50 protein-coding genes and 1 pseudogene (2 of these 51 running past the window's edge) are annotated in these 57,113 nt (G+C 72.0%); 25 read left to right on the plus strand and 26 right to left on the minus strand.

The window, feature by feature from the left end; genetic code table 11:
* Window positions 1-516, plus strand: partial view of an OFA family MFS transporter gene (locus RKD23_RS07575; protein WP_424852948.1) — the end only. Its footprint begins 876 nt before the window's first position; only the last 516 of its 1,392 coding nucleotides appear in the window; its start codon lies off the left edge, out of view; its stop codon occupies window positions 514-516.
* A 79-nt stretch (window positions 517-595) separates the two neighbouring features.
* On the opposite strand, the gene RKD23_RS07580 is transcribed toward RKD23_RS07575, so the two are convergent.
* The 6 genes from RKD23_RS07580 to RKD23_RS07605 all read right to left on the minus strand — a co-directional run bounded on the left by RKD23_RS07580 (window position 596) and on the right by RKD23_RS07605 (window position 7,988).
* Window positions 596-1,594 carry a sugar phosphate isomerase/epimerase family protein gene (locus RKD23_RS07580; RefSeq protein ID WP_424852949.1) on the minus strand — a complete coding sequence of 333 codons (999 nt, stop codon included), beginning with the start codon at window positions 1,592-1,594 and terminating at the stop codon, window positions 596-598.
* Window positions 1,595-1,607: 13 nt separating this feature from the next.
* Window positions 1,608-3,047 carry a Gfo/Idh/MocA family protein gene (locus RKD23_RS07585; RefSeq protein WP_424852950.1) on the minus strand — a complete coding sequence of 480 codons (1,440 nt, stop codon included), beginning with the start codon at window positions 3,045-3,047 and terminating at the stop codon, window positions 1,608-1,610.
* 44 nt (window positions 3,048-3,091) lie between these two features.
* Window positions 3,092-4,129, minus strand: coding sequence for a substrate-binding domain-containing protein (locus RKD23_RS07590; protein ID WP_424852951.1), 1,038 nt, complete (start codon window positions 4,127-4,129; stop codon window positions 3,092-3,094).
* Window positions 4,130-4,146: 17 nt separating this feature from the next.
* Window positions 4,147-5,166: an ABC transporter permease gene (locus tag RKD23_RS07595; protein ID WP_424852952.1), complete on the minus strand. Its 1,020-nt coding sequence runs from the start codon at window positions 5,164-5,166 to the stop codon at window positions 4,147-4,149.
* A complete protein-coding gene (locus tag RKD23_RS07600; RefSeq protein WP_424852953.1) occupies window positions 5,163-6,683 on the minus strand; it encodes a sugar ABC transporter ATP-binding protein in 1,521 nt (506 codons plus the stop codon). Before RKD23_RS07600 ends, RKD23_RS07595 begins: the two co-directional genes overlap by 4 nt.
* Before the next feature lie 123 nt (window positions 6,684-6,806).
* Window positions 6,807-7,988, minus strand: coding sequence for an ROK family transcriptional regulator (locus RKD23_RS07605; protein ID WP_424852954.1), 1,182 nt, complete (start codon window positions 7,986-7,988; stop codon window positions 6,807-6,809).
* Between the two features lie 215 nt (window positions 7,989-8,203).
* On the opposite strand from RKD23_RS07605, the gene RKD23_RS07610 reads away from it, so the two are divergent.
* A complete protein-coding gene (locus tag RKD23_RS07610) occupies window positions 8,204-9,433 on the plus strand; it encodes a low temperature requirement protein A (RefSeq protein ID WP_424852955.1) in 1,230 nt (409 codons plus the stop codon).
* A 3-nt stretch (window positions 9,434-9,436) separates the two neighbouring features.
* Here RKD23_RS07610 and RKD23_RS07615 read toward each other — a convergent pair whose 3' ends face one another.
* Window positions 9,437-10,114: a GntR family transcriptional regulator gene (locus RKD23_RS07615; protein WP_424852956.1), complete on the minus strand. Its 678-nt coding sequence runs from the start codon at window positions 10,112-10,114 to the stop codon at window positions 9,437-9,439.
* A gap of 115 nt (window positions 10,115-10,229) precedes the next feature.
* A complete protein-coding gene (locus RKD23_RS07620) occupies window positions 10,230-11,177 on the minus strand; it encodes a beta-ketoacyl-ACP synthase III (protein ID WP_424852957.1) in 948 nt (315 codons plus the stop codon).
* A gap of 265 nt (window positions 11,178-11,442) precedes the next feature.
* Between RKD23_RS07620 and RKD23_RS07625 the strand changes: the two genes are divergently transcribed.
* Genes RKD23_RS07625 through fdhD form a run of 5 tightly spaced genes read left to right on the plus strand, consistent with a single transcriptional unit; the run spans window position 11,443 to window position 17,884 of the window.
* Window positions 11,443-12,414, plus strand: coding sequence for a 2-dehydropantoate 2-reductase (locus tag RKD23_RS07625; protein ID WP_424852958.1), 972 nt, complete (start codon window positions 11,443-11,445; stop codon window positions 12,412-12,414).
* Window positions 12,411-14,330, plus strand: coding sequence for a molybdopterin oxidoreductase family protein (locus RKD23_RS07630; RefSeq protein ID WP_424852959.1), 1,920 nt, complete (start codon window positions 12,411-12,413; stop codon window positions 14,328-14,330). Before RKD23_RS07625 ends, RKD23_RS07630 begins: the two co-directional genes overlap by 4 nt.
* 5 nt (window positions 14,331-14,335) lie before the next feature.
* The gene (locus tag RKD23_RS07635; RefSeq protein ID WP_424852960.1) at window positions 14,336-16,144 is read left to right on the plus strand and encodes an NADH-ubiquinone oxidoreductase-F iron-sulfur binding region domain-containing protein; all 1,809 of its coding nucleotides are present in this window, start codon (window positions 14,336-14,338) and stop codon (window positions 16,142-16,144) included.
* Window positions 16,141-17,019 carry a 2Fe-2S iron-sulfur cluster-binding protein gene (locus RKD23_RS07640; protein ID WP_424852961.1) on the plus strand — a complete coding sequence of 293 codons (879 nt, stop codon included), beginning with the start codon at window positions 16,141-16,143 and terminating at the stop codon, window positions 17,017-17,019. Before RKD23_RS07635 ends, RKD23_RS07640 begins: the two co-directional genes overlap by 4 nt.
* 16 nt (window positions 17,020-17,035) lie before the next feature.
* Window positions 17,036-17,884 carry a formate dehydrogenase accessory sulfurtransferase FdhD gene (gene fdhD, locus RKD23_RS07645; protein WP_424852962.1) on the plus strand — a complete coding sequence of 283 codons (849 nt, stop codon included), beginning with the start codon at window positions 17,036-17,038 and terminating at the stop codon, window positions 17,882-17,884.
* Between the two features lie 104 nt (window positions 17,885-17,988).
* Here the strand turns inward: fdhD and RKD23_RS07650 are convergent, their stop codons facing one another.
* Window positions 17,989-18,516, minus strand: coding sequence for an isochorismatase family protein (locus RKD23_RS07650; protein WP_424852963.1), 528 nt, complete (start codon window positions 18,514-18,516; stop codon window positions 17,989-17,991).
* A gap of 19 nt (window positions 18,517-18,535) precedes the next feature.
* On the minus strand, window positions 18,536-18,973 hold the full coding sequence (locus RKD23_RS07655) for a MarR family winged helix-turn-helix transcriptional regulator (protein WP_424852964.1): 438 nt from the start codon (window positions 18,971-18,973) through the stop codon (window positions 18,536-18,538).
* Between the two features lie 89 nt (window positions 18,974-19,062).
* Between RKD23_RS07655 and RKD23_RS07660 the strand changes: the two are divergent.
* Window positions 19,063-19,972 (plus strand): annotated as a pseudogene (locus RKD23_RS07660) (quinone oxidoreductase family protein).
* Window positions 19,973-20,016: 44 nt separating this feature from the next.
* On the plus strand, window positions 20,017-21,234 hold the full coding sequence (locus RKD23_RS07665) for a DUF4185 domain-containing protein (protein ID WP_424852965.1): 1,218 nt from the start codon (window positions 20,017-20,019) through the stop codon (window positions 21,232-21,234).
* On the opposite strand, the gene RKD23_RS07670 is transcribed toward RKD23_RS07665, so the two are convergent.
* On the minus strand, window positions 21,170-22,210 hold the full coding sequence (locus tag RKD23_RS07670; protein ID WP_424852966.1) for a bile acid:sodium symporter family protein: 1,041 nt from the start codon (window positions 22,208-22,210) through the stop codon (window positions 21,170-21,172). The genes RKD23_RS07665 and RKD23_RS07670 overlap by 65 nt on opposite strands.
* Window positions 22,211-22,399: 189 nt before the next feature.
* On the opposite strand from RKD23_RS07670, the gene RKD23_RS07675 reads away from it, so the two are divergent.
* The gene (locus tag RKD23_RS07675; RefSeq protein ID WP_424852967.1) at window positions 22,400-23,254 is read left to right on the plus strand and encodes a LysR substrate-binding domain-containing protein; all 855 of its coding nucleotides are present in this window, start codon (window positions 22,400-22,402) and stop codon (window positions 23,252-23,254) included.
* 18 nt (window positions 23,255-23,272) lie between these two features.
* Here RKD23_RS07675 and RKD23_RS07680 read toward each other — a convergent pair whose 3' ends face one another.
* Window positions 23,273-24,253: an Lrp/AsnC family transcriptional regulator gene (locus tag RKD23_RS07680; RefSeq protein WP_424852968.1), complete on the minus strand. Its 981-nt coding sequence runs from the start codon at window positions 24,251-24,253 to the stop codon at window positions 23,273-23,275.
* Between the two features lie 119 nt (window positions 24,254-24,372).
* Here RKD23_RS07680 and RKD23_RS07685 point away from each other — a divergent pair, with 119 nt between their 5' ends.
* From RKD23_RS07685 to RKD23_RS07695, 3 genes are all read left to right on the plus strand, one after another.
* Window positions 24,373-25,875, plus strand: a complete 1,503-nt coding sequence (locus RKD23_RS07685; protein ID WP_424852969.1) for an MFS transporter — start codon at window positions 24,373-24,375, stop codon at window positions 25,873-25,875.
* Between the two features lie 310 nt (window positions 25,876-26,185).
* Window positions 26,186-28,012, plus strand: a complete 1,827-nt coding sequence (locus tag RKD23_RS07690) for an AMP-dependent synthetase/ligase (protein ID WP_424852970.1) — start codon at window positions 26,186-26,188, stop codon at window positions 28,010-28,012.
* A gap of 109 nt (window positions 28,013-28,121) precedes the next feature.
* Window positions 28,122-28,958: an aldo/keto reductase gene (locus tag RKD23_RS07695; protein ID WP_424852971.1), complete on the plus strand. Its 837-nt coding sequence runs from the start codon at window positions 28,122-28,124 to the stop codon at window positions 28,956-28,958.
* A gap of 68 nt (window positions 28,959-29,026) precedes the next feature.
* On the opposite strand, the gene RKD23_RS07700 is transcribed toward RKD23_RS07695, so the two are convergent.
* From RKD23_RS07700 to RKD23_RS07710, 3 genes are all read right to left on the minus strand, one after another.
* Window positions 29,027-29,929, minus strand: a complete 903-nt coding sequence (locus RKD23_RS07700; protein WP_424852972.1) for a class I SAM-dependent methyltransferase — start codon at window positions 29,927-29,929, stop codon at window positions 29,027-29,029.
* Window positions 29,930-30,108: 179 nt separating this feature from the next.
* Window positions 30,109-31,842, minus strand: coding sequence for a glycoside hydrolase family 6 protein (locus tag RKD23_RS07705; protein WP_424852973.1), 1,734 nt, complete (start codon window positions 31,840-31,842; stop codon window positions 30,109-30,111).
* Window positions 31,843-31,873: 31 nt separating this feature from the next.
* Window positions 31,874-32,110 carry a hypothetical protein gene (locus tag RKD23_RS07710; RefSeq protein ID WP_424852974.1) on the minus strand — a complete coding sequence of 79 codons (237 nt, stop codon included), beginning with the start codon at window positions 32,108-32,110 and terminating at the stop codon, window positions 31,874-31,876.
* Window positions 32,111-32,568: 458 nt separating this feature from the next.
* Here RKD23_RS07710 and RKD23_RS07715 point away from each other — a divergent pair, with 458 nt between their 5' ends.
* Together RKD23_RS07715 and RKD23_RS07720 are read left to right on the plus strand one after the other, a co-directional pair.
* Window positions 32,569-35,481: a glycoside hydrolase family 48 protein gene (locus tag RKD23_RS07715; protein WP_424852975.1), complete on the plus strand. Its 2,913-nt coding sequence runs from the start codon at window positions 32,569-32,571 to the stop codon at window positions 35,479-35,481.
* Window positions 35,482-35,708: 227 nt separating this feature from the next.
* Window positions 35,709-38,375: a cellulose binding domain-containing protein gene (locus RKD23_RS07720; RefSeq protein ID WP_424852976.1), complete on the plus strand. Its 2,667-nt coding sequence runs from the start codon at window positions 35,709-35,711 to the stop codon at window positions 38,373-38,375.
* A 40-nt stretch (window positions 38,376-38,415) separates the two neighbouring features.
* On the opposite strand, the gene RKD23_RS07725 is transcribed toward RKD23_RS07720, so the two are convergent.
* Entirely contained in the window at window positions 38,416-39,363 is a 948-nt protein-coding gene (locus tag RKD23_RS07725) for a helix-turn-helix transcriptional regulator (protein ID WP_424852977.1), read from the minus strand.
* Window positions 39,364-39,402: 39 nt separating this feature from the next.
* Here RKD23_RS07725 and RKD23_RS07730 point away from each other — a divergent pair, with 39 nt between their 5' ends.
* Window positions 39,403-39,882: a hypothetical protein gene (locus RKD23_RS07730; RefSeq protein WP_424852978.1), complete on the plus strand. Its 480-nt coding sequence runs from the start codon at window positions 39,403-39,405 to the stop codon at window positions 39,880-39,882.
* Window positions 39,879-40,358, plus strand: coding sequence for a hypothetical protein (locus tag RKD23_RS07735; RefSeq protein WP_424852979.1), 480 nt, complete (start codon window positions 39,879-39,881; stop codon window positions 40,356-40,358). Before RKD23_RS07730 ends, RKD23_RS07735 begins: the two co-directional genes overlap by 4 nt.
* On the opposite strand, the gene RKD23_RS07740 is transcribed toward RKD23_RS07735, so the two are convergent.
* Both RKD23_RS07740 and RKD23_RS07745 read right to left on the minus strand, forming a co-directional pair.
* Window positions 40,324-41,067, minus strand: a complete 744-nt coding sequence (locus tag RKD23_RS07740; protein WP_424852980.1) for a class I SAM-dependent methyltransferase — start codon at window positions 41,065-41,067, stop codon at window positions 40,324-40,326. The two genes, RKD23_RS07735 and RKD23_RS07740, sit on opposite strands and share 35 nt — an antisense overlap.
* A 32-nt stretch (window positions 41,068-41,099) precedes the next feature.
* Complete coding sequence (locus RKD23_RS07745; protein ID WP_424852981.1) at window positions 41,100-41,405, minus strand: 4a-hydroxytetrahydrobiopterin dehydratase; 306 nt, start codon at window positions 41,403-41,405, stop codon at window positions 41,100-41,102.
* A gap of 74 nt (window positions 41,406-41,479) precedes the next feature.
* On the opposite strand from RKD23_RS07745, the gene RKD23_RS07750 reads away from it, so the two are divergent.
* Window positions 41,480-42,301, plus strand: coding sequence for a helix-turn-helix domain-containing protein (locus RKD23_RS07750; protein WP_424852982.1), 822 nt, complete (start codon window positions 41,480-41,482; stop codon window positions 42,299-42,301).
* Here the strand turns inward: RKD23_RS07750 and RKD23_RS07755 are convergent.
* Window positions 42,283-42,708 (minus strand): hypothetical protein, encoded by a 426-nt coding sequence (locus tag RKD23_RS07755; protein WP_424852983.1) that lies wholly within the window; start codon window positions 42,706-42,708, stop codon window positions 42,283-42,285. The two genes, RKD23_RS07750 and RKD23_RS07755, sit on opposite strands and share 19 nt — an antisense overlap.
* 203 nt (window positions 42,709-42,911) lie before the next feature.
* On the opposite strand from RKD23_RS07755, the gene RKD23_RS07760 reads away from it, so the two are divergent.
* The 5 genes from RKD23_RS07760 to narI all read left to right on the plus strand — a co-directional run bounded on the left by RKD23_RS07760 (window position 42,912) and on the right by narI (window position 46,538).
* A complete protein-coding gene (locus tag RKD23_RS07760; protein ID WP_424852984.1) occupies window positions 42,912-43,775 on the plus strand; it encodes a helix-turn-helix domain-containing protein in 864 nt (287 codons plus the stop codon).
* Between the two features lie 44 nt (window positions 43,776-43,819).
* Complete coding sequence (locus RKD23_RS07765) at window positions 43,820-44,620, plus strand: SAM-dependent methyltransferase (protein WP_424852985.1); 801 nt, start codon at window positions 43,820-43,822, stop codon at window positions 44,618-44,620.
* Window positions 44,621-44,713: 93 nt separating this feature from the next.
* Complete coding sequence (locus RKD23_RS07770; RefSeq protein WP_424852986.1) at window positions 44,714-45,319, plus strand: hypothetical protein; 606 nt, start codon at window positions 44,714-44,716, stop codon at window positions 45,317-45,319.
* Window positions 45,319-45,813, plus strand: a complete 495-nt coding sequence (gene narJ, locus RKD23_RS07775; RefSeq protein WP_424852987.1) for a nitrate reductase molybdenum cofactor assembly chaperone — start codon at window positions 45,319-45,321, stop codon at window positions 45,811-45,813. The genes RKD23_RS07770 and narJ overlap by 1 nt, the downstream gene beginning before the upstream one ends.
* Window positions 45,810-46,538 (plus strand): respiratory nitrate reductase subunit gamma, encoded by a 729-nt coding sequence (gene narI, locus RKD23_RS07780; protein WP_424852988.1) that lies wholly within the window; start codon window positions 45,810-45,812, stop codon window positions 46,536-46,538. The genes narJ and narI overlap by 4 nt, the downstream gene beginning before the upstream one ends.
* Before the next feature lie 3 nt (window positions 46,539-46,541).
* On the opposite strand, the gene dnaK is transcribed toward narI, so the two are convergent.
* From dnaK to RKD23_RS07815, 7 genes are all read right to left on the minus strand, one after another.
* A complete protein-coding gene (dnaK, locus tag RKD23_RS07785) occupies window positions 46,542-48,395 on the minus strand; it encodes a molecular chaperone DnaK (RefSeq protein ID WP_424852989.1) in 1,854 nt (617 codons plus the stop codon).
* A 155-nt stretch (window positions 48,396-48,550) separates the two neighbouring features.
* Entirely contained in the window at window positions 48,551-48,979 is a 429-nt protein-coding gene (locus RKD23_RS07790) for an OsmC family protein (RefSeq protein WP_424852990.1), read from the minus strand.
* Window positions 48,980-49,031: 52 nt separating this feature from the next.
* Window positions 49,032-50,798, minus strand: coding sequence for a DUF2201 family putative metallopeptidase (locus tag RKD23_RS07795; protein WP_424852991.1), 1,767 nt, complete (start codon window positions 50,796-50,798; stop codon window positions 49,032-49,034).
* The gene (locus RKD23_RS07800; RefSeq protein ID WP_424852992.1) at window positions 50,795-51,856 is read right to left on the minus strand and encodes an ATP-binding protein; all 1,062 of its coding nucleotides are present in this window, start codon (window positions 51,854-51,856) and stop codon (window positions 50,795-50,797) included. Before RKD23_RS07800 ends, RKD23_RS07795 begins: the two co-directional genes overlap by 4 nt.
* A 78-nt stretch (window positions 51,857-51,934) precedes the next feature.
* Complete coding sequence (locus tag RKD23_RS07805) at window positions 51,935-53,302, minus strand: amino acid permease (RefSeq protein ID WP_424852993.1); 1,368 nt, start codon at window positions 53,300-53,302, stop codon at window positions 51,935-51,937.
* An 84-nt stretch (window positions 53,303-53,386) separates the two neighbouring features.
* Window positions 53,387-55,504 (minus strand): phage holin family protein, encoded by a 2,118-nt coding sequence (locus RKD23_RS07810; protein WP_424852994.1) that lies wholly within the window; start codon window positions 55,502-55,504, stop codon window positions 53,387-53,389.
* A 134-nt stretch (window positions 55,505-55,638) separates the two neighbouring features.
* Entirely contained in the window at window positions 55,639-56,076 is a 438-nt protein-coding gene (locus RKD23_RS07815) for a hypothetical protein (protein ID WP_424852995.1), read from the minus strand.
* 84 nt (window positions 56,077-56,160) lie between these two features.
* On the opposite strand from RKD23_RS07815, the gene RKD23_RS07820 reads away from it, so the two are divergent.
* Entirely contained in the window at window positions 56,161-56,934 is a 774-nt protein-coding gene (locus tag RKD23_RS07820; RefSeq protein ID WP_424852996.1) for an MBL fold metallo-hydrolase, read from the plus strand.
* Window positions 56,931-57,113, plus strand: the beginning of a protein-coding gene (locus RKD23_RS07825) for a DedA family protein (protein ID WP_424852997.1). 438 nt of this gene lie beyond the right edge of the window; the window shows 183 of its 621 coding nt (coding positions 1-183); it begins with the start codon at window positions 56,931-56,933; its stop codon lies beyond the right edge, outside the window. The genes RKD23_RS07820 and RKD23_RS07825 overlap by 4 nt, the downstream gene beginning before the upstream one ends.

Raw genomic sequence — 57,113 nt, forward strand, 5'->3', positions numbered from 1 at the left:
GGCTTCGCCGGGGGGATCGTGGCGACGGCGATGTCGCTGAAGGCGATCGTCAACGGCACGGGCCGCGGGGTCATCGGCTGGATCTCGGACCGCTACGGCCGCCGCAACACGCTGATCATCGTCTGTATCGTGCTGGGCAGCGCGCAGTTCGGGGTGCTGATCTCCGGTCAGATGGGCAGCATGCCGTTCTTCCTGTTCTGCTCCATGGTCTCCGGCTTCGGCGGCGGCGCGATCTTCCCGCTGTTCGCGGCCATGACGGCGGACTACTTCGGGGAGAACAACAACGCCACCAACTACGGCATGGTCTACAGCTCGAAGCTGATCTCGGGGCTGCTCGGCTCAGGGATGGGCTCGATCGTGGTCGCCGCCTGGGACTACGAGGGGGCGTTCGTGCTGGCGGGCTGCATCGGGCTCGCGTCCGCGGTGCTCGCGCTGTTCCTGAAGGCGCCGGGCAGGCCGCAGTCGCGGCGGCGGATCGTGCCCAACCCTCAGCCGCTGGGTGAGGAAATGGCATGACGTGACTGTCGTGACCGGTGACATATGAGGAGGCCCTCCCCCGCGGCGGGGAGGGCCTCCTCATGCGCACGGGCCGCCGTCAGTGGCCGAACGCCGCGTCGAACGACGCCGACGGCGGCTCGAAGTCGTAGGCCCTGAGGCGGGTGAGGGCCTCGGGGGCGCCCTGGAGGCGGTCCATGCCGGCGTCCTCCCACTCGACGGAGACCGGGCCGGTGTAGCCGATCGAGCGGAGCATGCGGAAGACGTCCTCCCAGAGCACGTCGCCGTGCCCGGCGGAGACGAAGTCCCAGCCGCGGCGCGGGTCGCCCCAGGGCAGGTGGGAGCCGAGCCGGCCGTTACGTCCGTCGAGGCGCTTGCGGGCCTCCTTGCAGTCGACGTGGTAGATCCGGTCGCGGAAGTCCCAGAGGAAGCCGACCGGGTCGAGGTCCTGCCAGACGAAATGGGAGGGGTCGAAGTTGAGGCCGAAGGCCGGGCGACGGCCGACCGCCTCCAGGGCCCGCTGTGTGGTCCAGTAGTCGTAGGCGATCTCGCCGGGGTGGACCTCGTGGGCGAAGCGGACGCCCTCGGCGTCGAAGACGTCCAGGATCGGGTTCCAGCGGGCGGCGAAGTCCTCGTAGCCGCGCTCGATCATCGCCTCGGGGGCGGGCGGGAACATCGCGACCAGGTGCCAGATGGCGGAGCCGGTGAAGCCGACGACGGTGTCGACGCCGAACGCGGCCGCGGCGCGGGCGGTGTCCTTCATCCGGGCGGCGGCGCGCTGCCGTACGCCCTCGGGGTCGCCGTCGCCCCACACGGCGGGCGGCAGGATGCCCTGGTGGCGTTCGTCGATGACGGCGTCGCAGACGGCCTGCCCGACGAGGTGGTTGGAGATCGCCCGGCACTTCAGGCCGTACTTGCGGAGCAGTTGGTGGCGCGAGGTGAGGTACGTGGGGTCGGTGAGGGCCTTGTCGACCTCGAAGTGGTCGCCCCAGCAGGCGAGTTCGAGGCCGTCGTAGCCGAAGTCGCGGGCGAGTCGGCAGACCTCCTCCAGGGGCAGGTCGGCCCACTGGCCGGTGAAGAGGGTGAAGGTGCGCGGCATCCTCGGGGCTCCTTCAGTCCGCGACGGGGGTGTATATGGGGGTGTAGACGGAGTTCTTCTGGGCGCTCTCCTCCACGGCCGCCAGCACGCGCTGGACCTGGAGTCCGTCGGCGAAGGAGGGCTCGGGGCGGCGGCCCTGCGCGATGGCGTGGACGAGGTCGCGGGCCTGGTGGACGAAGGTGTGCTCATAGCCGAGGCCGTGACCGGGCGGCCACCAGGCGTCCAGGTACGGGTGGTCGGGTTCGGTGACGAGGACTCGGCGGAAGCCGGCCTCGGAGGGCGGCTGGGTGCCGTCGAAGTACTGGAGCTCGTTGAGGCGTTCCAGGTCGAAGGCCAGCGAGCCGCGCTCGCCGTTCAGTTCCACGCGCAGGGCGTTCTTGCGGCCGGTGGCGTACCGGGTGGCCTCGAAGGAGGCGAGGGCGCCGGAGGCGAAGCGGCCGGTGAACAGGGCTGCGTCGTCTACGGTGACTGTGCCGGTGCCGGTGCCGGTGCCCGTGCCGGGGCCGGCGGCCGTGCTGGGGCCGGTGCCCGCGTCCGTGCCCGTGCCCGTGCCGAGGCCGGTGTCCGTGCCAAGGCCGACGACCGCGCCGGGGTCGGCGGCCGTGCCGAGGCCGGAGCCCGTGACCGTCCCGGGGCCGGCGGCCGTGACTGTGCCGGTGCCGGTGCCGCTCACCCTGCCGGCAGCCGACACGGCGCTGAGGCCACCGCCGGTGCCGGTGCCCGGTCCGCCGCCGCTGCCGACGGGCAGGGGCCGTTCACGGACGAAGGTCTCCGTCAGCGCGGACACCCCCGTCAGCGGCTCGCCCGCCAGATGCTGGGCGAGGTCGACGGCGTGGGCGCCCAGGTCGCCCAGGGCGCCGGACCCCGCCCGCTCTCTGCGCAGCCGCCAGGTCAGCGGGAACTCCGGGTCGGCCAGCCAGTCCTGGAGGTACGTCACCCGGATGTGCCGCAGCGCTCCGAGGCGGCCTTCGCCGACCATCCGCCGGGCCAGGGCGAGGGCGGGCACCCGGCGGTAGTTGAAGCCGACCATCGCCAACTTGCCGTGGGCGTAGGCCTCTTCGGCTGCGCGGGCCATCGCCTCGGCCTCTTCCACCGTATTCGCCAGAGGCTTCTCGCACAGCACGTGCTTGCCCGCGGCGAGCGCGGCGAGGGCGATCTCGGCGTGGCTGTCGCCGGGGGTGCAGATGTCGACGAGGTCGATGTCGTCGCGGGCGATCAGGGCGCGCCAGTCGGTCTCCGCGCGGGCCCAGCCGTGCCGGTCGGCCGCGGCGCGCACGGCGTCGGGGTCCCGGCCGCAGATCGCGGCGAGGACCGGGCGCAGCGGCAGGTCGAAGACATGGCCCGCGGTGCGCCAAGCCTGGGAGTGGGCGGCGCCCATGAAGGCATGACCGACCATGCCGATCCGCAGCGGGGGCTTCCCGGACGCCGGTGCCGCTTCCTCTGGCTGATCCATACGGTGCTCCTCCTCAGGTCCGTGGCCGGTGGGGTGGGGGCGCCTCACTGGAAGCCGGTGGGCAGATACCGGCCGACGTTGTCCTTGTCGACGACGGCCGAGTAGAGGGTGATCGACGCCGGGATCTCGAACTCGGCGAGGCCGCCGACGCCCTTGCCCTGGCCGAGGGCGCGGGCGAGGTCGATGGCGGAGGCTGCCATGGTCGGCGGGTAGAGCACGGTCGCCTTCAGGACGCCGTCGTCGCGGTCGATGGCCTGGAAGGCGGAGAGGGCGCCGGCGCCGCCGACCATGAGGAAGTCGTCGCGTCCGGCCTGTTCGATGGCGCGCAGGGCGCCCACGCCCTGGTCGTCGTCGTGGTTCCACAGGGCGTCGAACGCCCCCTGGGCCTGGAGGAGCTGGGCCATCTTGGCCTGGCCGGACTCCACGGTGAACTCGGCCGCCTGGCGGGCGACTTTCCTGATGTTGGGGTAGTTCTTCAGGGCGTCGTCGAAGCCCTGAGTGCGCTGCTTGGTGAGCTCCAGGTTGTCCAGGCCCGCGAGTTCGACGACGCGGGCGTCGGGCTTGTCCTTGAGCTTCTCGCCGATGTAGTGCCCGGCGTTGAGGCCCATGCCGTAGTTGTCGCCGCCGATCCAGCAGCGGTAGGCCTGCGGGGTGTTGAAGACGCGGTCGAGGTTGACCACGGGGATGCCGGCCCGCATGGCCTTGAGGCCGACCTGGGTGAGGGCCTTGCCGTCGGCGGGCAGCACGACCAGCACGTCGACCTTCTTGTTGATCAGCGTCTCGATCTGGCCGATCTGGGCGGCGGTGTCGTTGGAGCCCTCGGTGAGCTCCAGGGTGACGTCGGAGTACTTCTCGGCGCGTTCGCGCGCGTTGACGTTGATCGCGTTGAGCCAGCCGTGGTCGGCCTGGGGGCCTGCGAAGCCGATGGTGACCGGCGTGCCGGGCGTGTCGGAGGCGGCGGGCCGGTTGTCGGCCGCCTCGTCGCCCTGGGGTTCGTTGCTGGTGCAGCCCGTGAGGAGGGCACCGGCGGAGACGGCGGCGGCCCCGAAAAGCAGTCCTCTGCGGCTGGTGTTCTCGGTCATGGCGGTGGACCCTTTCCTCAGGTCGTGCTCGCGGTACGGCGCTGGACCAGCACGGCGGCGACGATGATCGCGCCCTTGGCGATCTGCTGGACGTCGCTCTGCAGGTTGTTCAGGGCGAAGAGGTTGGTGATCGTGGTGAAGATCAGGACGCCGAGCACGGAGCCGGTGATGGTGCCGCGGCCCCCGCTGAGCAGGGTTCCGCCGATGATCGCGGCGGCGATGGCGTCGAGCTCGTAGAGGCTGCCGTTGGTGTTCTGGCCCGAGCCGGACAACACGATCAGCAGGAAGGCGGCGATGCCGCAGCACAGCCCGGACAGCAGGTAGAGGTAGAGCCGCTGGCGGCGTACGTCGATGCCGGCGAGCCGGGCGGCCTCGGCGTTGCCGCCGACGGCGACGGTGCGGCGCCCGAAGGTGGTGCGGTTCAACAGCAGCCAGCCTGCGAGCGTGACGGCGGCGAAGACCAGCACCAGCGGGGGGACGCCGAGGACGTAGGCGTCGCGTTCGCCGAGGTCGAGGACGCCGTCGACGGTGACGATCTGCGTGCGGCCGTCGGTGATCTGCAGGGCGAGGCCGCGGGCCGAGGCCAGCATGGCGAGCGTGGCGATGAACGGGACCATGCCGCCGTACGCGACAAGAAGGCCGTTGACCAGTCCGCAGCCGACCCCGACGACCACCGCGGTGAAGAGGATGCCGGTGAAGCCGTACTCCTGGGTGGCGACGGTGGTGGCCCATACGGAGGCGAGGGCGACGATCGCGCCGACGGACAGGTCGATGCCGCCGGAGGTGATCACGAAGGTCATGCCGACGGTGACCACGCCGATCACGGAGGCCTGGGTGAGGACGAGTTGGAGGTTGCGGGTGTCGAGGAACTCCTCCGGCCTCGTGACGCCGCCGATGACGACGAGCGCGGCGAGCACGCCGAGCAGGGACAGCGTGCGGACGTCGGCGCGGAACAGCAGGCGGGGCCAGGAGGTGTCGGGGCCGGCCGGGGCCGTCTTGCCGGTGCCGCCCCGGGGCGGGGAGACGTGCTGTGTCATGTCGTCCGGCTTCCTTCCATGACCAGGTCGAGTACGCGGTGTTCGTCGAGTTCGCGGGCGGGCGCGGTGTGCACGACCCGGCCTTCGCGGAGCACCAGGACGCGGTCGGCGAGCCCGAGCACCTCGGGCACCTCGCTGGAGACCAGCAGGACGGCGAGGCCTTCGTCGGCGAGGCGCCGGACGACCGCGTACAGCTCGGCGCGGGCGCCGACGTCGACACCCCGGGTGGGTTCGTCGAGCAGCAGGACCCGGCAGCCGCGCAGCAGCCAGCGGGCGAGGACGGCCTTCTGCTGGTTGCCGCCGGACAGCGTGCGCACGGGCGCGGAGGGGTTGTCGGGGCGCAGCGACAGCTCCCGGGTGGCGGCCCTTGCCGCTCTCTCCTCGGCCCGGCGGTCGATCCAACCTGCCTGTGAGAAGCGGGACATGGAGGAGAGCGACACATTGCGGGTCACGGATTCCAGCGTCAGAAGGGCCTGCGCCTTGCGCTCCTCGGGAGCGAGCCCGAGTCCGGCACGTACGGCGGCACGGACGCTGCCGGGCTTCAACGGGCGTCCGTCGACGCTGACTTGTCCTGCGGTGGGCTTGCGGGCGCCGTAGACGGTCTCCAGGATCTCGGAGCGGCCCGAGCCGACCAGTCCGGCGAGTCCGACGATCTCGCCGGGGTGGACCTCCAGGTCGAGGGGCTCGAACTCCCCGGCGCGGGCGAGCCCTCGGACCGTGAGCACCGGCGTGCCCCGCGGCCCGGCCGCGGCGGGCCGGTCGGGAAAGACGTACTCCACGTTCCGCCCGGTCATCAGCGCCACCACCTCACGGGCCGGGGTGGTCTTCGCGGGCAGTCCGCCGGCGACCGCGCGCCCGTCCTTGAGCACGGTCACCCGGTCGCCGATGCGGCGGATCTCCTCCAGGCGGTGGGAGATGTGGACGACGGCCACGCCGTCGGCCGTGAGGTCGCCGACGATCCGGAAGAGGTTGGCGACCTCGTCGGGGTCGAGAGCGGCGGTCGGCTCGTCCATCACGATGAGCCGTACGTCGTGGGACAACGCCCGCGCCATGGAGACGATCTGCCGCTGGGCGGCGGACAACTCGCCCACGGGTCGGGACGGGTCGATCTCGGCGTGGCCGAGTCGCTCGAGCAGGGCGGCGGTCGACTCCCTCTCGGCCCTTCGGCGTACGACGAACCCGGCGGCCGTGGGTTCATGGCCGAGGTGGACGTTCTCGGCCACCGACAGGTGCTCCACCAGGTCGAGTTCCTGGTAGATGGTGGCGATGCCGAGGCGCATGGCGGCGCTGGGCGAGCGGAGGGTGACCGCCTCGCCGCGCCAGCGGATGGTGCCGGTGTCGGGCTGGTGGGCGCCGGCCAGGACCTTGATGAGGGTGGACTTTCCGGCCCCGTTCTGGCCGAGCAGACAGTGGATCTCACCGGCCTGGACGTCGAGGTCGACGCCGTCCAGGGCCCGGACTCCGGGGAAGGACTTGGTGATGCCGGACATGCTGAGCAGCGGTGGTGGTGATGCCATGCGGTTTCCCCTCGCGGGCGGACGGGGCCGATTCCAGGGCGGGGCCTGTTCCAGGGTGAAGCCGGTTCCAGGGCAGGGCGAAGCAGGGCGCTGTACGGGTGATGAGGTGCGGGAGGCCGGTGTCTACGCGGGTGAGAAGACGTGGTCGCTGATCAGGCGGGCGGCGCCGGTGACACCGGCGGTGGAGCCCAGCTCGCCGAGGACGATGGGGAGGTTGCCGGTCGCCAGGGGCAGCGACTGGCGGTAGACCTGGGTGCGGATGGCCGCGAGGAGGGTGTGGCCGAGGCCGGTCACCCCGCCGCCGATCACCACCAGGCCGGGGTTGAAGAAGCTGACCAGTCCGGCGATGACCTGGCCGGTGCGGGTGCCGCCCTCGCGGATGAGGTCGAGGCAGGTGGGGTCGCCCGCGGCGGCCGCGGCGGCGACGTCCACGGCGGTGAGTGCGCCGTGGGTCTCCAGCCGGGCCGCGAGTTCCGGTGACAGCCCGTGCCGGGCGGCCTCCTCGGCGTCGCGGGCCAGTGCCGCGCCGCTGAAGTGGGCCTCCAGGCAGCCCCGGTTGCCGCAGGGGCAGGGACGGCCGTCGGGCACGGCCTGGATGTGTCCGATGTCGCCGGCACTGCCCGTCGTACCGCGGTGGACGTTCCCGCCGACGACGATGCCGCAGCCGATGCCGGTGCCGATCTTGACGCAGAGGAAGTCGGCGACGGTGCGGGCGACGCCCGCGTGCTGCTCCCCCATGGCCATCAGGTTCACGTCGTTGTCGACCATGACCGGGCAGCCGAGTTCCTGGCTGAGCGCCTCCCGCACGGGGAAGCCGTCCCAGCCCGGCATGATGGGCGGCGCGACCGGCACGCCTTCGGGGAAGCGGACCGGTCCGGGGACGCCGATGCCGGCGCCGTCGAAGCCCTCGGCGAGGCCGGAGGCCCTCAACTTGGCGGCCATGGCGAGGACTTGCTCGAAGACGGCGACCGGCCCCTCGCGCACCTCCATGGGGTGGCTGAGGTGTCCGAGGATCTCCAGCTCGGCATTGGTCACGGCCACGTCGATCGAGGTGGCGCCGATGTCGACGCCGAGGAAGCGCAGTCGGGGATCGAGCCGGACGTTGTGGGAGCGCCGTCCGCCGCGTGAGGCGGCGAGTCCGTCGGCGACCACCAGGCCCGTCTCCAGCAGCCGGTCCACCTCGACGGCCAACTTCGAGCGGGACAGCTCGACCCGATCCCCCAACTGCGCCCGGGAGTTGGGGCCGTCGTCGCGCAACAGCTTGAGCAGCCGGGCCTGATGGGCGTTCGCGGGTCGTGCCGTCATGCGTCTCACATGCCCCTCCCCGCCTGTTTTCGGCCACTGCCGCCGGGCTTTGGTGGGGAACGTAGCAGCGGCCGACGGGACTTGGAAGAAGTCACGCGGGAATTGCCTCGACTTCTTCCACTGAGAGGACAAAGAGGGGTCGCGGCCCTCCTGGAAGGGCTCAAACCCCCGCAGCGCATAGGATCTTGGCGCCAGAGGCAACACAGGGGGCGTACATGAACACCGCAGTGGAGGAGCCGGGTCGCAGGGTGACGACGCTCGAGCTCTTCTTCGATCTCGTCTTCGTCTTCACCCTGATCCAGCTGACCGTGCTGCTCGCCGACGACCTGTCCTTCGTGACGGCCGGTCGTACGGCGCTGATCCTGATCGTGCTGTTCTGGATGTACGGCGCGTACGCCTATCTCACCAACCAGGTGCCGCCGGACCGGCCTTCGCGCCGGCTGCTGCTGATGCTGGGCATGGCCTTCTTCCTGGTGTGCGCGCTGGCCATCCCGCGGGCCTTCGACGACACCGGGGTGGTGTTCGGGCTCGGTTTCCTTGGTGTCGTCGTCGTGCACACCGTGCTGTACACCCGCGGCCACGGCCTGGACTCCGTCTGGTACGGCGTGCCCAACGGCCTGGCCGCGCTGGTGGTGACGGTGGCGGGACTGTTCGACGGGCTCGCCGCGGACGGGCTGTGGGTGCTGGCGGTGGTGCTGCAGTTCGTGACGCCGTTCGTCGCCGAGCACGGGCCCCGGCGGCGTGGCGGACGGTCGGCGGACACGCTGCGGGTGCAGTTGGGCAGTCTGGACCCGGCGCACTTCGTGGAGCGGCACGGCCTGCTGCTGATCGTCGCGTTCGGTGAGTCCGTCATCGCGATCGGCATCGGCGTCGGCGACCTGCCGCTCACGCCGGGGATGCTCAGCGGGGCGTTCCTCGCGCTGGCGGTGGCGGTCGGGCTGTGGTGGACGTACTTCGTGCGCGACGAGGAGCTGGCCGAGGCGGCGTTCCGTTCGACCCCGACCGCGGCGCGCTGGCGCCTGGCGATGAACGCCTACTACTACGCCTTCCTGCCGATGCTGCTGGGCATCGCCTTCCTCGCCGCCGGAGTGAAGAAGACCCTCGGCCACCTCACCGGCCACCTCGGCACCGGGCCCGCCCTGGCGCTGGCCGGCGGCGTCGCCCTCTTCCTCATCGGCGACGCCGCGTTCCGCACGGTCCTGCGCCTCCACCCGGCCCGCTTCCGCCTCCTGGCGGCCCCGGCGGCCCTCACCACGACCCTGCTGGGCACGACCCTGGGCGGCCTGCCGGAACTCCTGGCCCTGGTGGGCGTGTTGGCGGCCATGCTGATCATCGAGGAGAAGCTGGGAACAGCACCCTCAGGGGCGCGGGGAACTGCGCGACCAACCTCACACGACCCGCAGCCGCGAGAACACAGCACCCCCCACGGCGCGACGGCGGAATAGCCCTCAGGACGAGGAACGCGAGTGGTAGGACCGCCGAGTGTGCTCGGTGTGCTCCCGCATCAGCCGCCCGGCCCCCTGCTCGTCCCGCGCGGCGATCGCCGCGATGAGCGCCCGATGCTCGATCCACGACTGCTCACCCCGTTGCCGCGCCACCGGCGTGTAGTACCACCGCACCCGCCGGTCGACCTGCCCCGCCAGCTCGGCGAGCACCGCGTTCCCCGCCAGCTCCATGATCTTGGCGTGGAACCGGGCGTTCAGCGCGACGGCCGCGTCCACGTCGTCCGCGGCGACGGCCCGCTCCCCCTCCACACACAGGTCCTCCAGGGCCTGCACGCCGGCGCTCCCCGCGTTCGCCGCGGCCAGCCGGGCGGCCTCGGCCTCCAGCAGGGTGCGTACGGTGAGGAGCTGGTCGGCCTCCTCCTCGGTCGGCTCGTGCACGAACGCGCCCTGGGCGGGCCGCAGATCGACCCAGCCCTCGGTGTTGAGCCGCTGCAGCGCTTCCCGTACGGGCTGCCGTGACACCCCGAGGTGCCCGGCGAGTTCGCTCTCGACCAGGTGCTGGCCGGGCTGGAGGGCACGGGTGGTGATGAGCTCCAGCAGCGCCTCGTAGACCCGCTCGCGCAGCGGCCCGGGCCGCTCGAGCCTGGGCACCGCCCCCTGGGGCAGTCCTGTCGACAACATCGCGGTCCCCTCCTCGGCAGGGCGGCCGGGAACAGCGGCCGGAACGCCAGTATGGATTGGATTTCGTCTACAGTCTACGGCGGCCCATGGCCGTGCCATGAGGTGGTAAAGCGCCTCAGGGGCAGCGCACCACCTGGCCGGCGTACGACAGGTTGCCGCCGAAGCCGAACAGCAGGACCGGGTCGCCGCTCGTGACGGCGCCCTGTTCGACCAGCTTGGAGAAGGCCAGCGGGATGCTCGCGGCCGAGGTGTTCCCGGAGTCGACGACATCGCGGGCCACGACCGCGTTGACCGCGCCGATCTTCTCGGCGAGCGGCTCGATGATCCTGAGGTTGGCCTGGTGCAGCACCACCCCGGCGAGTTCCTCCGGTGCCAGCCCCGCCCGCTCGCAGGCCTGCCGGGCCAGCGGGGGCAGCTGCTGGGTCGCCCAGCGGTACACGCTCTGCCCCTCCTGGGCGAACCGCGCCGGCTCTCCCTCGATGCGTACGGCGTGCCCCATCTCGGGCACCGATCCCCACAGCACCGGGCCGATGCCGGGGGTCTCGCCCTCGGCGCAGGCCTCGACCACGGCGGCCCCCGCGCCGTCACCGACGAGGACACAGGTGGTGCGGTCGCTCCAGTCGGTCACCGCGGACATCTTGTCGGCGCCGATGACCAGCGCACGCCGGGCCGCCCCCGCGCGGACCGTGTGGTCGGCCGTGGCCAGGGCGTGCGTGAAGCCCGCGCACACCACGTTGATGTCCATCGCGGCGGGCCGCGGGATGCCGAGCCGGGCGGCGACCCGGGCGGCCATGTTCGGGGAGCGGTCGACGGCCGTGGAGGTGGCGACCAGCACGAGGTCGATGTCGGCCGGGTCGAGTCCCGCCGCCGCGAGGGCCTTGGCGGCGGCGTGGGCGGCCAGTTCGTCGACGGGCTCGTCGGGTCCGGCGATGTGGCGGGTGCGGATGCCGACGCGGCTCCTGATCCACTCGTCACTGGTGTCGACCATGCCCGCCAGGTCCTCGTTCCCGAGGATCCGGGCGGGCTGGTAGTGGCCGACGGCGGCGATGCGCGAGCCGTTCATGTGCGGTGGTCCCCCTAGTGGCTGGCCTCTGTTGCGGGGATTCACCAGTCTTGTCAGTGACTCACGGGTAGCCCGACAGGCGATCACACAGGATTCCGGCGCCCGAGTTGTCGGCTTCGGTCAGAGGGGGCGGCGGCCATGCGCGAACCCTTGCCCACCCCTCCTCCATACTGTAGACAATATTTCGTCGACAAGAATCGGTCGACGACACGGCACTTTCAGCCACCTCCGCGGTACTCCCTCGACCGAACGGAGCGTTCCCGAAGTGAAAGTCGCAGTCCTCGGCGCCGGTGCGATCGGCGCCTATGTCGGTGCCGCGCTCCACCGCGCGGGCGCCGATGTGCATCTCGTCGCCCGTGGACCGCATCTCGCGGCCATGAGGCAGCACGGAGTACGGGTGCTGAGCCCGCGCGGTGACTTCACCGCTCGCGCGCACGCCACCGACGACCCGGCCGAGATCGGCCCGGTCGACTATGTCTTCCTCGGCCTGAAGGCCAACGCGTACGCGGCGTGCGGGCCGCTGATCGAGCCCCTGCTGCACGACACCACGGCGGTGATCGCCGCGCAGAACGGCATCCCCTGGTGGTACTTCCACCGCCACGGCGGCCCCTACGACGGCCACCGCGTCGAGAGCGTGGACCCCGGCGGCGCGGTCAGTGCGGTGCTCGCGCCCGAACGGGCCGTCGGCTGCGTGGTCTACGCGGCCACAGAACTCGAAGGACCAGGCGTCGTACGGCACTTGGAAGGCACCCGGTTCTCGATCGGCGAGCCCGACCGCAGCGTGTCCCCGCGCTGCGTCCGCTTCGGCGAGGCCATGAGGGCCGGCGGGCTCAAGTGCCCCGTCGAGCCCGACCTGCGCAACGACATCTGGCTGAAGCTGCTCGGCAACATCTCCTTCAACCCGATCAGCGCGCTGGCCCGCGCCACCATGGCCCAGATGTGCCGGCACGGCGGCACGCGCAGGGTCATCGAGATCATGATGGCCGAGACGCTGGCCGTCGCCGAGGCGCTCGGCTGCGAGGTCGGCGTCTCCATCGAACGCCGTCTGGCGGGCGCGGAGAAGGTCGGCGACCACCGCACCTCCACGCTCCAGGACCTGGAACGCGGCAAACCGCTCGAACTCGACGTGCTGCTCGCCGCGGTCGTCGAACTCGCGGAGATCACCGGCGTGGAGGTGCCCACCCTGCGCACCGTTCACGCCATCTCGGACCTGCTCGCGCTGAGGAGCGCCGCATGAGGAAACGGCAGCCCAAGACCTACACGCGCCTCACCCACCCCCTGGTCCGCGACTCCCGCGACGAGCCGTTCCGGCAGGCGAGCTGGGAGGAGGCCCTGGACCGCACGGCCCGCGGCCTGCGGCGCAACAGGGACGCGTTCGGGATGTTCTCCTGCGCCCGCGCCACCAACGAGATGAACTACGTGGCCCAGAAGTTCGCCCGCGTGGTGATGGGCACCAACAACGTCGACTCCTGCAACCGCACTTGTCACGCCCCGAGCGTCGCCGGTCTGTCCGCCGCGTTCGGCTCGGGCGGGGGTACGTCGTCGTACGAGGAGATCGAGCACACGGACGTCATCGTGATGTGGGGCTCCAACGCCCGCTTCGCGCATCCGATCTTCTTCCAGCACGTGCTGAAGGGCATCAGGAACGGCGCCCGGATGTACGCCGTCGACCCGCGCCGCACCTCCACCGCCGAGTGGGCCGAGAGCTGGCTCGGCCTGAACGTGGGCACCGACATCCCGATGGCGCACGCGATCGGCCGGGAGATCATCCACGCGGGCCTGGCCAACGAGGCGTTCATCGAGCGGGCGACCTCCGGCTTCGAGGAGTACAGGGCGCTGGTCGAGCCCTGGACGCCGTCCCTCGCCGAGAAGGTCACCGGCGTACCGGCCGCCGCGATACGGGAGTTGGCGCACGCCTACGCACGCGCCGAGCGCGCCCAGCTGTGCTGGACCCTCGGCATCACCGAGCACCACAACGGCACCGACAACGTGCGCGCGTTGATCAACCTCTCCCTGCTGACCGGCCATGTCGGGCGCTGGGGCAGCGGGCTGCAGCCCCTGCGCGGTCAGAACAACGTGCAGGGCGGCGGCGACATGGGAGCCATCCCCAACCGGCTGCCCGGCTTCCAGGACATCCTCGACCCCGGTGCCCGGGCCCGCTTCGAGTCCGCCTGGGACACCGTCATCCAGCCGCACTACGGCCTGAACCTCACCGAGATGTTCGAGGCGATGGAGGAGGGCACGCTCAGGGCGGTCTACTGCATCGGCGAGAACCCGGCCCAGTCCGAGGCGGACAGCGAACAGGCGATACGTCGGCTGAAGGCACTGGACTTCCTGGTCGTGCAGGACATCTTCCTGACGAGGACCGCCGAACTCGCGGACGTCGTCCTGCCCGCCACCGCCGGCTGGGCCGAGACCGAGGGCACCACCACCAACAGCGAGCGTCGGGTGCAGCGGGTGCGCCGGGCCGTCACCCCGCCCGGCGAGGCCCGCGAGGACATCGACATCCTCTGCGAGCTGGCGGCACGCCTCGGCCACGACTGGAAGTACGCCGACGCCGAGGCGGTCTGGAACGAGCTGCGCTCGGTGTCGCCGGACCACCACGGGATGACGTATGCGCGCCTGGAGGAGCACCAGGGCATCCAGTGGCCCTGCCCGAGCGGCGACCGGCTCGAACCGACGTATCTGCACGGCCGATTGTGGGAGTCCGACCCCGAGAAGCGCGGCATGCCGGCGCCCTTCGGGCTGGTGTCGCACGATCCGCCGGTCGACCTCACCGACGAGCGGTACCCGATCCGGCTCACCACCGGGCGACGGCTCGACTCCTACAACACCGGCGTGCAGAGCGGCGGTTACGCCTCCCCGCTGCGCCGCGGCGAGTACATCGAGCTGTGCCCGGAGGACGCCGAGCGCTACGGGGTCGTGGTCGGCGAGGAGGTCCGCGTCACCTCGCGGCGCGGTGCGGTGGTGGCACCGGTGTGGATCGACACCGCGCTGCGGCCCGGCCTGGCGTTCATGACCATGCACTTCCCCGACGAGGTGGACACCAACCAGCTGACGATCGAGGCCAATTGCCCGATCGCGGGCACGGCGGAGTTCAAGGCGTCGGCGATCCGGATCGAGAAGCTCCCCGCAGTGACCTACGTGAGGTGACGTGAGTGGACCTGCACTTCGGCGACAGCAAACCGACGGACGAGGAACGGGCCGCCGTCGACGCCCTGTTGGGGCCTCCAGAGTCCTCCTGGGAGGGGGCCGACCGCTCCGACGCCGACCTGAGGTGGGCGCGCGGCGGCCGCGCCGCCCGGGACCGCCGCGACCTGCTGCTGCCGGGGCTGCACGCGATCAACGACCGGATCGGCTGGATCAGCGAGGGCGCGCTCGGCTATCTGTGCCGACGGCTGACCGTGCCTCCGGCGGAGGCCTACGGGGTCGCCACCTTCTACGCGATGTTCTCGGTGAAGCCCCGCCCCGCGACCGTGCTGCACGTCTGCACGGACCTCGCGTGCACCGCGGCCGGCGCGTCCGGACTGTGCGAGGGCGTCGAGGCACGCGGCGTCCACGTGCAGCGCAGCCCGTGCCTGGGCCTGTGCGAACGCGCCCCGGCCGCGCTCGCGATCCGGGCCGGTGACCCGGTGCGTACGGCGGTGTCGGCGCCGGCGACCGTCGAGGAAGCCGTCCTCGCCGCGACCGCGCCCGACTCCGCGCCCGAGGAGCCCCCGGCGGCGACGGCCGTGCCCCAGGCAGGCTCGCCGGGGCTGGTCCTGCTGCGCCGGGTCGGTGTCGTCGACCCCGCCTCCCTCGACGACTACCGCGCCCACGGCGGCTACACCGCCCTGCGCCGCGCCTTCGAGCTGGGCCCCGCCGGGGTCATCCGCGAGGTCACCGACTCAGGCCTGCTCGGCCGGGGCGGGGCCGCCTTCCCGACGGGCCGCAAGTGGCAGGCCACGGCAGCCCAGCCGGACCACCCGCACTATCTGGTCTGCAACGCCGACGAATCCGAGCCGGGCACCTTCAAGGACCGCGTGCTGATGGAGGGGGACCCGTACGCGCTGATCGAGGCGATGACGATCGCCGGGTACGCGACCGGCGCCCACCACGGCTACCTCTATCTGCGCGGCGAGTACCCGCGCGCCCTGCGACGCCTGGAACACGCGATCACCCAGGCACGCGCGCGGGGACTGCTGGGCGAGGACGTCCTCGGGCAGGGGTACGCCTTCGACATCGAGATCCGGCGCGGGGCGGGGGCGTACATCTGCGGCGAGGAGACCGCCCTGTTCAACTCCATCGAGGGCTACCGGGGCGAGCCGCGCTCCAAGCCGCCGTTCCCGGTTCAGAACGGCCTGTTCGGCAGGCCGACGGTGGAGAACAACGTCGAGACGCTGGTCAACGTCCTGCCGATCCTCACCATGGGAGCCGAGGCGTACGCGGCGATCGGCACGCAGAGGTCCACCGGACCGAAGCTGTTCTGCGTGTCGGGCAGCGTGCGGCGGCCGGGGATCTACGAGCTGCCGTTCGGGGCGACGCTGGGCGAGCTGCTGGAGCTGGCGGGCGTACGGGAGCGGCTGCGGGCCGTCCTTCTCGGCGGTGCCGCGGGTGGTTTCGTACGGCCCGACGAGACGGGCGTCCCGCTCACCTTCGAAGGCACCCGCGAGGCGGGCACCACCCTGGGCTCGGGTGTGGTGATGGCCTTCGACGACACGGTTCCCCTCCCCCGGCTCCTGCTGCGCATCGCGGAGTTCTTCCGGGACGAGTCGTGCGGGCAGTGCGTGCCGTGCCGGGTCGGGACCGTGCGGCAGGAGGAGGCGCTGCACCGGATCGTGGAGCGCACCGGGGCCGCGGCCGCCGACGACATCGCGCTGCTCAGGGAGGTCGGCCGCGCGATGCGGGACGCCTCGATCTGCGGTCTGGGACAGACCGCGTGGAACGCCGTGGAATCCGCCGTCGACCGTCTGGGAGCGTACGAATGACAGTGACACCACTCGGACTCCCGCGCCGGCTGCTGGAGTTCACGATCGACGGGGAGCAGGCGCGCGTCCCGGAGGGCTCGACGATCCTCGACGCCTGCCGGGCGGCGGGGAAGGACATCCCGACCCTCTGCCAGGGCGACACCCTGACGCCGAAGAACGCCTGCCGGGTCTGTGTCGTCGAGGTCGAGGGCTCCAGGACACTGGTGCCGGCCTGCTCCCGCAAGGCCGAGCCGGGCATGGAGGTCCGTACGGACACCGAGCGGGCCCGGCACAGCCGCAAGGTCGTCCTCGAACTGCTCGCCTCCTCGGTCGACCTGTCGACGACTCCGAAGGTCGCCGACTGGATCAAGGAGTACGAGGCGAAACCGGACCGCTTCGGCCCGGACGCGGCGCGCCTCGACGAGGAGCCGAGGGTCGACAACGAGCTGTACGTCCGCGACTACGACAAGTGCATCCTCTGCTACAAGTGCGTCGACGCCTGCGGCGACCAGTGGCAGAACACCTTCGCGATCTCGGTCGCCGGGCGCGGTTTCGACGCCCGGATCGCCGTCGAGCACGACGCCCCGCTGACCGACTCGGCGTGCGTGTACTGCGGCAACTGCATCGAGGTGTGCCCGACGGGCGCCCTGTCCTTCAAGTCGGAGTTCGACATGCGGGCGGCCGGGACCTGGGACGAGGCGCGGCAGACGGAGACGACCACGGTGTGCGCGTACTGCGGAGTGGGCTGCAACCTCACGCTGCACGTGCAGGACAATGAGATCGTCAAGGTCACCTCGCCGCACGACAACCCGGTGACCCACGGCAACCTCTGCATCAAGGGCCGCTTCGGCTATCAGCACGTACAGAACTTCGAGCACGTACAGAACCGGAACTGACGGGACTGATCGGGACATGGGACGAGTCACGGAACGACGCAAGGTGCTCCGCATCCGGGACGGGGCCGTCTCCACCCGCCCGGACACGCTCGTCGCCGAGGAGCCCCTGGAGATCCGGCTGAACGGCAAGCCGCTGGCGATCACCATGCGCACGCCCGGCGACGACTTCGCGCTGGCGGCCGGGTTCCTGGTCAGCGAGGGGGTGCTGGCCGAGGGCAAGGACCTGCAGAACATCGTGTACTGCGCGGGCGCCACGGCCGACGGCTCGAACACCTACAACGTGGTGGACGTGCGGACCGCGCCGGGCGTGACGGTCCCGGACATCACCCTGGAGCGCAACGTCTATACGACGTCGTCGTGCGGGCTGTGCGGCAAGGCCAGCCTGGACGCGGTCCGTACGACGGCGCGCTGGCCGATCGCGGACACGCCTCCGCTCAGGGTCACGCCCGAGCTGCTGGCGGTCCTGCCGGACCGGCTGCGCGCGGCCCAGCGCGTCTTCGACCGGACGGGCGGACTGCACGCGGCCGCGCTGTTCCACGAGGACGGCGAGCTGATCGACGTACGCGAGGACGTGGGCCGGCACAACGCGGTCGACAAGCTGGTCGGGCGGGCGCTGCAGGAGGACCGGCTTCCGCTGGCGCGGGCGATTCTGCTGGTGTCGGGGCGGGCGTCGTTCGAGCTGGCGCAGAAGGCGGTGATGGCCGGGATTCCGGTGCTGGCGGCGGTGTCGGCGCCGTCGTCGCTCGCGGTGGACCTGGCCGCCGAGACGGGTCTGACCCTGGTGGGATTCCTGCGGGGCGGGTCCATGAACGTGTACGCGGGTGAGGACCGCATCGCCCTGCCGGCCACGGCCGACCGGGGCTGAGAGGTCCCCTCGCTGCACGGGCGGCGGGACCCCGGTACGGCGGGGAGCGCCCCCTGCGCCGCCGGGGTCCCGCTGGGCGTTCCGCCGACGGCTCAGCCCGTGGTTCAGCCCTGCTGGAAGGTGACGTCGGCCGCCGCCGCGACCGTGCCCAGCCGGGGGAAGTCCAGCGTCACGGAGGCCGTGTGCTCGGGCGCGGTGAAGGCGGTCATGGCGTCCTCGACGAAGACCAGCTCGTAGCCGAGGTCACCGGCGGCGCGGGCGGTGGACTCCACGCCCAGGTTGGTGGCGATGCCGCCGAACACCAGGGTGTCGACGCCCTGCCCGCGCAGCCGGTCGTCGAGTCCGGTGAGGTGGAAGCCGCCGATCGTGCGCTTGACGATCTCGATGTCCCCGTCCCTGAGCAGCCCGTGCGCCAGGCCGCTGCCGGGCGGCTGCTCGGTCACGCCGGGCCGTTCCACGCGGACGAGCACGACCGGCGCCCCGGCGGCCCGGAAGCGGGCGGCCAGTTCCTCACAGACGGCCAGGACTTCGGCGCCCGTGTGCGGTTCCAGGGGCAGTGCGACGATGCGGTCCATCAGATCGACCAGGACGAGGGCGGTGCGCGCCGGATCGAGCGCGGTGGGTGCGGTCATGCCGGAACGGTAACCGCCCTCACCCCTGTGTCCCGGAGATGCGCGTCAACAGGCGCATGAACTGCTCCCGTTCGGCCGTCGACAGCGGGGCGAGCAGGGCGTCGTTGGCCTCACGCGCCGCCTTCTCGCAGCGCGTCAGCTTCCGGTCGCCCGCCTCGGTGAGGGACACGGCGTTCTTGCGGCGGTCCGCGGGGTCGGGGGCGCGCACGACGAGGCCGGCCGTCTGGAGGTCGTTGAGGATGCCGACCAGGTCCTTGGGGTCGAGCCCGACGGAGCGGCCGAGGTCGGCCTGGGCGACAGGGGCGAGGTCACGGACGGCGGAGAGCACGACGTGGTGCCACATCCGCAGGTCCTCGGTGGCCAGCGCCTCGGCCACCAGGGCGCGCCCCCGGGCCGCCGCGCGGCCGAGCAGCCAGCTGGGCAGGGAGCGGATCGCGGGCAGGGGGGCTTCGGTCATGGCGGCAGCCTAGACGGAAACCATTGGACTTCCCAACGATCCCAGCTATCGTTGGGGCTCCCAACGAATCCGACGTCCTCGGAGGCTCTGTGCGCCGCATCCGCTACGACCGTCCCGGTGGCCCCCTGTTCCTGGAGGAGGTCGCCGTCCCCGAGCCGGCGCCCGGCGAGCTGCTGGTGCGCTGCGAGGCCGTCGGGGTCACCCTGCCCGTCGTCCGCAAGGTCACCGAGGCCGCCGAGCCGATCGCGCTGGGCGGCGAGATCGCCGGGGAGGTCGTGGCCGTGGGCGAGGGGGTGACCCGGTACCGGCCCGGCGACCGGGCTGTGCTTCGGGCACGGCTACGCCGAGTACGCCCCGCTCCTGGAGGCCATGGCGTCCCCCGTGCCCGACGGCGCCTCGGCCGTGGACGCCGTCGCCCTGGTGCGCAGCGGCCTGGTCGCGTACGGCGCGCTGGAGGCGGCACGCCCCGCCCCGGGCGAGGCCGCGCTGGTCACGGCCGCGGCGAGCGGCGTCGGCCATCTCGCGGTGCGGCTCGCCCGGCTGCGCGGCGCCTCCCGCGTGGTGGGAGCCGTGTCCGACCCGGCCAAGGCGGACTTCGTGCGCTCCCTCGGCGCCGACGAGGTCGTCCACTACGACGACACCGACTGGGGCGAGCCCGTCGACTACGCCCTCGACGCCGTCGGCGGTGAGCTGCTCACTCCGGCGGTGTCCGCGCTCGCACCGGGCGGGCGGCTGGTGGCGTACAGCTCGGGCGGCGGCACGATCCAGGCGTACGACCTGCTCGTGGGCGCCAGGTCGGTGATCGGGTTCCAGATGGCGCTGATCGCCCGCGGACGGCCCGAGCTGTACGAGCAGTGGCGCCGGGAGCTGTGGCGGCTGTTCACGGAAGGCTCCCTGCGGCCCGCCGTGCACGCCGAGTACCCGCTCGCCGAGGCCGAGGAGGCGCACCGCGCGATCGCCTCGCGGACCAACCTGGGCAAGGTCGTCCTGGTGCCCTGAGGCCCCATGGACCCCGTGCCCGGCAGCCACTAACGTCGCCGCACATGTCCTTCGCCGCACAGCGCCTGGCATCCGGGCTCGGCCTGCTGCTGGCCCTGGTGCTGGGGGCCGTGCTGCTCACCGCGCCGCCGGGGGACGACGGGGCGGGCGGCGAGGGCTGCCGCCCCAGGGCGATCGGCTCCTGGTCGGCCGACGAGCGGCTCACCGGCGAGTTCGCGCGCTACGGCGACGACGCCGCCCGCACCGACGACTGGACCGGCGGCGACGGCACCCACTCGGTGCGGCTGCCGGACGGTCGGTTGCTGTGGCTGTTCTCCGACACGTTCCTGGGCGCCGTGCACGCCCCGTCCGACCCCCACGGCGAGTCCGCTTCCTGGCGCGACGCGGCCGCGCCGATGGTGCGCAACTCGGCCGTGGTCATGCGCGACGGACGCCTGGAGAGCACCCTCCCCGCCCCGCTCTTCCCCGACCCCGGCCCCGGACAGTGGCGCTGGCCGGTCGCCGCCCGCGTCGAGCCCCGCTCCCCCGGCGCCACTGAACGGGTCGTCCGCGTCCTTTTGTGGACGCGCACCGCCGGGCAGCCGCCCTGGATCTACGGCGTGCCCACCGCGACCGAGGTCGCCACGCTCTCCCTGCCGGATCTGAGGGTCGAGTCCGTGGTGAAGGTCCACGACCAGCGGACGGTCCCCACCCCCTCCCGGCGCGTGCTGTTCGGCACGACGCTGGTCGAGCAGGACGGCTGGACGTACGTCTACGGCGGTGACGACGGCCGCGCCGTCTCCCGCCCGGTCTCCTCGGCGTACGTCGCCCGGGTGCCCGAGGGCGGACTCGGCGATCCGTCGGCCTGGGAGTACTGGACGGGGCGGGAGTGGGCGGCCGGGGCTGTGCCGCGCCCGGTGCTCGGGGACGGGCGACGCGCCGGGGTGGGCAGCGCCTTCTCGGTGGTGCGGGACGGGGAGACGTACGTGCTGTTCACCATGGCCGCGGGCACGGCGGGGCTGCACACCGTGACGTCGTACTGGTCCTGCTCCCCCACCGGCCCCTGGCACGGCCCGTCCCGCGGCATCACCCCACCGCTGCCCCGCGACGGCGTCGCCGCCTACAACCCGCAGGCGCACCCGGAACTGAGCGGCGGCGGACGGCTGGTGCTCAGCTACGACGTCAACTGGCTGGGGACCACGGACGCCGCGGCGCGGATCAACGCGAACGTGGCGCTGTACCGGCCGCGGTTCGTGACACTGCGGCTGAGGGACGCCCGCTGACCGGCTCGACCGGGTCGTGCGAGCGGCGCTTGGCGATCACCGCGCACACCATGAGCTGCATCTGGTGGAAGAGCATCAGCGGCAGCACCGCAAGCGAGGCGTGCGCGCCGAACAGCACGCTCGCCATGGGCAGCCCGGACGCCAGGGACTTCTTCGAACCGGCGAACTGGATCGCGATCCGGTCCTCGCGGCCGAAGCCCAGCGCCTTCGAGCCGTACCAGGTCAGCGCCAGCATGACCGCCAGCAGCACGGCCTCCACCAGCAGCAGGCCGCCCAGCCGCAGCGGGCTGACCTGGGACCAGATGCCCTGGACCATGCCCTCGCTGAAGGCGGCGTAGACGACCAGCAGGATCGAGCCGCGGTCGACCAGGCCCAGCACCTTCTTGTGCCGGGTGACGAAACCGCCCACCCAGCGGCGCAGCACCTGCCCGGCCACGAAGGGCACCAGCAGTTGCAGCACGATCTCCACCAGCGAGTCCGCCGAGAACCCGCCCACGCTGGACCCCAGCAGCGAGGCCGCGAGCAGCGGTGTCACGACGATGCCGGCCAGCGAGGAGAAGGACCCGGCGCAGATCGCGGCGGGCACGTTGCCGCGGGCGATCGAGGTGAACGCGATCGACGACTGGATGGTCGAGGGGACCAGCGTCAGGAACAGCAGGCCCTGGTAGAGCGGCTGGGTCAGCAGCACCGGCACCAGGCCGCGGGCGGCCAGCCCGAGCAGCGGGAAGATCACGAAGGTGCAGGCCAGCACGACCACGTGCAGCCGCCAGTGTTTCAGCCCGTCCAGCGCCTCACGGGTGGACAGCCGTACCCCGTACAGGAAGAACAGGAACGCGATCGCGGCCGTGGACGCCCCGTCGACGAACTCGGCGCCCGTGCCGCGGGCCGGCAGCAGCGCCGCGAGGCCCACCGTCCCGAGCAGCAGCAGGACGTACGGGTCGATCGGCAGCCGGGTCGGCCATCGCAGGCGTTTCACTGTGCTCCGCTTTCGGTGCTCGGTGGTACGTGAGGGGCACGTGGCCCCAGGCAAAGGGGCCCGAGGTCCCGGCCATAGGACCCCGAGGTCCGGCCAAGGGTCCCCCCTCCATCCTGCTCCGCGACGCCGTGATCGGGAATCCCGTACACCACACTGACTGCCATCACGTTCCGCGATAACCTCAGGAGGGTGTACGACCCCGCCCAGCTGCGCGCCTTCCTCGCGGTGGCCCAGACGCTGAGTTTCACGCAGGCCGCCCGGCGGCTCGGGCTGCGCCAGTCGACGGTCAGCCAGCACGTACGCCGCCTGGAGGACGCCACCGGCCGGGCGCTGTTCACCCGGGACACCCACTCGGTGGAGCTGACCGAGGACGGCGAGGCGATGCTCGGCTTCGCCCGGCGGATCCTCCAGGTGCACGAGCAGGCGACGGCGTTCTTCACCGGCACCCGGCTGCGCGGGCGGCTGCGCTTCGGCGCGTCCGAGGACTTCGTGCTGACCAGGCTGCCGGAGATCCTGGAGCGCTTCCGCCACGACCACCCCGAGGTCGACCTGGAGCTGACGGTGGAGCTGTCCGGCACGCTGCACGAGCAGCTCGCCGCCGGAAAGCTGGACCTGGTGCTCGCCAAGCGCCGAGCGGAGGACCCTCGCGGGCGCCTGGTCTGGCACGACCGCCTGGTCTGGATCGGCGGCGAACGCCTGCGCCTGGATCCCGAGCGCCCCGTCCCGCTGATCGTCTACCCGCCGCCCGGCATCACCCGCGCCATGGCCCTGGAGGCCCTGCAGCGCGAGGGCCGCGAGTGGCGCATCGCCTGCACCAGCGGCAGCCTCAACGGCCTCATCGCCGCCGCGAGAGCCGGCCTCGGTGTCATGGCCCACTCCCGCGGCCTGATCCCACCCGGCCTGGTCCGAGTCCCGGACCGGGCCGGCCTGCCGGAACTGGGCAAGGTCGACTTCGTGCTGCTGCACAACCCCCGCAGGGCGTCGCCCCACGGCCCGGCGGAAGCGCTGGCGGCCGCGGTGCTGGCCGGCAGAGTACGTCCCTGACGGGCCGAGGGCGTCGGTTCACCGCCCGGCCACCGGATACGTCAGCTGCTTGACCCGCCGGAGAAACGGCGAGGCCTCCACATGCTGCACGCCCTCCAACCGACCCAAGGGCCCGCTGAGGTACTCGTACAGATGGGCGGTGGACCGCACCACGACGGTGGCGATGATGTTGCTGGGGCCGGCGGTGGCCGCGACATGAGCGACCTCGTCATGGGTGGCCATGGCCTCCCCCACGGACCTCAGCGCGGACGGCGCGGTCGTGATCCACAACTCCGCCGCCATCGGATACCCCAGCACCTCCGACCGGTACTCGATGTCGATGTACACCGCGCCGGACCCGAGCAGCGAGGCCAGCCGCCGCTTCACGGAGGACTCCGACCGCCCGGTGACCCGCTGCAGCTCGGGATACGTGGCACGGCCGTCCCGCTCCAGGGCCTCCACCAACGGCTCGTCCTCGGGAGAGATCCGGGCGGGCCCCTCGGCCACCGGCAGCTCGGCCCGCAGCGCGGCGACCTGCTCGTCACCCAGGACGCGGAACTTGCGCAGCCACCCGGTCGGACCACCGTAGAAGCGGTGCAGCACCTGATGCGCCCGGATCTCCAGCACGCGCGGCGTACGCGGCAGCTTGCCGAGCAGCAGGTCGTCCCGGTCGCCGGGACTGCGCGGCCGGGTGCAGACGATGAGCTCGGTGCCCGCGGCCGCCAGGCCGATCCAGTTGGTGTCGGCCCGCTTGGCGAGCGCGTCGGCGATGGTGAGCGCGCTGTCGGGCACACACCGCAGCCGCAGCGTCCACTGGTCCTGCCCGAGCCGCTCGGCGTCCCGGACGGCCACGACCCGCAGCCCGGCCTCGGCGCACAGCCGCCGGTAGCGGCGCGCGACGGTCTGGTCGGAGACGCCGAGCACCGCGCCGATCCGGCTGAAGGAGGCGCGGCCGTTGACCTCCAGGGCGTCCAGGATCTGCAGATCGAGCCCGTCGACGATGTCGGATTCCAGCTCCACACCCTGCCCTTCGGTCGGATTCCGCCGCACCACGGCTCCCTTCCGCCGCGATCCGCTGCGCGCCACCCATCGTACGGAGCGAACAGAAGGCCGGTACGAGTGGATACGGGGAGTGGGACATGCGGACATGGGGGCCGCTGACAGCGGTGTGTCTGGGCACGTTCATGCTGCTGCTGGACGTGACGATCGTGGTCGTCGCGCTGCCGGACATGGCGGGTGCGCTGGACGCCTCGCTGAGCGACTTGCAGTGGGTGATGGACGGGTACGCGCTGGCGCTGGCCGCGCTGCTGCTGGGGGCGGGGGCCGCGGCCGACGTGCTGGGGCGGCGGCGGGTGCATGTGGCGGGTGTGGTGCTGTTCGCGGCGGCGTCCCTGCTGTGCGGGCTGGCGTCCGGGCCGGGCGTGCTGGTCGCGGCGCGGGTGGTGCAGGGCGTGGGCGCGGCGGCGATGCTCGCGACGACACTGCCGCTGCTGGGCTCGGTCTACCAGGGGCGGCGCCGGTCGGTGGCGCTCGGGGTGTGGGGCGCGGTCAGCGGAGCGGCGGCCGCGGTGGGCCCGGTGCTCGGCGGGCTCCTCACCGACGGGCCGGGCTGGCGGTGGATCTTCTACGTCAATCTGCCGGTGAGCGTGGCCGCGGTGTGGCTGACGCTGCGGGCGGTGCCGGAGTCGAAGGGCGCGGCGGGCCGCCGGATCGACTGGGCGGGCACGGCGCTGTTCGCGGGCGCCGCCGGTGCGGTCACCTTCGGTGCGGTGCGGGCCGGTGAGAACGGCTGGGGCGACGGCGGTGCCCTCGCCTCGTTCGGGCTCGCGGCGGCGTCGCTGGCGTGCTTCGTCGTGGTGGAGCTGCGGGCGGCCGACCCCTTGCTGGACCCGCGGCTGTTCCTGAGGCCGGCCTTCGCGGGGGTCATGCTGGGCGCGCTGGCGTTCAGCGGGGCGGCGTTCGGGCTGATGCCGTACACGTCGATCTGGTTGCAGACGCTGCTCGGGATGAGCCCGGTGCGCGGTGGCGCCGTGTTCCTGTGGCTGTCGCTGGCCTCGTTCGTGGTGGCCGCGGCGGGCGGCCGGCTGCTGCACGGGGTGCCCGCGCGGTTCACGGTCGGAGGCGGTCTGCTGCTGATCGGCGCGGGCCACTTCTGCCTGGCGTTCCTGGACTCCGGCTCGACGGCGTCGGCGCTGGTGCCGGGGCTGCTGCTGGTGGGCCTGGGCACCGGTCTGGTGGCTCCGGGCATCGCGGGGGCCGCGCTGGCCGCCGTACCGCCGGAGCAGTCGGGGATGGCGGGCGGTGCGGTGAACGCGTTCCGGCAGCTCGGGTACGCGCTCGCGATCGACGTCTTCGGGACGGTGCTGACCTCGCGGATGGCGGACGAGCTGCCGCGCGAGGCGGCGCACACGCTCGCCGGCGGGGGTGCGGGGGCCCTGCGGGGCGGTTTCCCGGAGCAGGCGCTGCGCTCGGCGTTCGCGTCCGGCCTGAACGCGACGGCCGTGGTCGCCGGGGTGCTGGGCGTGACGGCGGGGCTGCTGGTACTGGCGCTGGTCCGCCCGGCGCGGGCGCGGGCGCGCGCAGTGACGGATTCGGCCGCGGCGACGCTGACGGAGGAGAGGCCTGCCCGCGCCTCGGGGTGACGGCCGAGGCGGGCGCGGCCTGCACCGATGGGTGGTGGCCGCGGCGGGCGCGGCCTGCACCTCGGGTCAGGAGCCGCCGGCACGTCACGGAACCGGCTGCTCGGGTCGTACAGATTCCGTGGAGATTGCGGTCCCGAAACTTACCGGACCGTCAGGAATCTGTCCGGCCCTTCCCCATCTGCACGCATTTTCCCCTCCTGACCAGCGCGGACCTGAGCACCCCTCCGGTTCCCGGGCCCTCCCGCCGCCCGGACACGTGGGGTAGCTTTCACGGCGCTGTGCGGAGCGCCGGATCGAGGCGGGAGCGGGTTTGCGCGAGTTCACCAACCCTCCGTCGGCGTTGGCACCGCCGGTGGGCGGTCTGGCCGACGTCGTCTTCGAGCACGCGTCCGAGGACCCGCGGCACATCGCGCTCGGCCGCAAGGACGAGGCCGGGCAGTGGCGGGACGTGACCTCGGCCGAGTTCCGCGACGAGGTGCTCGCCCTGGCCAAGGGCCTGCTCGCACAGGGCGTACGGTTCGGCGACCGGGTCGGCATCATGTCGCGCACCCGCTACGAATGGACGCTGTTCGACTTCGCGCTGTGGACGATCGGCGCGCAGGTGGTGCCGCTGTATCCGACCTCGTCGGCCGAGCAGTGCTTCTGGATGCTGTACGACGCCGAGGTGACGGCCGCGGTCGTGGAGCACGAGGACCACGCCATGACCATCGCGACCGTCATCGGCCGGCTGCCGCGCCTGGGCCGGCTGTGGCAGCTCGACGAGGGCTGTGTGCAGGAGCTGTACGACGCCGGGGCGCATCTGGACGACGAGGTGGTGCACCGGCACCGCAACGCGGTCACGCCGGACTCGGTGGCGACGGTCATCTACACCTCGGGCACGACCGGCCGCCCCAAGGGCTGTGTGATCACCCACGGCAACTTCATGTACGAGGCGGACACCGTCCTCGCGCGCTGGGAGCCGGTGTTCCACTCCAAGAAGGGCGACGAGGCGGCGACCCTGCTGTTCCTGCCGCTCGCGCATGTCTTCGGGCGGATGGTGGAGGTGGCCGCGATCCGCGGCAGGGTGCGCTTCGGGCACCAGCCGCGACTGGACGCGGCCGCGCTGCTGCCCGACCTGGCCGCGTTCCGGCCGACGTTCATCCTGGCCGTGCCGTACATCTTCGAGAAGGTGTTCGCGGCGGCTCGCCGCAAGGCCGAGAAGGAGGGCCGGGAGGGTCCGTTCGCGAAGGCCGTGGACGTGGCGGTGCGCTACGCCGAGGCGGTCGAGGCGAAGGCCTGGGGCACCGGGCCCGGCCCGTCGGCGGGGCTGCGGATGCAGCACCAGCTGTTCGACAAGCTCGTCTACGCCAAGGTCCGCGCGGCGATGGGCGGCCGGATCCGCAACGCCATGTCGGGCGGCTCGGCGATGGACCGGCAGCTCGGGCTGTTCTTCGCGGGCGCGGGCGTGCAGATCTACGAGGGCTACGGCCTGACCGAGTCCACGGCGGCGGCGACCGCGAACCCGCCCGAGCGCACCCGCTACGGCACGGTCGGACAGCCCGTGCCCGGCGTGACCGTGCACATCGCCGAGGACGGCGAGATCTGGCTGCGCGGCCCCAACATCTTCCAGGGCTACCTCAACAACCCCAAGGCCACCGACGAGACCCTGCACGACGGCTGGCTGGCCACCGGCGACCTGGGCCAGCTCGACGAGGACGGCTATCTCACCATCACCGGCCGCAAGAAGGAGATCCTGGTGACCTCCGGCGGCAAGAGCGTCTCCCCCACGCCCCTGGAGGAGCGGGTCCGCGAGCACCCGCTGGTCCACCAGTGCGTGGTCGTCGGCAACGACCGTCCCTTCGTCGCGGCGCTCGTCACCCTCGACCGGGACGCCGTCGACCACTGGCTGACGATGCGCAACAAGCCGCCGCTCGGCCCGGCCGAGCTGGTGCGCGACCCGGACCTGGAGATGGAGGTCCGCAGGGCGGTCGTCGCGGCGAACACGCTCGTCTCCCAGGCGGAGTCCATCCGCACCTTCCGCATCCTCGCGCAGCCCTTCACCGAGGAGCACGGGCTGCTCACGCCGTCGCTGAAGCTGAAGCGGAAGGCGATCGAGAAGGCGTACGAGGCGGAGGTGGAGGCGCTGTACAGGGTGTGAGGCGGGTCGTCGCCTCTGGTCGGCGTATTTCCGGGTCAGGAATGCATCACGGCGGGTGATCGTTGACGATGTACGTACCACCTGACGTCAACCGAAGGATCGAGAGCTCGTGAGCAGCAAGGTCCCCCCGATCATCCTCAACAACGGCGTCGAGATGCCCCAGCTGGGCTTCGGCGTCTGGCAGGTGCCGGACACCGAGGCGGAGCGGGCGGTCGCCACCGCGCTGGAGGCCGGGTACCGCAGCATCGACACAGCGGCGATCTACGGCAACGAAGAGGGCACCGGCAAGGCCATCGCCTCCTCCGACGTCCCCCGCGAGGACATCTTCGTCACCACCAAGGTCTGGAACAGCGACCAGGGGTACGACTCCACCCTGCGCGCCTTCGACGAGTCCCTGGCGAAGCTCGGCCTGGACTACGTGGACCTGTACCTGATCCACTGGCCGACCCCGTCGCGCGACCTCTACGTCGACACCTATCGCGCGTTCGAGAAGCTCCACGCCGACGGCCGCGTCAAGTCCATCGGCGTCTCCAACTTCCTCCCGGAGCACCTGGAGCGCCTGATCGCGGAGACCTCGCTGATCCCCGCGGTCAACCAGATCGAGCTCCACCCCCACCTCCAGCAGCACGCCGCCCGCGAGTACCACGCCGAGCAGGGCATCGCCACCGAGGCCTGGTCGCCCCTCGGCCAGGGCAAGGGCCTCCTGGAGGTCCCCGCGATCGTCGCCATCGCCCAGAAGCACCGGCGCACCCCGGCCCAGGTCGTCCTGCGCTGGCACCTCCAGCTCGGCAACATCGTCATCCCCAAGTCCGTGACGCCCTCCCGCATCGCGGAGAACATCGCCGTCTTCGACTTCACCCTCGACACCGAGGACCTCGCCGCGATCAGCGCCCTCAACGAGGACCGCCGCCTGGGCCCGAACCCGGCGACGTTCGACATGGCCTGACCTGTCACTCGGCGACGAGCGCCCCGGGAGCCTGCGCGGCTTGCGGGGCGCTCGTGCGTTCCCGGCCGTCACTGCACCCGCGTAGCCGTATGGATCGTATGGGCCGCCAGGACGAACACGTCCGGGCGGCGGTGGACGCTCGCGGGGTCGGCGGGGTCGAGGAGGCGGTCGAGGGTGGTGCGGTCCTCGGGGGTGAGGTCGTCGGACATGGCGTCGCGCAGGCGGGTGAGGTGCGCGGCGATGTAGGCGCGGGCGCGGTCCGGGGCCGGGGCGGGGAGGTCGAGGAGGAAGGTGCGGGTGCCGGTGGGCTTGAGGCCGGCTGCCGTGAGGAGGGCGGGCCAGTCCTCCGTCTCGTCGACCGTGTCCGGCAGGGAGGTGCGCATGCGGGTGAACCACTCCGACTCCAGGGCGTCCAGGCGGGCCTGGAGGCCGGGGCGGCCGAAGCCGATGTCGCGGGGAAGGTAGCGCGCGGGCAGGCCGCCCTCCATCAGGGCGAGGGTGCCGCCGGGGGCGAGGTGCTCGGCGAACACGGCGAGGGCGGCGCGCTGGTCGCCGAGGTGGTGCAGGCTGCGGCTGGCCCACAGCAGGTCGGCCGGGTAGTCGAGGTCGCCGAGGACACCGGGCAGCTCACCGGCCAGGGTGCCGAAGCGGTCGGCGACGCCCAGCCGCTCGGCGCGGGCGCGGGCGCGCTCCAGCAGGGGCTCGGTGCTGTCGACGGCGACCACGCGGGCGCCGGGGAAGGTCTCCGCGAACAGACCGGCCACCACACCGGGGCCGCTGCCGGCGTCCACCACCAGGCCCGGGTCCGTCTGCCGCTTGGCGAGCCAGGACAGGGCGTGCTCGTAGAGCGGTGTGAACAGCTCCGCCTGCGCCTCCAGCAGGGGGCCCATCTCGGCCCAGTCGATGTCGGTGGTGTCGTGGTCGTGGTGCCCCCCGCCGTGCTGGTGGGGTGCGGGGTGTGCGTGCGCCATGGTGGTCAGCCTCTCCTCCGGATGCGGCCAGCGTGCGCCGACGCACCGGGGAGAGGCCAGTGGTGTTGCCGTAACCGCAAAAAGCGGCAGTGCGGCGGTGCTGTGCCGGGGCCGGGGCGGCCCGGTCCCGGCACAGCAGCCGTCATGTCACACGGTCATCGGTCCAACCGGTCGTCCCGTCACGACAGGGGCGGGTACGCGTTGCGCATCAGCTCCTGGAACTGCGCGGAGAACCACTTCCCCGAGAGCGGCGCGTTCGGCAGGGCGCCGGACATGTTGTTGTTGTTCCGCGGGTTGCCGGTGTACGTCGGGTCGCACATCCGGTCGAAGCCCTTGCCCTCGTCGTTCGGGATCGCCGAGCTGGCACCGTCGGACTCGCCCGGCGGCTTGATCCAGACGTACGCGTCGATGCCCGGCTCGGGAGCGGCCTTGGGCCGTTCGCCGAGACCCGCGCCGGCCTGGTTGCACCAGTTGCCGGTGTTGAGGCGGCGGTCGTAGCGGCCACCGTCGACGTAGGTGTCGACGCTGGTGGTGGCACCCGGGCCGGCGGGCCGTGCGCTGCCGCCCCAGCCGTTGCGGGAGGTGTCGATCAGCATGCCGATCTTCGAGTCGAAGCCGACGGAGACCAGCTTCTCGCGCATGGCCTGCGCGTACGACAGCTCGTCGACGTAGCGGTTCCAGTCGACCCACTTGGACTGGCGCACGGACGTCCCGTTCACGGAGTCCGTGATCTTGAAGTTGTTCTCCTTCAGCGCGCTGTAGTTGGCGGTGTTGACGATGAAGCCGGCCACGTCGGCGACGGTCGCGCCCTCGGTGGTCGCGGCGGTCTTGAACATGTCGGCGGAGGGGCCGAAGTTGTCGTCCCAGCCGAGCCAGCCGTGGTGGCCCGCGTCGAGGTAGTTGTAGACGTTGGGGATGTCGCCGAGCTTGTTCAGGGCGTAGCCGACGCCCTTCTGGTAGTTGCCGTTGGCCTTCATCACGTCACAGTTGGGCGTGGCGGTGGCCCGCGGGGTCACGTTGGTGACCAGGTTCGGCAGCGAGTCGAGCTCGACCGTGGTGACGATCCGCAGGCCGCTGTACTTGGAGTCGGCGAGGATCGCGGCGATCGGGTCGATGTACTGCGTCTTGTACTTGTCGATCTCGGTCGGGCCCAGCTCGCCGTTGGAGGCGAGGGCCGCACAGTCACGGCCGGGCAGGTTGTAGATGACGAGCTGGACGACGAGCTCGCCGGTGCCCTTCTGCCGCAGTGCCTCGTCGAGGTGGGCGCGCAGGCCCATCCCGCCGTTGACTCCGTTGATCGCGGCGGTCCTGTCCAGCCACACACCGGTGGGCTGGTTGGAGATGCGGCTGCCGCCCGGCTCGGCGGCGGCGTGCGCGGACCACTCGGGGTTCACGTACACCTTGGCGCCGGCGTACGGGTTGTCGACCCGGCCGGTGGGCGTGCCGGGGTCCGTCGGACCCGGGTCGGTGGGGCCGGGGTCGGTCGGGCCGCCGCCGTCGACGTTGCAGGTCACGCCGTTGAGGGTGAAGGTCGCCGGGATCGCGTTGCTGCCGCTGTAGGTGCCCTGGAAGCCGAAGCTGGCCGAACCGCCGGTCGCCAGCGTGCCGTTGTACGACTCGTTGGCGGCGGTGACGGCGGCTCCGCTCTGGGTGACCTTGGCGTTCCAGGCGTTGGTGACCCTCTGGTTGCCGGCGTAGGACCAGCCCACCGACCACGAGGACTTGGCGGCCCCGTTGTTGGTGACGGTCACGGCGGCGGTGAAGCCGCTGCCCCAGTCGTTCTGCACCTTGTAGTCGACGGTGCAGGGCGCGGCGGCTATGCCGGTGTCACCGGGTACGACGGCGAGCGCCGTCCCGGAGGCTCCGGCGGTCAGCGCCAGGGCGGCGAGCAACGCAGTTCTGGTACGGCTCATGAGTGCGGGTTTCCTTATGTTGGATGGGGGGTTACGGGGTGGCGCCGCGCAGCTGGTCGCGCAGCGCGCTGCCGAACGGCATGGGGGTGCCGTCGTGGGCGGTGATCGGGGCGGGCCCGAAGGCGCGGTTCAGGGTGCTCGGCCGGCCCGGGTGGGACGGGCCGCGCGCGTCGCACCACGCGCAGGTGTTCTCGCCGATCTCGCCCGTCGCCAGGGGGATTTGGGGTCCTCGCTCGCGGTGGTCACGGCACAACAGGGCCGGGGCCACCGGGCGTTCCAGCCCTGGCCGATCTCTGAGCCCTCCGGCGAGGCCGAGGGGCAGCCGACAACCACCGTGCAGGACCGAGCTGTTGGTGATCCTCGCGGATCCCTGGAATCCGGGTCCCCACCGGCAGGTGACGGAGTGCTCCACCACACGGACCGGCGCGGCCCCGGCGAGTAAAAGAGCTGAACGCGGGGGGTGTCGCATGAGCGATTCCTTGCAGTTCGGACGCGCTGTGACGGCACGTGTCGACTGGTGGAGTCGCTCCCACTGGTGCGAAGGAAGGTAGCGCCAAGTGCCGGTAAAGGACAGGGGATCGGCTTGACTTTTCTCCGATCGCATTCGTCGAATCTTTTCGACTCTTCAAACACCTTGACCGGAAACCACCCCGTCTTCACTATGGGAGCGCTCCCACTGGTTCAAGCCTTGACTTCTTACTCCGAGCCGCAAGGAGGAACCAGCACGTGCGTCCCCCTCGCAGGCGCAGAACGGTCCGACGGCTGTGGACGGCCGTCGTCGCTGCTCTGGCGCTTCCCCTGACCATGCTGGGCACGGGTTCGACTCCCGCCCAGGCAGCGGCACTTCAGTGCAGCGTCGACTACAAGACCAACGACTGGGGGTCCGGCTTCACCGCGGACCTCACGATCACCAACCGGGGCACCGACCCGATCAATGGCTGGACGCTGACCTACGCCTACGCGGGCAACCAGCGGCTGAGCAACGGCTGGAACGGCACCTGGTCCCAGTCCGGGCAGTCGGTCACGGTGCGCAACGCGGGCTACAACGGCACGATCGCCGCCGGAGCCGCGGTGTCGACCGGCGCCCAGTTCACCTACAGCGGCAGCAACGCCGCACCGACGTCCTTCGCGATCAACGGCACCACCTGCGCCGGCGCGCACCAGCCGCCGATCACCGTGCTGACCAGCCCGACCGCGGGCGCGGTGTACACGCAGGGCAACGCGGTCCCGCTCGCGGCGACCGCCGCCGCGGCCGACGGCGCCACCATCACCAAGGTCGAGTTCTACGACGACACGACCCTGCTCGGCACCGACACCAGCTCGCCGTACTCGCTCTCGGCGTCGAACCTGGCCGTGGGCAACCACTCGCTGGTGGCCAAGGCGTACGACAGCCTGGGTGCCTCCGCCGACTCCACCCCGGTCGGCATCACGGTCGCCTCCGGGCCGTCCGTGGTCGCCACGCCGACCCAACTCCCGGTGCAGCAGGGCAAGACGGGCACCTACGAGGTGAAGCTGTCCACGCAGCCCTCCTCCAACGTCACCGTCACCACGGCCCGCACCGGCGGCAACACCGGCCTGACGGTGACCGGCGGGGCGAGCCTGACCTTCACCCCGCAGAACTGGAACACCGCGCAGCGGGTGACCATCACCGCGAACGCCACCGGCACGGGAGCCGCGACCTTCGACTCGACGGCGACCGGGCACGCCAAGGCCACGGTCACGGTGACGGAGATCGCCGCGACCAAGGAGTACGACGCCCGGTTCCTGGAGCTGTACGGGAAGATCACCAACCCGGCGAACGGCTACTTCTCCCCCGAGGGCATCCCCTACCACTCGGTGGAGACGCTGATCGTCGAGGCGCCCGACCACGGCCATGAGACCACCTCGGAGGCGTACAGCTACCTCCTGTGGCTGCAGGCCATGTACGGCAAGGTGACCGGCGACTGGACCAAGTTCAACGGCGCCTGGGAGATCATGGAGAAGTACATGATCCCCACCCACGCCGACCAGCCGACCAACTCCTTCTACAACGCCTCCAAGCCGGCCACGTACGCCCCCGAGCACGACACCCCGAACGAGTACCCGTCCCGGCTGGACACGGCCGTCTCGGTGGGCCCGGACCCGATCGCCGGCGAGCTGAAGTCGGCGTACGGCACGGACGACGTCTACGGCATGCACTGGATCCAGGACGTCGACAACGTCTACGGCTATGGCAACTCGCCCGGCAAGTGCGAGGCGGGCCCGACCGACACCGGCCCGTCCTACATCAACACCTTCCAGCGCGGCCCGCAGGAGTCGGTGTGGGAGACCGTCCCGCAGCCCACCTGCGACGCGTTCAAGTACGGCGGCAGGAACGGCTATCTGGACCTGTTCACCGGTGACTCCAGCTACGCAAAGCAGTGGAAGTTCACCAACGCGCCCGACGCCGACGCGCGCGCGGTGCAGGCCGCGTACTGGGCCGACGTGTGGGCCAAGCAGCAGGGCAAGGGCTCGGACGTCTCCGCGACCGTGACCAAGGCCGCGAAGATGGGCGACTACCTGCGCTACGCGATGTACGACAAGTACTTCAAGAAGATCGGCAACTGCACCAGCCCGTCCTGCCCGGCCGGCACCGGCAAGGACGCCTCGCACTACCTGCTGTCCTGGTACTACGCCTGGGGCGGTGCCACCGACACCTCGGCGGGCTGGGCCTGGCGCATCGGCTCCAGCCACGCGCACGGCGGCTACCAGAACCCGCTCGCCGCGTACGCGCTCAGCTCCTACGACCCGCTGAAGCCGAAGTCCGCCACGGGCTCGGCCGACTGGTCCAGGTCGCTGACGCGGCAGATCGAGTTCTACCGCTGGCTGCAGTCCAGCGAGGGCGCGATCGCCGGTGGCGCGACCAACAGCTGGGCGGGCCGGTACGCCGCTCCGCCGGCCGGCACGTCGACCTTCTACGGCATGTACTACGACGAGAAGCCCGTCTACCACGACCCGCCGTCCAACCAGTGGTTCGGCTTCCAGGCGTGGTCGATGGAGCGTGTCGCCGAGTACTACCAGCAGACGGGCAACGCGGCCGCGAAGGCGGTGCTCGACAAGTGGGTCGACTGGGCGCTGTCGGAGACGACCGTCAACCCCGACGGTACGTTCCGTATCCCGTCGACGCTCCAGTGGTCGGGCCAGCCCGACACCTGGAACGCCTCCAGCCCCGGTGCCAACAACGGACTGCACGTGTCCGTGGCCGACTACACCAACGACGTCGGTGTGGCCGCCGCGTACGCCAAGACCCTGACGTACTACGCGGACCGCTCGGGTGACACCCAGGCGGCCTCGACCGCGAAGGCACTGCTCGACGGCATGTGGAAGAACAACCAGGACGCCCTGGGCATCGCCGTCCCGGAGAACCGCGCCGACTACAGCCGCTTCGACGACCCGATCTACGTCCCCAGCGGCTGGACGGGGACGATGCCGAACGGAGACGCGATCAACTCGTCGTCGACGTTCGAGTCCATCCGTTCCTTCTACGAGGACGACCCGGCCTGGTCGAAGATCGAGTCGTACCTCGCGGGCGGTGCGGTGCCGTCGTTCACGTATCACCGGTTCTGGGCCCAGGCGGACATCGCCTTGGCCATGGGTTCGTACGCGGAGCTTCTCGAATAGCCCCCGCCAGTCGCTCCGCGGGTTGGGCGGTACTTCGGCTGCGGGTTCGTCGTGGTTGCTCGCGCAGTTCCCCGCGCCCCTGAGTACCTCACCGCAGAGCGTCTGAAAGTTCCGTGTGCGTGGCCCCGTCACCTGACGGCGGGGCCGACCGGCCGGGTGGCCCCCTCCCGCACGGGGGCCGCCCGGTCATCCATGCCTTTCCACCCCCAAGGGAGAGGATCCCCACCGTGCGAAGAACCCGCATCCTCACGGCCGTGTTCGCGCTCGCGGCCGGCCTGCTGGCGGGCGCGCCCGCCGCGGTCGGCGCGCCCGAGAGCGGATCGGTGGCGATCGCCGCCGACAGCTACACCTGGAAGAACGCCCGGATCGACGGGGGCGGTTTCGTCCCCGGCATCGTGTTCAACCGCAAGGAGAAGAATCTCGCCTACGCCCGCACCGACATCGGCGGCGCCTACCGCTGGGTGGAGTCCTCCAAGACGTGGACGCCGCTGCTGGACTCGGTCGGCTGGGACGACTGGGGGCACACCGGCGTGGTGAGCCTCGCGTCCGACTCGGTGGACCCGAACCGGGTGTACGCGGCCGTGGGTACGTACACCAACGGCTGGGACCCGGGCAACGGCGCGGTCATGCGCTCCGCGGACCGGGGCGCGACCTGGCAGAGGACGAACCTGCCGTTCAAGCTGGGCGGCAACATGCCGGGCCGCGGCATGGGCGAGCGTCTCGCGGTCGATCCGAACCGCAACAGCGTGCTGTACCTGGGCGCGCCCAGCGGCAAGGGCCTGTGGCGGTCGACGGACTCGGGCGTGACCTGGTCGCAGGTCACGAACTTCCCCAACGTCGGCAACTACGTGGCCGATCCGAGCGACACCTCCGGCTACAACAGCGACAACCAGGGCATCGTCTGGGTCACCTTCGACGAGTCCACCGGCACCTCGGGCACCGCCACGAAGACCATCTACGTCGGTGTCGCCGACAAGGACAACGCGGTCTACCGCTCGACGGACGCGGGCGCGACCTGGTCGCGGGTGCCCGGGCAGCCGACCGGCTATCTGGCCCACAAGGGCGTGCTCGACGCGAGCAACGGCTACCTCTATCTCGCCTACAGCGACACGGGCGGCCCGTACGACGGCGGCAAGGGCCGGCTGTACCGGTACGCGACCGCGACGGGCACCTGGACGGACATCAGCCCGGTGGCGGAGGCCGACACCTACTTCGGGTTCAGCGGTCTGACGATCGACCGGCAGAAGCCGGGCACGGTGATGGCGACGGCGTACAGCTCCTGGTGGCCGGACACCCAGATCTTCCGCTCGACGAACAGCGGCGGCACCTGGACGAAGGCGTGGGACTACTCGTCCTACCCGAACCGCCAGAACCGCTTCACGATGGACGTCTCGTCCTCGCCATGGCTGACCTGGGGAGCGAACCCCTCGCCGCCCGAACAGACCCCGAAACTGGGGTGGATGACGGAGTCGCTGGAGATCGACCCGTTCAACTCCGACCGGATGATGTACGGCACCGGAGCCACGGTCTACGGCACCGAGAACCTCACCAACTGGGACAGCGGAAGCACCTTCGCCATCAAGCCGATGGTGCAGGGCCTGGAGGAGACGGCCGTCCTCGACCTGGCCTCTCCCCCGTCGGGCGCCCCGCTGCTCAGCGCGCTCGGTGACATCGGCGGCTTCCGGCACACGGACCTGACCAAGGTGCCGGCGATGATGTACACCTCGCCGAACTTCACCACGACCACCAGCCTGGACTTCGCCGAGACCAACCCGAACACGGTGGTGCGGGTCGGCAACCTCGACTCGGGTCCGCACATCGCGTTCTCCACCGACAACGGCGCCAACTGGTTCGCGGGGCAGGACCCTTCGGGGGTCAGCGGCGGCGGCACGGTCGCCGCGGCGGCCGACGGCACCCGCTTCGTGTGGAGCCCGCAGGGCGCGGGCGTGCACTACGCGACCGGGTTCGGCACCTCCTGGTCGGCGTCGACCGGTATCCCGGCGGGCGCGGTCGTCGAGGCGGACCGGGTCGACCCGAAGGTGTTCTACGGCTTCAAGTCCGGCAAATTCTACGTCAGTTCGGACGGCGGCGCGACCTTCACCGCCTCCGCCGCGACCGGTCTGCCCAGCGGCGACAGCGTCCGCTTCAAGGCGCTGCCCGGCACCAAGGGCGATGTGTGGCTGGCGGGCGGGGCGAGCGACGGGGCGTACGGCCTGTGGCACTCGACGAACGGCGGGGCGAGCTTCACCAAGCTGTCGAACGTCGAGCAGGCCGACACCGTCGGCTTCGGCAAGGCCGCGCCGGGAGCCTCGTACCAGACGCTCTACACCAGCGCGAAGATCGGCGGCGTCCGCGGCGTCTTCCGCTCCACCGACCGGGGCGCGACCTGGACCCGGATCAACGACGACGCCCACCAGTGGGGCTGGACGGGCGCCACGATCACCGGTGACCCGCGCGTCTACGGCCGCGTGTACATCGGCACGAACGGCCGGGGGATCATCTACGGCGACACCTCCGACACCGGCGGCGGCACCGACCCCGGTCCCGGTCCGGGCCCCGACCCCACGCCGACCGGTGCCTGCGCGGTGACGTACAAGATCACCAACCAGTGGTCCGGGGGCTTCCAGGCGGACGTACAGCTGTCCAACACCGGCGCCGGCGCCTGGAACGGCTGGGCACTGAGCTGGACCTTCCCGGGCGGGCAGACAGTGTCCCAGGCGTGGAACGCCGACCTCTCCACCTCGGGCGGAACGGTGACGGCCAAGAACGTCGGCTGGAACGGCACCGTGACCGCCGGCTCCTCGGTGAGCTTCGGCTTCACCGGCAACTGGACCGGCACGAACGCCAAACCGACCGCGTTCAAGCTCGGCGACCAGTCCTGCACGGTGAGCTGAGCCGCAGCGTCGAAGGGCGCGTCCACACCGGGCGCGCCCCTCAACGGCCGTAGCGCCGGGCCAGCTCCGCGACGGTCGCCGCGATCCGCTCCCGCAGTTCGGCAGGTTCGAGAACCTCGATGCCGGTGCCGAGGCGCAGGAGCTCGCCGTGGGCGTGGTCGACGGACTCGATGGGGATGGTGGCGACCGTCCAACCGTCGTCGTCCGTACGGCCGTTGGCGCGTACGGCATCGCCGGCCGGCCCGGTCAGTGTCACACCCGGCGCGAGCCGTACGACCGCCTCGGCGCGGTGCAGGCGGTCGAGGAAGTCGCGCTGGTACGCCGTCCAGTAGGCGGCCAGGTCGAAGTCGTCGGGGCGGGGGAACTCCTCGCCCGTGGCGGCGAGTTCGAGGATCTGGTCGACCCGGAAGGTGCGCGGACCGGGACCCGCGACGACGTACCAGCGGCCCGCCTTGAGGACCAGCCCGTACGGTTCCAGGCGGCGCTCGACGTCGGTGGGCTCGCGCCAGCGGCGGTACGTCACCCGCAGCACGTGTCCGTTCCACACGGCGTCGGCGACCGCGGGCAGGAAGGGCGCGTCGTCGGTGTCGGCGTACCAGCCGGGCGCGTCCAGGTGGAAGCGGCCGCTGATGCGGTCGGCGTGTGCGCGCAAGCCGGCCGGGAGGGCGGCGCGCACCTTGAGCTGGGCCGCGGCGAGCACCGGCCCGAGCCCCAGCTGGGCGGCGGGTCCGGGGACGCCGGACAGGAACAGCGCCTCGGCCTCGCCCGAGGTCAGGCCGGTGAGGCGGGTGCGGTAGCCGTCGAGGAGGCGGTAGCCGCCGGCGTGGCCCGCGTCCGCGTACAGCGGGACCCCGGCGGCGGTCAGCGCCTCGACGTCCCGGTAGACCGTGCGCACCGACACCTCCAGCTCCTCGGCGAGCTGGGCGGCGGTCATCCGGCCCCGGGTCTGGAGCAGCAGCAGGATCGAGACGAGTCGGCTGGACTTCACTGACACATGTTGTCAGGGAAGTGGTTCTAGCGTCCTGTCATGGCTTTCGAGGAGAAACTGCTCACCGTGCCGCCTCCGGTCGAGGTGGCCGGGCGGCACGTCAAGCGCTACCACGTCACCGCCGACCCCGCGGGCATCGCGCCCGAGGTGCAGGAGGCGGCGTACGCGATCCTGCCCACACTGCTGCCGGACCCGGACGGCACACCGCCCGCGACCTTCGTGGTGCTGCACCGGGGCGGCGACGACGGCGCCTACCTGAACGCGTACAGCTGGGTGTGGGACAACGTGCTGCACTTCCGCGGCGCCGCCGCCGGTCAGCCGGTGCTCGGCTGCCCCGACCGCGACCCGACGCACTTCGTGCCGGTGGACCGGCCGTGGATCGGCTGCGTCTGGGAGCTGCCGCCGATCCGGCACGAGCGGGACGCCTGGGTACGGCATCTGCTCGCGCCCAGCGCCCCCGACCTGGCCGCCTATCTGGCCGACAGCATGCCCGAGGGAACCACAGGAGACATCGCATGAGCAGCCCGCACGACTTCGACTTCCTGCACGGCGACTGGGACGTCCGCAACCGCCTGCGCACCGACTTCCTGGACCCGGACAGCGACTGGACGGAGTTCACCGGCACGACCCGCTGCTGGAGCGTGTTCGGCGGCACGGCCAACGTCGACGAGATCGACATGCCCCACCTCGGCCACCGGGGCCTGACCCTGCGGCTGTTCGACCCGGAGACCCGGCAGTGGTCGCTGAACTGGGCGTCCAGCCGCACCGGCCGGCTGTTCCCGCCGGTGTTCGGGCAGTTCGAGGACGGCCGCGGCGAGTTCTACGGCGACGACACGCACGACGGCAAGGACGTACGGGTCCGGTTCGTGTGGTCGGGCATCAGCGCGACGACGGCCCGCTGGGAGCAGGCGTTCTCGCTGGACGGCGGTGAGAGCTGGCTGACGAACTGGTCGATGGAGTTCACCCGGCCGGTCTCCGGAACGCCCGCAGGCTGAACTCCGGGTCGGGACGCGGCCGGTCCTGGTCGGGCAGTCCGGCGAGACGGGCCGCGAACTCCTCGGTGCGGGGCCCGCCCGGCGGCAGCGTCACGAACCAGCCGCGCCGCAGATCGGCGATGGTGCGACGGGGACTGCGCCCCTGCCCGAGGCCGGGGAAGCGGGCCTGCCCGGCGGCGGTCAGGCCCTGCGCCGCGGCGAGGGCGGTGACGGTGCCGGCCGCGTCGTGGGCGGGACTGCGCGGGCGGGAGGCGAGGACGGCGTCGATGTCGCTGCCCACGTTGTGCGCGGCGGCCTTGTCGACGGTGGTGACGTAGACCCCGCCGGGCCGCAGCACCCGGACGCACTCGGCGACCACATCGCGCACATCGGTGTCGTCCAGCAGGTGCAGCAGCCACACGCTGACGACCGCGTCGAAGGAGGCGTCCGGGAAGGGCAGCCGGCGGCTGTCGCCGACGACCACCCGGCCGGGCAGCCGGGACGCGGCCATACGGGCCATCGCGGCCGCCAGGTCCACGCCCGCCACCCGGAGGCCGGGCCGGCCGGCGGCCAGGCGGCGGGTCACGATGCCGGTGCCGCAGGCCACGTCCAGCAGGCCGGCGCAGTCCTGCGGCAGCAGGCCCAGCACGGCCTCGGCAGCGGCGGCGGCTCTGGGTTCACCGCCGCGCAGGGCGTCGTAGGCGTCGGCTTCCTTGTCGTAGTCGAGCATGCACGCCCCCCGGCCGTCGCTGATCGATCAGGTCAGCTTGCCCCATGCCCGGGCGCCAGGTCTTCCACCTTTGGCGCCAGGCTGAAGTCCATGTCGGTGAGGGCGCCGCCCGCGCTGTGGGTGTTCACCGCGAGGCGCACGGTGTTGTAGCCGAGGGTGAGGTCGGAGTGGTGGTTCAGCGCCTCCTGGACCTGGGCGATGTGCACGACCAGCGCGGTCGCGGCGAAGTGGGAGCCGAGCCGGTAGGTGCGGGTGAGGCGGTCGTCCTCGACCGTCCAGCCGGGCAGCTCGGCCAGCCGGTCCTCGATCTCCTTCTGCGACAGGGGTTCGACGGCCACGGCGGGGCTCCCTTCCTGGGAATCCGGGGATCGCGTACCTGACCAGCCTGCCTCGCTCGACTACGGTCGTCCACATGACCACAGTGACGTCCGCCCCCGCCACCGCTCCCCCCGGCCAGGGCGTCGGCCCGCTGCTGCGGGCCTGGCGGGAGCAGCGGCGGGTCAGCCAGCTGGAGCTGGCGCTGCGTGCCGACTCCTCCGCCCGGCACATCAGCTTCGTCGAGACCGGCCGCTCCCGGCCGAGCGAGGACCTGCTGCTGCGGCTCGCCGAGCACCTGGACGTGCCGGTGCGCGAGCGCAACGCCCTGCTGCTCGCGGCCGGTTACGCCCCGCGCTACCCGGAGACCCCGCTGGACGACCCTGCGCTGCGGTCGCTGCGGGAGGGCATGCAGCGGCTGATCCAGGGCTACGAGCCCTACCCGGCGCTGGTGGTCGACGCGACGTACGACGTGGTGGCCGCCAACCGGGGCATCCTGATGCTGATGGACGGCCTGCCCGAGGAACTGCTGGCGCCGCCGCTGAACGCGATGCGGCTGACCCTGCACCCGAGGGGCCTCGCGCCGCGCATCCGCAATCTGCGCGAGTGGCGCGGGCATCTGCTGGCCCAGATGGAGCGGCAGATCGCGCTGCACCGCTCGCAGCCGCTGCGGGAGCTGTACGAGGAGGTCGCCGCGTATCCGGTGCCCGAGCAGGCGCCGGGCGCGGAGTCCGAGGAGCCGGTGCCGTACTTCGCGCTGCCGCTCCAGGTGGAGCACGAGGGGCGGGTGCTGTCGTTCATCTCGTCGATCTCCACCTTCAACACCCCCATGGACGTGACCGTCGCCGAGCTGGCCATCGAGACACTGCTCCCGGCCGACCCGGCGACGGTCAAGTACCTTCACTCACTCATGCCCTGACGGTTCCTCAGCGCGGCGTACTGGAGCAGGGCGAAACCGGCCACGGTGAGGGCCTGCAGCACCGTCCACACCGTGCCGGCGGTGCTCGGGTTCAGCCACAGGCCGAGGGCGGCGAAACTCACCGCCGCCCAGGCGAGGTTGGCCTCGACCACGGCCTTCACCGGCAGTGCGGCGGGGCGTCGCCCGGAGGCCAGGACACCCACGGCGATCGCGTACGCCGTGAGGAACACGCCCAGTTCGAGGAGCAGGGCCCGGTCGACGCCGAGCAGGTCGGCCAGGGGGCCGGATGCCACGAGGTAGGCGAGGCCGTTGGTGCCGGTCACTGCCGTGTCGAGCGCGAGGAAGCGGCGGAGCACCGCGTTGGGCTCGGAGGTGCGGGCGAGGGCGCTGAGTGTGGTGGCGGACATGGGAATCACCCTCCGGGTAGGTCGTGTTGTCGCGGTGGGACCACCATGCCGGGGAGCGCCTGTGGTGGTCGATTACCTGTGAGGTAATGACTGTGCGCCTACCGATCTGCCTGGTTTCCCACCGTTTGCGCCTGCTGACCGTCCTTGGTTGCTCGCGCAGTTCCCCGCGCCCCCTTACAGTGCTGGCGTGTCTAGGAGGCTGGGTGAGTGAGCGGCGGCCCGCGCCCACGGTCGGGCAGGTGGTGCTCGGCAAGCGGCTGCAGGAGCTGCGGGAGGCGGCCGGGCTCAAGCGGGAGGAGGCCGCGAAGGTCCTGCGCGTGGCACCGGCGACCGTACGGCGGATGGAGATGGCCGAGGTCGCGCTGAAGATCCCGTACGTGCAGGTGCTGCTGGAGACGTACGGCGTGCCGCAGGAGGAGGCGGAGACGTTCGTCTCGCTCGCCGAGGAGGCCAACCAGCCGGGCTGGTGGCAGCGGTACCACGACGTCCTGCCGGACTGGTTCAGCCTGTACGTCAGCCTGGAGGGCGCCGCCCGGCTGATCCGCTCCTACGAGCCGCACTTCGTGCCCGGCCTGCTCCAGACCGAGGACTACGCCCGTGCCGTCATGGAGGCCGGGACGATCGGGCAGCAGGGGCCCGAGGCCGTCGAGCGGCACGTGTCACTGCGGATGGAGCGGCAACAGCTGCTGGAGCGCGCCGACCCGCCCCACCTGTGGGTGATCATCGACGAGACGGTGCTGCGGCGGCCCATCTGCGAGCGGCCCGAGGTGATGCGCGACCAGCTGGACCGGCTGCTGGAGGCCGCCGAGCGGGACCGGGTCACGCTCCAGGTCGCCGAGTTCGCGAGCGGCCCGCACCCGGGGACGTACGCGCCCTTCTCGCTGTTCCGGTTCGCCGAGCCCGAGCTGCCGGACATGGTGTTCACCGAGTATCTGACCGGTGCCCTGTATCTCGACTCGCGCCAGGAGGTCTCCGCGCATCTGGAGGTGCTGGACCATGTCACGGCCCATGCCGCGTCCGGCCGGCGCACCAAGAAGATCCTCCAGGAGTACCGCGAGCGCTACTAGGGCCTGTCTGGCCACCACCCACTCTTCCTAGGAGCAGACCCCGCATGACCGGATCCGACGCCGCATCCCCCCGTATCGACACCAGCCGGCCGCACCCGGCCCGGGTCTACGACTGGTGGCTGGGCGGCAAGGACAACTACCCGGTGGACGAGGAGCTGGCCCGCCGCATCCTCGCCGTCGACGGCACGGTGGTGCGCGGCGCGCGTGCCAACCGGCGCTTCATGCACCGGGCCGTCCGGACGGTCGCCGAGGCCGGCGTCCGCCAGTTCCTCGACATCGGCACCGGCATACCGACCGAGCCGAACCTCCACCAGATCGCCCAGCGGGTCGCCCCGGAGTCGAAGGTGGTGTACGCGGACAACGACCCGATCGTGCTGCGCCACGCGGAGGCCCTGCTCGGCGGCACGCCCGAGGGCAGCACCGACTATGTGCACGCCGACGTCAGGGACGTCGACACCCTGCTGGCCCGCGCCAAGGAGTCGCTGGACCTCGCCGAGCCCGTCGCGCTGTCGCTGGTCGCCCTCACGCACTACCTGGACGACGGGGCGTACGCGCTGGTGCGGCGGTACGTCGACGCGCTCGCGCCCGGCAGCTACCTGATCCTTTCGCAGGTCACGCCCGATCTGAACCCGGCGGCCATCGAGCAGGCCGCGGAGAACTTCCGGCGCAGCGGTACGTCCTTCCACCCGCGGACCCTGGCCGAGTTCTCCCGGTTCTTCGAGGGCCTTGAGCTGCTCGGCCCCGGCTTCATCCCGGTGCACGGCTGGCGCCCCGAGGCGGAGGACGTGGCCGCGCAGGCGGAGGGCATCGTGCCGGTGTACGCGGGGGTGGCCCGCAAGCCCTGACCCGTTCGGGGTACCTCGGACGGCTCCCGAGAACAGGTGCGCTCCCTGGCCCGGCCCTAGGTTCGAAGAACCTGGCGAGCCAAGGGAGCGCACGTGACCGAGACGCGGACCCCGCCCTCCGAACCGGGCGCGGCGCTGCTGCGGGCCGGGCGCTTCTTCCGGCCCGGCACACCGGCACCCGACCTGCACAGCATCGGCCTGGTCGGCGGGCGGGAGGCGGACGCCTTCTACCGGGACCGCTGGAGCCACGACAAGGTCGTGAACTCCACCCACGGGGTGAACTGCACGGGTTCGTGCCGCTGGAAGGTGTACGTCAAGGACGGCATCATCACCTGGGAGGACCGCGAGGCGAAGGAGCGGCTGAAGGACCCGGTGCTGGCCTGGGCGGACCTCCAGGGCGATCCCGAGCGCCGCCGCCGCTACCAGCGGGCCCGCGGCAAGGGCGGTCTGGCGAGGGCGAGTTGGGACGAGGCGGTGGAGCTGCTCATCCCGACGACGGCCACCCTGGGCGACGCGCGCCGCCTGGAGGAGTCCGCCCTGCCGGACGGGTGCAGCCTCGACCACGAGGGCGGCCCCGGCATGGGCGGTGACGGGCCCTTCGGGCAGGACTCCGGCCGCCGGCGGCTGCCGCTGGTGTCGGTGGAGAACTTCCATCTGCTGCGCAGGCGGCAGACCTCCGACGACGGGAAGGACGCCTGATGCCCTCGGACGCCGTGCTGTACCAGGCCGCAGCGCTCTGCCTGACCTACCCCGACGACGATCTCCTCGACCGGTTGCCGCTGCTGCGCGAAGCCGCCCCGCAGCTGCGGGAGTTCACCGACCACGCGGCCGTCACCCCCGCGCGGGAGCTGGCCGAGCACTATGTGCGGGTCTTCGACTTCAGGAACCGGCACAGCCTGTACCTGAGCTGGTGGCAGGACGGCGACACCCGGCGGCGCGGAATGTCGCTGGTCCGGTTCAAGGACGTCTACCGCGCCCACGGACTGGAGTTCTCCGGCGAGGAACTGCCCGACTATCTGCCCGCCGTGCTGGAGTTCGCCGCCCGCACCGGCGACACCGACCTGCTCGTCGAGCACCGTGAGGGTCTGGAGCAGCTCCGCTCCCGGCTCACCGACTTCGGCACCCCGTACGCCTGCGTCCTGGACGCGGTGTGCGCGACGCTGCCGCCCGCATCCGTCGGAGCGCGCCGATGACCGTCCTCCTCTGGGGTGTCCTGCCGTATCTCGCCTTCGCGTCGCTGGTGGCGGGGCTCGTCTGGCGCCACCGCTACGACAGGTTCGGCTGGACCACCCGCTCCTCGCAGGTCTACGAGTCCAGGCTGCTGAACATCGCCTCCCCCGTCTTCCACTACGGCATCCTGTTCGTGCTGGCCGGGCATCTGGTGGGCCTGTTCGTGCCGATGTCCTGGACCGACGGCATCGGCGTCAGCGAGCACACGTACCACCTGTTCTCCTTGTACGGCGGCACGGCGGCCGGAGTTCTCACGGTCGCCGGGATCGCCTTGCTGATCTACCGGCGCCGCACCAACGCGCCCGTCTTCCGCGCGACGACCGCCAACGACAAGCTGATGTACGTGGTCCTGCTGGGCGCGATCGTGCTGGGCATGGTCGCCAAGCTCAGCCAGTCGTCCGGCGACGGCTACGACTACCGCGAGTCCATCGGCCCGTGGGCGCGCAGCCTGTTCACCCTCGACCCGGACATCGACCTGATGGCGGGCGTGCCGGTGCTGTACGAGGTCCACGCGGTGATCGGCATGGTGCTGATCGCGCTGGTGCCGTACTCGCGGCTGGTGCACATGTTCAGCGCGCCCGTGCCGTATCTCTTCCGGCCGTACATCGTCTACCGCAGCCGCGACCCCCGGCAGCTGGGGCCGCGGCCGGAGCGGCGGGGGTGGGAGCGGGTGGGGCCGCCGCGCTGAGCGTCAGGCGGCGCCGCCCTTCTGTTCGCGTTCCTCGTCGACGATCTCGGCGTCCACCACACCCTCCTCGTCCTGCGGGGGCGCGGTCTCGCCGGGGGGCGTCTGCTGGGTCTGCGCGTACATCGCCTGGCCCATCTTCTGGCTGACGGTGGCGAGTTTCTCGATGCCGGTGCGCAGGGGGCCGGTGTCGGCGTTCTGCTCCAGCAGGGACTTGAGGTCGGCGACGGCGGACTCGACCTCGGAGCGGGTGGCCTCCGGTACCCGCTCGCGGTTGTCGCGGAGGAACTTCTCCGTCTGGTAGACGAGTTGTTCGCCCTGGTTGCGGGCCTCGGCGTGCTCGCGGCGGGTCCGGTCCTCCTCGGCGTACTGCTCGGCGTCCCGCATCATGCGGTCGATGTCGTCCTTCGGCAGCGCCGAGCCGCCGGTGACGGTCATCTTCTGCTCGCGCCCGGTGCCGAGGTCCTTGGCGGAGACGTGCATGATCCCGTTGGCGTCGATGTCGAAGGCGACCTCGATCTGCGGCACGCCCCGCGGCGCGGGCGGCAGTCCGGTGAGGTCGAAGGTGCCGAGCTTCTTGTTGTACGCGGCGATCTCGCGTTCGCCCTGGTAGACCTGGATGCCGACCGAGGGCTGGTTGTCCTCGGCGGTGGTGAAGATCTCCGAACGCCGGGTGGGGATCGTGGTGTTGCGCTCGATCAGCCTGGTCATGATGCCGCCCTTGGTCTCGATGCCGAGGGACAGCGGGGTGACGTCGAGCAGCAGCACGTCCTTGACGTCGCCGCGGATCACTCCGGCCTGCAGGGCGGCGCCGACGGCCACGACCTCGTCGGGGTTGACGCCCTTGTGCGGGTCCTTGCCGGTCAGCTCGCGCACCAGCTCGGTGACGGCGGGCATCCGGGTGGAGCCGCCGACCAGGATGACGTGGTCGATCGCGGAGAGCTTGATGTTCGCGTCCTTGACCGCCTGGTGGAAGGGCGTCTTGCAGCGGTCCAGGAGATCGGCGGTGAGCTCCTGGAACTGGGCGCGGGTGAGCTTCTCCTCCAGGTGCAGGGGGCCTTCGGCGGAGGCGGTGACGTAGGGCAGGTTGATGTTGGTCTCGGAGGAGCTGGACAGCTCGATCTTGGCCCTCTCCGCGGCCTCCCGCAGACGTTGCACGGCCATCTTGTCCTTGCCGAGGTCGATGCCGTACTGCCCCTGGAAGCGCTTGACCAGGTGCTCGACGATCCGCTGGTCCCAGTCGTCACCGCCGAGGTGGGTGTCGCCGTTGGTGGCCTTGACCTCGATGACGCCGTCGCCGATCTCCAGCAGGGACACGTCGAAGGTGCCGCCGCCGAGGTCGAAGACCAGCACGGTCTGCTCCTCGCCGCGGTCCAGGCCGTAGGCGAGGGCGGCGGCGGTCGGCTCGTTGATGATCCGCAGCACGTTCAGGCCGGCGATCTCCCCGGCCTCCTTGGTGGCCTGGCGCTGGGCGTCGTCGAAGTAGGCGGGCACGGTGATCACCGCGTCGGTGACGTCCTCGCCGAGGTAGGCCTCCGCGTCCCGCTTCAGCTTCTGCAGCACCCTCGCGGACAGCTCCTGGGCCCGGTAGCGGGTGCCGTCCACGGAGCCCTGCTCGGGGAAGCGCCACTGGCCGTCACCCATGTACCGCTTCACCGAGCGGGCGGTGCGCTCGACATTGGTGACCGCCTGCCGCTTGGCGACCTCACCGACGAGCACCTCGCCGTTCTTGGCGAACGCCACCACCGACGGTGTCGTACGGGCGCCCTCCGCGTTGGCGACGACGGTGGGCTCACCGCCCTCAAGGAGGGCCACCACCGAGTTCGTGGTCCCCAGATCGATCCCGACCGCACGTGCCATCGCCGTCCCCTTCCACCAGGGTCTCCCCGATCGCCTGCACCTCCAGCACAGAACGTGAGCGGGCGCTTGTCAACGGGGCGCCCGGTGCACAGGGCGGCGGAACGGGATACGGCCCGCCTCCGGGGCGGGCCGTACCGTCTGTCGTCCGTGCCTGGTCAGGCGAGCTTCGCCGTGAGGGTGATCGGCACGGCCTTCAGGGCCTGGCTGACGGGGCAGCCGACCTTGGCCTCCTCGGCGATGGAGAGGAACTTGTCCTCGTCGAGTCCCGGAACCGTGCCCTCCACCGTGAGGTGGATGCCCGTGATGCCCTCGCCCGGCTGGAAGGTGACGTCGGCGGAGGTCACGAGCTTGGTGGGCGCCGTGCCGTTCTTGGCCAGCATGTTCGAGAACGCCATGGAGAAGCAGCTGGAGTGGGCGGCGGCGATCAGCTCCTCGGGGCTGGTCTTCCCGTTGGCCTCCTCGGCGCGCGAGGCCCAGGTCACCGGCTGCTGGCCGATGGCACCGGAGGAGTCGAAGGTGACGACACCGGTCCCCTTGAGGAGGTCGCCTTCCCAGACGGTGTGTGCGGAACGCGTGGTGGCCACGTTTCTTCCTTTCGCATGGACTTGCAGTGCCTCCATCCGATCACATTCCGGCTCAACTCACGCGGAAGATGGGCCCACGCGCGGTGAACGGCAGTCGTCCGCCCCGGGGGATCAGATAGGCGTGCTCGCGCCGCACCCGCAGGACGTCGCACCAGCCGTCCGTGATGATCAGCACCGGCGCCTGGGGCGGGAAGTCGTCCGCGCGGTGCAGCAGATCGATCCCGGGCTGCAGGACCGTACCGCCGCGCCCGCGCACCTGGACACGTCCCGCGATCTCGGTGACCGGCAGATAGCCCGCGTCGTGCGGGGCGGCGTCGCAGAACACCACGCGGGCGGCGGGCACGTCCCGCGCCTCGGCGTAGGAGGCGATGGCGCCCAGCGCCTTGCCGAGCAGGGTGTGGTTCATCGAGGCGGACGTGTCCAGCACCACCCCGAAGGTGCAGCGGGGGACCTCCTCGGGCGGTAAGTACCGGCCCGCGCGCGGGATGTCGGGCGTGGACGCCTGCCGCCGGGCGGGCCGGGCGTACGACCTGAGCGGTTCGGGGCGCGGCACGAACTCGTCGAACCAGCGGGCCAGTTGCGCGTCCCAGGGCAGCGGCGGATGGCTGAGCGCGCGGATCTCCTCGACCAGGCCGCCGGGCAGGAAGCCGCGCTCCTGCCGCTGGTGCAGATCGAGGCCGTGGGCCAGGCCCCGGCGGTAGAACTCGTCGAGGTCGACGTAGTCGCCGGGCGCGCCCAGCGGGCCGCTCAGGATGTCGCCGACGCCCTTGCCGCGCAGGGTGGCCAGGCGCCGGATGCGGCGCAGGTCGCCGGTGATGCGGTCGTAGGCCTCCTCGGCGGACAGGCCGGCCAGCTCCGGGTCGTACAGCAGCCCTTCGGGCATGGTGCCGACCCGCATCTCGCGCAGCCAGGCGTTGACGACGTAGTCGCAGGCGACGTTGAACAGCTGGGGGTCGCGGGTGCCGCAGCGGTCCTGGTGGCGCAGGGCGGCGTGCAGCATCTCGTGGGCGAGGACGAACCGCCACTCCTCGTCGTCGTAGCGGCACAGCGGGTTGACGTAGATCTCCCCGGACAGGGCGTCCACCGCGGCGATCGCGATGCCGTGCGCGCGGGCGAACTCGGCGTCCGCGACCAGCTTGATGCCGGAGGCGATCCCGCCGAGCAGCGGGTACGACGACACGAACCAGCTCAGCGCCCGCTCCCAGGGACGCCGTTCGGTGGGGCCGCCGGACATGGAGTCGCGGCGGCCGCCGGCCAGGTCCATCGCGGTGGACAGGGTGCGGGTCAGGGCGTGCGCGAAGGCGAGCTGCCAGTCGGGCACCTGGCCGTTCCAGGAGCCCCAGTCCACCAGCAGCTGGTCGGACTCGTCGCGCTGGTAGGCGGCCGGGATGCCGTTGCGCCGCCACAGGGCGGTGAGGCGCTCCTCGTCGCCGTCCGGGTAGGCGGCGGGCAGGTCCTCGGGCGGGCGGCCGACCCTGAAGGTCAGCAGGAAGCGGTCGACGACCGCGCAGCGCGCGGCCCGCTCGAACCGGTCGGGCTGGACGCGCGCGCCGTCCGCCGCGGGCACGTGCCCGAAGCCGAGGTGGATCAGGGCGTGCGCGACGGCCCAGGCCCACTCGGCGGGCTCGGCGCGGGCGGTGGGGTGCAGATGGACGGTGCCGTTGGAGTCCACGCGGGCGAGACCCTGCCGGGGCGCCGCCCGGCACTCCGGGTCCCGGCAGGTCTTGGCCTCCAGGGCGGCGAGCGCCGGGTTGGCCCACACCAGCCGCAGGCCCTCGGCGCAGGCCTCGGCGGCGGGGTCGGGCTTGGGCTTCGTCACCGCCGGGCCTCGACCAGCCGGGGCATGTCGCGGGCCGCCTCGACGAGGAACCAGGAGGGCAGCACGGGGTTGCCGTCGGCGTCGGAGGCGATGACGCTCTGGGCGACCTCGACGGAGATCTCCGCGAGCTGCACCAGCAGGGACTTGGCGCGGTACGCGGTCTGGCGGCCGTTCGCCGACAGGTGCTCCTTGGAGACCGGCAGCTCCTTGACCAGACGTCCGCGGAACGACTCGGCCAGGTAGTACAGCAGGTCGCGGTCCTCGACGCGGCCGGGCCAGCGGGCGTCGCCCTTGAGGATCGCCTCGATGCCGAAACGGCTGCGCACGATCTTGACGTAGCCGCAGAAGGCGGTGGCGTGCCGAGGGGTCAGCGTGCCGTGCGCGAGGACCTTCAGCGTCTCCTCGTCGAGATCCTGGCCGAAGGAGTGCAGGGCGTCGGAGAGCATGTGCCAGGAGCGGGGCGTGGAGAACGGCTCCTCGGTCTTGGGCGGCTTGGACCACAGGTGGTCGGGCCGGTCGGTGAGGTGGTCCAGGATCCAGGGGTGGATGCCGTTCTTCGCCGCCCAGGCCAGCCAGTCCTTCGGCGAGGCCTCCAGATGGACATGGGTGAGCCGGTTGACCAGCGCGGAGGCGATGGGGCGGGCGAGGGCGTTGTCGGTGGAGCGGTTGCCCGCGCCGATGACGATCGAGCCCTTGGGCAGCTCGTAGTTCCCGATACGGCGGTCCAGGATCAGCGAGTAGAACGCCTTCTGCACATCCGGTGTGGCCGCGTTCAGCTCGTCCAGGAACAGGCAGTACGGCTCGTCGCGGGCGATGGCCTCCGGCGGGCAGAACACCGAGCGCCCGTCGCGGATCTGCGGCACACCGATCAGGTCCTCGGGCGCGAGCTGCGTGCCGAGCAGGCTCACGCACTCCAGCCCGAGGGACTCGGCGAACTCCCTGACCAGGGAGGACTTTCCGATGCCGGGCGCGCCCCACAGGAACACCGGCCGGACGGTGGCGAGGCCCAGCAGCAGGTCGGGGACACGGGCGGGAGTGACGGTGACGGCGGCCTGCAACGCAGGGGCTCCTCAAGGGGTTTTGGGGTCGTATGCCCTCACAGTGTGTGCGTACGACCCCCCGCGCGCAGCCGAATTTCAGGCGGCGCGTTGCCTCCGCGCGGCCAGCCACGCGTACACGAGGACGCCCGCGAACAGGAACAGCACGCCCTGGTAGACGGCCGCGTACCCGGCGCCCGCGACCAGCCACATCGAGAACCCGAACGCGACCGCGGCGATCACGGCGTCGCGCACCAGGCGCGCCTTGTTCACCTGCTCGCCCTTGACGAGGTGGAAGATCTGCGCGGCGGCCGCCAGCAGATAGGGCACGGTCGCGGTGAAGGTGGTGACGAGGACGAGGATCTCGAAGACCTTCGCCGTGCCGGCCGTGTAGTTGTAGATCGTCAGCAGGGAGGCGAGGACGACCGTGACGGCCACGCCGACGGTCGGCACGCCCCGCTTCTTGCGGGTGAACGCGGCCGGGAACAGGCCGTCCTTGGCGGCGGCGTACGGGGTCTGGGCGCTGAGCAGGGTCCAGCCGTTGAGGCAGCCGGTCATCGACACCAGCGCGGCGAGCGCGACGGCCCAGCCGCCCCAGGTGCCGCCGAACATGGCGTTCACGGCGTCCGAGAAGGGGGCCGAGGAGTCGAGCAGCTTGTCGTGGGCGACCGTGCCGAACACGGCGAGGGTGCCCAGGAGGTAGACGAGGGCGGCGCCCGCGGTGCCGATGACGGTGGCCCGGCCGACGTTGCGCCGCGGGTCGCGGACCTCGCCCGCGCTGACGGCGGCTGACTCCACGCCCAGGTAGGAGAAGAGCAGGATCGCGGCGGAGGCGGACACCGCGCCGATCGCGCTGTCGTCACTCGCCCGGAACGGCCCGAGGTTGCCGGCGTCGAAGAAGAACAGCCCGCCGACGGCGACGAGCAGCAGCGGCGCGAACTTCAGCACGGTGGAGACGAGCTGCACGGCGCCGACGTAGCGGGTGCCGGCGAAGTTGGCGAGCGCGGGCAGCCACTGGACGCACAGGGCGGCCAGGCACGCGGTCCACTTGTGGTCGTTCACCGGGATCAGCACGTCCAGGTAGCCGACCGCGGCGACCGCGAGGGCGGCGTTGGAGACCCAGGTGGTGATCCAGTACGACCAGGCGGCGAGGAAGCCCGCGAAGTCGCCGAACGCCTCACGGGCGTAGACGTACGGGCCGCCCGTGCGCGGGTCGCGCTCGGCGAGCCGGCCGAAGACCAGGGCCAGGGCGATCGCGCCGACGGTCAGCACACCGAAGGAGACCAGGCTGATGGTGCCGAAGGGGGCGACCGAGGCCGGGAGGAGGAAGATGCCGCCGCCGATGATGTTGCCCGTGACCAGGGCGGTGGCGACGGGAAGGCCGAAGCGGCGGGCGTGCCTGCTGGGTGTGGGGGTCGCCTGCTCGGGGGCCGGAGCCGGTGCGGTGACGGTTCCGGAGTCGTGCATGGGGTGGTGCGCCTCTCATCGAACTGACGCCCGGGATCGCCGGGACGGCGCCCATGGTCGGACACCGTCCGGCGGCCCGCCAAATCACGCGCTTTTGTCCTGTACGACCCCGTCCGGCACCGGAAAAGGTGCGATGTCGCCGCTCCGCGGCCGGGAATCGTCCAGCAGCACCTGAGGGCCGTCCGACTCCCCCAGCCAGCGCCGCAGCACCCGGTGGATCTGCTCGGCGCCGACGATCTCCGCGGGCGGTGCCGAGAAGGCGAGCGGGGACAGCAGGAACGGCCGGCCCTGCTCGCCGCCGAGTCCGCCGTGGGAGCCGATCTGCTCCTCGAAGGCCAGCACCTCGCCGTCGGCCGGGTCGTGGAAGGAGTTGACCATGATGTCGGCGGTGTGCGGGAAGGAGTGCGTGCGCCGCACCGCGTCGGCGGCGCCCGGCCCGAAGGCGGCCAGCGGGCCGCGCCCGTCCACCAGCTCGGCGACCGGGATCTCGGCGCCGTACGCCCCGAGCACCACACCGCCGTGCTCCTCGCTGCGCACCAGCAGGAAGCCGATGCCGGGGTGGTTGGCGAGGGTCGGCAGCAGCGCCGGGTGGCGGGCGTCGATCTCCTCCTTGGTCATGCGGTGGGGCACGTCCGGGAAGGAGACCAGGCCGAGGTTGCCGGAGGCCAGCACGACCGGCTCGCTGCGGCGCGCGGGACGGTACTCCTCGGCGCCCTCCTCGACCGGCCGGCGCAGCGCCGCGCGGACCGCCGCGCGCGCCTCGGCGCCGCTGTGGGTGCGCTGCGCCCTGCGCGGCACGGGCAGTCCGCAGCCGGCCCGCACCAGGTCGCCGAGGGTGAGGCCGTAACGGGCGCGGAAGGTCTCGCCGGGGCTCTGGCCGTGGTCGGAGAGGATCACCAGGCGGTAGGGGCGCGGGGCGTGCTCGGCGACCTTCTCGATCAGCGCCAGCGAGCGGTCGAGCCGGGCGAGGACCTGCTCGGCGTCGCGGCTGTGCGGCCCGGAGTGGTGCGCCACCTCGTCGTACGCCACCAGGTCGGCGTAGACGGCGGTGCGCCCGGCGAGCAGGTCGCCCATCACGGCGGCGACGACGACGTCCCGCTCGACGACGGTCGCGAAGGCGCGGATGAACGGGTAGAGGCCGCCGCGCCCCACGCGGGGGCGTTGCCGGCGCAGCCGGGCCCGCACGGACTGGCCGACCTCGCGGCCCGCCTCGGCGACGAACGACAGGGCGGTGCGCACCGCGTTGGCCGGGTCGGAGAAGTAGGCGAAGTACCCGGCGCGGGAGCGGGTCTCGCGGCTGCGCCGCCGCGCGGCGATGGACAGCACCAGGGCCTGCTCGTCGGCGCCGCCGCTGAACAGGTTGCCGCGGCTCGCGCCGTCCACCGTGAGCAGCCCGCCGTCCCCGGTGCGCTCGACGGCCCGGCGCTGCAGCTCGACGGCGCTGGTGGGCCGGTTGCACACCATGACGACCTGGCTGTCCTTCTCGTACCAGCGGAAGGCGGGCACGTCGAAGGTGCTGCCGTGCAGGATGCCGAGCTGGCTGGCGCCGGTCTGGCTGGACCAGTCGGTGCGCCAGGGGGTGAGCCGGTGCGTGGCGGGCGCGCCGGGGGCGCCGTGCAGCCAGCGCGCGACGGTCGGCATCAGCCCCTTGGCGACGGCGTCGGCGAGCACGCCGTGGCCCACGCCGTCCAGTTGCAGGAAGACCGTGCCGGGCGTGGCGGGGCCGGGCACGGGCAGGGCTCTGCGGCGGCGGTCGGCCAGCCGGTACAGGCGGCGCCGGTAGGCGTCGTCGTCGCGGACGGCGAGGGCGGCGCCGGTCGCGGAGGCGACCGCGGACATCACGGCGGCCACCACGACCGCGGTCTCCCAGGCCGCACCGCCCCGCTCGGCCGGGTTCAGGCGCAGCGCGAGCAGCAGCAGGGCGCCGTTGAGGAAGAACACCAGCAGGCCCAGCACCAGCGCGGGCACGAGCAGCAGCAGCCGCACGAGCAGCGGCCACACCAGCGCGGAGAGCAGACCGAAGGCGCCCGCGCCGAGCGCGGCGGTGACCGCGATACGGGTGGCGCTGTCGCCGTCCGGGGACTGGAGCTGGAAGTCGGGCAGCAGGCCGGCCAGGACGAGCATGGTGAGCGTCGACACGGCCCACACCGTGGTGCTCCGGCCGATCTGGCTCACGACCCGCCGCCAACGCCGTCCCAGCACCCCGCACACCTCACGTCCCGTGCCCGTCCCCACGGCGGGCCCGGCATCCAGCCTGGCACACCGTGCCCCGGAACCGGCTCGTCCGCCGGGCGACATTGGAAAGTACGGGCTGCCGTCGGATGTACGTGGTGAGGTCAGCGGCCGTCGTAGCCGGCCGTCGGCATCGACAGCCTGCGGTGCACGACGGCCTTCATCCCGGCGTCGTAGGCCGGTTCGGCGCAGCCCACCGTCTCCAGGCGCACCCCACGGCGTGCGCACTCGGCGGTGAACTCCTCCAGGGAGGCGAGCGCGCAGCGCAGGACGCGCGGGCTGGGCGCCACGAACAGGTCGAGCCCGGGCCGGACACCGTCCCACAGGGCGCGGTGGTCGGGCCGCAGTCCACGCACCAGGAGTTGGCGCACGACGACGTAGCCGCGTTCGGCGGCCCAGCGCGCGCACATGGCGTGCTGGCCGCGGGAGTCGACCAGGAAGGGATCGGCCTCCAGTTCCTCCAGCGGCGTCAGGCCGGCGATCGCCGTGACCTGCGCGACCGCCGCGTCCGGCCGGCCGAAGGCACCCCGCGTCTGTCCCATGGCGTCCCCCTCACCTCAGGGTTTCGCCGCCGACCCTACTCCTGCACGTAGGCTTCGGGGGAGTCGCGTGAAAGGGGCGGAGGAGTGCCGGTGGAGATCACCTGGTGGGGGCACGCCACCTGCACGGTCGCGGACTCGGACGTCCGTGTCCTCACCGACCCCCTGTTCGCCCGCAGGCTGGCGCATCTGCGGCGCCGCCGGGGCGCGTTGCCGCCGCCGGGTGCCTGGCGCGCGGACGTGGCGCTGGTGTCGCATCTGCACGCCGATCATCTGCATGTGCCGTCGCTCGCGCGGCTCGCGCCGGGCACGCGCCTGTTCGTGCCCCGGGGCGCACGCCGTGCGGTGCCGTCCCTGCGCCGGCTCTCCCACCTGCGGATCGAGGAGGTGGCGCCCGGCGACGAGACGCGTGTGGGTGATCTCCTCGTACGGGCCGTGCCCGCGGCGCACGACGGGCGGCGGCTGCCGGTGGGGCCGCATCGCTCCCCCGCGCTCGGCTATGTCGTCGAGGGCGAGGCGCGGACCTACTTCGCCGGGGACACCGGCCTGTTCGACACCATGGCCAAGGAGGTCGGGCCGGTCGACGTGGCACTGCTTCCGGTGGGCGGCTGGGGGCCGTATCTGGGCGAGGGGCATCTGGACGCGGGGCGGGCCGCACAGGCGCTCGCGCTGCTGGGGGCGGCGAGTGCGGTACCGGTGCACTACGGGACGTACTGGCCGATCGGGATGGACGCCGTGCGCCCCCATGAGTTCCATGCGCCGGGGCACGAGTTCGAGCGCCTCGCCGCCGAGCGGGCACCGGAGGTGGCGGTGCACCGGCTGGGGCACGGGGAGAGCGTGCGGCTGGGGGTCGCACGGTGAGCCTGCTCGCGGCCGCGTCCTCGTCGGTGCCGCCGGAGTCGACGCAGCAGGCCCTCGGGTATCCGTCGCTGTTTCTGCTGGTGTTGATCGGGGCGCTGGTCCCGGTCGTGCCGACCGGGGCGCTGGTCTCTTCCGCCGCGGTGGTGGCCTTTCACCAGACCGCGCCGTTCGCTCTGGCT

The organism is Streptomyces sp. SAI-170 (assembly GCF_049739565.1).
Taxonomy (GTDB): domain Bacteria; phylum Actinomycetota; class Actinomycetes; order Streptomycetales; family Streptomycetaceae; genus Streptomyces.

Excerpts from the sequence above, each read along its gene's own strand:
- fdhD (WP_424852962.1), top strand. The coding sequence starts at position 17,036 with ATGGGACGAGTCACGGAACGACGCAAGGTGCTCCGCATCCGGGACGGG.
- narJ (WP_424852987.1), top strand. The coding sequence starts at position 45,319 with ATGCCCTCGGACGCCGTGCTGTACCAGGCCGCAGCGCTCTGCCTGACC.
- RKD23_RS07620 (WP_424852957.1), bottom strand. The coding sequence starts at position 11,177 with ATGAACGGCTCGCGCATCGCCGCCGTCGGCCACTACCAGCCCGCCCGG.
- RKD23_RS07590 (WP_424852951.1), bottom strand. The coding sequence starts at position 4,129 with ATGACCGAGAACACCAGCCGCAGAGGACTGCTTTTCGGGGCCGCCGCC.
- RKD23_RS07765 (WP_424852985.1), top strand. The coding sequence starts at position 43,820 with ATGACCGGATCCGACGCCGCATCCCCCCGTATCGACACCAGCCGGCCG.
- RKD23_RS07735 (WP_424852979.1), top strand. The coding sequence starts at position 39,879 with ATGAGCAGCCCGCACGACTTCGACTTCCTGCACGGCGACTGGGACGTC.
- RKD23_RS07650 (WP_424852963.1), bottom strand. The coding sequence starts at position 18,516 with ATGACCGCACCCACCGCGCTCGATCCGGCGCGCACCGCCCTCGTCCTG.
- RKD23_RS07630 (WP_424852959.1), top strand. The coding sequence starts at position 12,411 with ATGAGGAAACGGCAGCCCAAGACCTACACGCGCCTCACCCACCCCCTG.
- RKD23_RS07805 (WP_424852993.1), bottom strand. The coding sequence starts at position 53,302 with ATGCACGACTCCGGAACCGTCACCGCACCGGCTCCGGCCCCCGAGCAG.
- RKD23_RS07730 (WP_424852978.1), top strand. The coding sequence starts at position 39,403 with ATGGCTTTCGAGGAGAAACTGCTCACCGTGCCGCCTCCGGTCGAGGTG.
- RKD23_RS07600 (WP_424852953.1), bottom strand. The coding sequence starts at position 6,683 with ATGGCATCACCACCACCGCTGCTCAGCATGTCCGGCATCACCAAGTCC.
- RKD23_RS07640 (WP_424852961.1), top strand. The coding sequence starts at position 16,141 with ATGACAGTGACACCACTCGGACTCCCGCGCCGGCTGCTGGAGTTCACG.
- RKD23_RS07595 (WP_424852952.1), bottom strand. The coding sequence starts at position 5,166 with ATGACACAGCACGTCTCCCCGCCCCGGGGCGGCACCGGCAAGACGGCC.
- narI (WP_424852988.1), top strand. The coding sequence starts at position 45,810 with ATGACCGTCCTCCTCTGGGGTGTCCTGCCGTATCTCGCCTTCGCGTCG.
- RKD23_RS07580 (WP_424852949.1), bottom strand. The coding sequence starts at position 1,594 with ATGCCGCGCACCTTCACCCTCTTCACCGGCCAGTGGGCCGACCTGCCC.
- RKD23_RS07605 (WP_424852954.1), bottom strand. The coding sequence starts at position 7,988 with ATGACGGCACGACCCGCGAACGCCCATCAGGCCCGGCTGCTCAAGCTG.
- dnaK (WP_424852989.1), bottom strand. The coding sequence starts at position 48,395 with ATGGCACGTGCGGTCGGGATCGATCTGGGGACCACGAACTCGGTGGTG.
- RKD23_RS07740 (WP_424852980.1), bottom strand. The coding sequence starts at position 41,067 with ATGCTCGACTACGACAAGGAAGCCGACGCCTACGACGCCCTGCGCGGC.
- RKD23_RS07705 (WP_424852973.1), bottom strand. The coding sequence starts at position 31,842 with ATGAGCCGTACCAGAACTGCGTTGCTCGCCGCCCTGGCGCTGACCGCC.
- RKD23_RS07750 (WP_424852982.1), top strand. The coding sequence starts at position 41,480 with ATGACCACAGTGACGTCCGCCCCCGCCACCGCTCCCCCCGGCCAGGGC.
- RKD23_RS07815 (WP_424852995.1), bottom strand. The coding sequence starts at position 56,076 with ATGGGACAGACGCGGGGTGCCTTCGGCCGGCCGGACGCGGCGGTCGCG.
- RKD23_RS07665 (WP_424852965.1), top strand. The coding sequence starts at position 20,017 with ATGTCCTTCGCCGCACAGCGCCTGGCATCCGGGCTCGGCCTGCTGCTG.
- RKD23_RS07615 (WP_424852956.1), bottom strand. The coding sequence starts at position 10,114 with ATGTTGTCGACAGGACTGCCCCAGGGGGCGGTGCCCAGGCTCGAGCGG.
- RKD23_RS07585 (WP_424852950.1), bottom strand. The coding sequence starts at position 3,047 with ATGGATCAGCCAGAGGAAGCGGCACCGGCGTCCGGGAAGCCCCCGCTG.
- RKD23_RS07655 (WP_424852964.1), bottom strand. The coding sequence starts at position 18,973 with ATGACCGAAGCCCCCCTGCCCGCGATCCGCTCCCTGCCCAGCTGGCTG.
- RKD23_RS07700 (WP_424852972.1), bottom strand. The coding sequence starts at position 29,929 with ATGGCGCACGCACACCCCGCACCCCACCAGCACGGCGGGGGGCACCAC.
- RKD23_RS07610 (WP_424852955.1), top strand. The coding sequence starts at position 8,204 with ATGAACACCGCAGTGGAGGAGCCGGGTCGCAGGGTGACGACGCTCGAG.
- RKD23_RS07685 (WP_424852969.1), top strand. The coding sequence starts at position 24,373 with ATGCGGACATGGGGGCCGCTGACAGCGGTGTGTCTGGGCACGTTCATG.
- RKD23_RS07755 (WP_424852983.1), bottom strand. The coding sequence starts at position 42,708 with ATGTCCGCCACCACACTCAGCGCCCTCGCCCGCACCTCCGAGCCCAAC.